The sequence below is a fragment of the Pseudomonas sp. AC463 genome (assembly GCF_979253585.1).
In genome coordinates, this window is the sequence record NZ_CEEDDZ010000005.1 from 171,362 (window position 1) to 229,032 (window position 57,671).

Here is a 57,671-nt window from a genome sequence, read left to right on the forward strand (position 1 = left end):
GGCTTGCCCCTCCCACATTAGAGTTGCGGTGTTGTTTAGAACTTAGCGGTGACGGTAGTGATGCTTGTTCTTGCGATGCCCATACGCATGGCCACGACCACGGTGGTCGTCGCGATCGTAACGGCGGTTGTCGCGGCCACGGGAACGGCGATCATCGTCGTCGCTCTTGTTGCCCATGTAGTTGCCCAGTGCACCACCCGCGCCACCGCCGGCGGCCGAGCCGATCAGTGCGCCGGTGCTGCCGCCGACACTGCGGCCTACCACGTTGCCGCCCGCTGCACCCAGGGCGCCGCCGATGGCTGCTTCACCGCGGCTGCGCTTGTCGGCGCCTACCGCACTGCCGCCGGCGCCACCCAGCGCTGCGCCGATGGTCGAACCGGTGTTGCCGCCCAGCTGCTGGCCGACAACGGAACCAAGAACCCCGCCCAATGCGCCGCCTACACCGGCTTCGGTGGTGCCACCGGCCATGGCTGCGCCACTGACCAGGCCAAGGGACAACAAGAGAATCGAGGAAAACTTCATTCGGGAAACCTCAAGAGGATGACGGCGCGATCCTGAGGCTGTATTGACAGTGTGACAATAGAAATCCGACCAGTAACACGAATTGTACACAATTCTATAAGTTACTGTTTTTACTCGGGAACTTAACTCGTTTTCGTGGGTCTTTAGCTACTTCGGAAGGGCCGCTTTTATGCAAAAGCGGCCTTTTTTGTGCCCGAAGTGATCAGGCCGACCTGGCCATGATCAGCCCGTTGTCACTCGCCGCTTCCAGGCGGATCGCCACGAACTTCGACGTCGGCGTATGGCTGCCATCCCCAGTGCTTTCCAGTGGCACCAGCGGGTTCACTTCCGGGTAGTAGGCCGCTGCCTGCCCTGCCGGAATATCAAACGCCAGCAAGGTAAAGCCTTTCACACGGCGCTCACGCCCGTCTTCCCACAGCGACACGATGTCGGCCTTCTGCCCCGGCTTGAAGCCCAGGCGAATGATTTCGGCTTCGTTGACGAACAGCACGTCACGCTGGCCTTTCACCCCGCGATAGCGGTCGTCCAGGCCATAAATGGTGGTGTTGTACTGATCGTGGGAGCGCATCGACTGCATGATCAGGTCCGGCACGCGGCCGGTGGCGTGGGTGCGTTCGTGGATCAGGTCTTTGGGCAGGATATTCGCGCGGAAGTTGGCGCGGCCCGACGGCGTGTTCCAGCGACGTGCACCGGCCGAGTTACCCAGGTAGAAACCACCGGGGTGCTTGAGGCGCTCGTTGAAATCCTTGAAGCCCGGGATGGTGTCGGCGATCAGGTCGCGAATGCGGCTGTAGTCGGCCACCAGCCAGTTCCAGTCCACCGGTTTGCTGCCCAGGGTCGCGGCGGCGATGCCGGCGAGAATGGCCGGCTCCGACTTCATCAGCTTCGAAAGCGGCTGCAGTTGGCCATTGGAGTCGTGGACCATGCTGAACGAGTCTTCCACCGTGACCGCTTGCGGGCCTTCGGCCTGGATGTCGATGTCGGTACGGCCCAGGCACGGCAGGATCAGCGCGTCTTTACCGTGCATCAGGTGGCTGCGGTTGAGCTTGGTGCTGATCTGCACGGTCAGGTCGCAATTGCGCAGGGCTTCGAAGGTGCGCGGGCTGTCTGGCGTGGCTTGGGCGAAGTTGCCGCCCAGGCCGATAAACACCTTGGAGCGGCCTTCGAGCATGGCGTGAATCGCTTCCACCACGTTGTGGCCATTGGTGCGCGGCACCTGGAACTGGAAGCGACGCTCCAGTGAGTCGAGGAACGCCACAGGCGGGCGCTCGTTGATGCCCATGGTGCGGTCGCCCTGCACGTTGCTGTGGCCACGCACCGGGCACAGACCGGCGCCCGGGCGGCCGATGTTGCCGCGCAGCAGCATCAGGTTGGCGATTTCCTGGATGGTCGGCACCGAGTGGCGGTGCTGGGTGATGCCCATCGCCCAACACATGATCACGTTCTTGCCCTTGGCGTACATGCGCGCGGCTTGCTCGATCTCGACCAGCGGCAGGCCGGACTGCGCGACGATTTCATCCCAGGAGGTATCGTCGATCTTGCCCAGGTAATCCAGCACGTTGGCGGTGTGTTCGTTGAGGAAGTCGTGGTCGAACACGGCCTCTTTGCCTTCGGCCTGGGCCTGGCGTTCCCACAACAGCAGGAACTTGGCCATGCCGCGCAGGATGGCCATGTCGCCACCCAGGGCCGGGCGGAAGTAGGCGGTGTTGGTCGGCTTGTCGCCGTTGGTGAGCATTTCCAGCGGGTGTTGCGGGTGCTGGAAGCGCTCCAGGCCGCGCTCTTTGAGCGGGTTGATACACACCACCTGGGCGCCGCGTTTTACCGCTTCGCGCAGTGGTTCGAGCATGCGCGGGTGGTTGGTGCCGGGGTTCTGGCCCCAGACGAAAATCGCATCGGCATGTTCGAAGTCATCAAAGGTCACGGTGCCTTTGCCGACGCCCACACTCTGCGCCAGGGCCACGCCGCTGGCCTCGTGGCACATGTTCGAGCAGTCCGGGAAATTGTTGGTGCCATAGGCGCGCACAAACAGCTGGTACAGATAGGCGGCTTCGTTGCTGGCGCGGCCCGAGGTGTAGAACTCGGCCATGTCGGGGCTTGGCAGCGCGTTGAGGTGCGTGCCGACCAGGTCGAACGCAGCTTCCCAGCTGATAGGCAGGTAGCGGTCGGTTTCGGCGTCGTAGCGCATCGGCTCGGTCAGGCGGCCCTGGTATTCCAGCCAATAGTCGCTTTGCTCCAGCAGCGCGGTGACGCTGTGCTTGGCGAAGAATGCTGCGTCGACACGACGCTTGGTGGCTTCCCAGTTGACTGCCTTGGCGCCGTTTTCGCAGAACTTGACCATGCCGCTTTCCGGCGAATCGCCCCACGCACAGCCCGGGCAGTCGAAGCCGCCGTTCTGGTTGGTCTTGAGCATCATGCGCAGGTTTTTCAACGCGTTGTCGCTGGTCAGCCACGCCTGGGCCACGCTGATCAGTGCGCCCCAGCCGCCAGCCGGGCCTTTATAGGGCTTGTAGCGTGGGGTTGGGGTTTGGTCGGCTTGGTGGTGATTGCTCATGGCTGGTACTCCATCGCAGGGCTGTAGACCCGCGGCGCGCTTTTCTGCGGCAGGTGGATGAGATTGAGGTTGTGCCGGCGCGCCCATTGCAGGGCCAGGCCGGTGGGTGACGACAGGCTTACCAGGGTCTGGATGCCCGCGCGCAGGACTTTCTGTATCAATTCGAGGCTGCAACGGCTGGTGACAATCGCCAGGCCGCCGTCAGTCGGGATCTTTTGGCGGATCAGTGCGCCAATCAACTTGTCGAGGGCGTTATGCCGGCCGATGTCTTCGCGGCCCAGCAGCAATTCGCCCTGGCCATCCATAAACACTGCCGCATGCACCGCGCCGCTGTACTGGCCCAAGGGCTGGAACGCGCTGATGCGTTGGCGCAGGCCGTCAAGCCACTCGGCAGGCGGCAAGGGCGCGCCGGGCAGCACTTGCAGGTCTGGCAAGGCTTGCTCCACGGCTTCCACACCACACAGGCCACAGCCACTGGTACCGGCCAACTGGCGGCGCTGCTGCTTGAGGTTCCAGAAGGCGCGACTGGAAATCTGCACCTGAGCGTATTGGGCCGAGCCCGAGCCGCTGAGTTTCAGATCATAAATGTCGCTAACGTCGGCGATAATGCCGCTGCCGAGGCTGAAACCGACAATGAAGTCTTCCAGGTCTGTGGGCGTTACCAGCATGACCGCCTGGCTGATGTCGTTATAGGCAATCGCCAACGCCACTTCTTCCGCCAATGCAGTACTGGCGACTTCTGTGTGTTCGAGGTTGCAAAACTGGTAGCTCTGGCTAGCGGCGGGCGCGGGCGTTTCAGAGGCTGGCGCCGCGCAGGCTGGGCGCTTGGCGTTCATGGGGCAGTACCACCGGCGGATTGATCAGTGTTTAGACTAGGCGCGACAAAGCGTCGCGTCTAATTGCCAGTACTGATCTACCGATAGATGACGTCGATCAAGACACTATTTGCGATTTCTGAAACAGCGCGAAACACGCTTCCGCCAGCGCCGAGCGCGGGGCGCTACGCCGCATGATCAGCCCCAGGCGCGCCAGGGTGTGGGCGTCTTCAATGGGTTGTAGGCGCAAATGCTCGGTAAGTGCATCCAGGCCGCCGTCCAGCGGCATCACCGCGCAACACAATCCTCCGTGCACAGCTTGTAACAACTGATGGACGGCATCGGTCTGCAACAGCGGTTGCGGGTTGAGGCCACGGCTGTGGAAGTTATGGTCGATGGACTGGCGAAAGTGCATGCCGCTGGTGAGCATGCCCAGGGGCAACTCGGTCAGTGCCTCCCAGCTCAACGGCGTGTCGCCGAAGCTGAAATAGCGCTGGTCGTAGAGCAGGCCCATGCGGGTTTCGCCGAGGGCGAGGGAGTCGAAGCGCTCGTTGTCCAGGCGCTCCAGGTACGACACGCCGAGGTCCAGGCGGTTGCTCGCGAGCTGTTCAAGGATCTGCTCGGAGCTGAGCGCCGACAGCTCGAAGCGCAGGCTCGGGTGCTCTTTGTGCAATTGTTGCATCAAGGCCAGCGGATCGAAACTCGACAGCGGCACCACCCCCAGGCGCAACGTGCCGACAAGGTTGCCGCGACAGGCTGCTGCTTCAGCTTGCAAGCCGTCGTACGCCGCCAGCACGGTGCGGGCCCAGGCCAGCACCCGTTCACCGGGTGCGGTAAAGCCTTCAAAGCGCTGGCCGCGATTGACCAGGGGCAGGTCCAGTTCCTCTTCGAGACTGCGCAGGCGCATCGACAGGGTCGGCTGGGTGATGTGACAGCGCGCGGCTGCCTGGCCGAAGTGACGGGTTTCGTCGAGGGCGATGAGGAATTTCAGCTGTTTGATGTCCATCTTCGCTCCAGGGCTTATTCCAATGGCGGGGGGATTCTAGCGCGTTTGGGTCTTTGGCCGGGCTGGAACCCAAATCGGTGGGACTGGTCTAGTCTTGGGCATCTGGAAACCAAATCCCAAGGAGAGCGCACCATGAGCATTTTCAGCTTTATCAAAGAAGCCGGCGAAAAGATTGTCGACCTGCTGACGCCGGGTAATGCGAACGCCAGTGAGCAGTTGAAGGAACACGTATCCAAGGTGGGCCTGGGTAATCCGAACGTGCAGACCACAGTGGAGGGCGACAAGGTCACCGTCACCGGTGAGGTCGCCACCCAGGAAGAGAAAGAGAAAATTTTGTTGGCGCTGGGCAATATCGCCGGTGTGGCCAGTGTGGATGATCAGATCACCGTGACCGGCCCGGCAGTGGCCGCTGCGCGCTTCGTGGTGGTGAAAAAAGGCGACACCCTGAGTGCAATTTCCCTGACGGTGTATGGCAACGCCAACCAGTACAACAAGATTTTCGAGGCTAACAAGCCGCTGCTGTCGCATCCGGATAAAATTTACCCAGGTCAGACCCTGCGTATCCCCGAGTAATACGCAGATAAAAAATGTGGGAGGGGGCTTGCCCCCTCCCACATTGGTTTAGAGTCCGGCAATGAGATCGCGGTAGTCGTCGACAGCGGCAAACTCCCCGGTGTCTTTTGGCCCCTTCTTGCTGTCCGGCTCCTTCACCGCCAGCAAATACCCCACACCAAACTCCCGGGCGCTGCGCAGGATCGGCAAGGTGTCATCGATAAACAGGCTGCGGGCCGGGTCGAAGTGGATATCGGCTTGCAGGGCGTCCCAGAACTGCGGGTTTTCCTTGGCGAAACCGTAGTCGTGGGAGCTGATCAACCGCTCGAAATACGGCGCCAGTTCAATGCGTTCCAACTTCAATGACAGCGAGTCACGGTGAGCATTGGTGATCAGGATCACCCGCTTGCCGGCCTGTTTGATCGCCGCCAGAAAGGTGTCGGCATCCGGGCGCAGGGCGATCAGGTGGGCGGTTTCCAGCTTGAGTTCGCGCACCGGAATCTTCAGCTCGGTGCTCCAGAAATCCAGGCAATACCATTGCAATTGTCCGGCGTTACGCTCGAACAGCGGCAGCAACTCCATCTCGGCCATTGCCCGGCTTACCCCGTGCAGCTCGGCGTAGCGCTGGGGCAGGTGCTCCATCCAGAAGTGGTTGTCGAAGTGCAGGTCGAGCAGGGTGCCGTCCATGTCCAGTAGGACGGTGTCGATGGCGTGCCAGGGCAAAGAGGGCATGGGGCGTTCTCATGTAAGTAAAGATATCCGACACAGACAATCGGAAAAGCCACGGTATAGTAACCCGATCACGCCAAGGAGCCGCTTATGCGCCAGAAACCCACCGTCCTCGCTCGCGAAATAGTCGCCAGTAGCCGTTTGTTCCGCGTGGAGGAAGTGCAATTGCGCTTTTCCAACGGCGTTGAACGGACCTACGAGCGCCTGGTAGGTCGCGGTGCCGGTTACGGCGCGGTGATGATCGTGGCGATGATCGATGAAGACCATGCGTTGCTGGTGGAAGAGTACTGCGGCGGTACCGACGAATATGAATTGTCCTTGCCCAAGGGCTTGATCGAGCCTGGCGAGGATGTACTGGCGGCGGCGGACCGCGAGCTCAAGGAAGAGGCGGGCTACGGCGCACGCCAGTTGGAACACCTCACCGAGCTGTCGTTGTCGCCCGGCTACATGAGCCAGAAAATCCAGGTGGTGCTCGCCACCGACCTCTACGAAGAGCGCCTGGAAGGCGATGAGCCCGAACCGATGCGCGTCGACAGGGTCAACCTGCGTGAGTTGTCGCAACTGGCACAAAACGAGCAATTCAGCGAAGGCCGCGCCCTGGCCGCGCTGTACCTGGTACGAGATTTGTTGATTCAGCGTGGAGCGTTTACCGCATGAGCGAACTGTTTTTAGGCCACCCGTTTATCGCCCCGGTCATCGAGCTGGCTCGCCAGGCGGGTGAAGTGATCCTGCCGTATTGGCGGGCCAATGTGGCGGTAACGTCCAAGGCCGATGACTCGCCGGTGACGGCAGCTGACCTGGCGGCTCACCACCTCATCCTCGCCGGGCTCACGGCGCTGGACCCGAGCATTCCGGTGCTGTCTGAAGAAGACGCCGATATCGACCAGAGCGTGCGCGCAGGCTGGCAGCGCTGGTGGCTGGTGGACCCGCTGGACGGTACCAAGGAATTTATCGCCGGCAGCGAAGAATTTACCGTGAATATCGCCTTGATCGAACAGGGCCGCGTGGTGTTTGGCGTGGTGTCCATGCCTACCAATGGCCGTTGCTACTTTGGCGGCGCCGGTTTGGGCGCGTGGCGTTCCGATGTGAACGAGGCGCCCAGGCAGATCCAGGTGCGCGAGATGCCGGCAGCGGGCGAGTCGTTTACCGTGGTGGCCAGCCGTCGGCATACCAGCCCCGAGCAGGAGCGTTTGCTGGACGGTTTGAGTGAAGGGCTGGGCGCGTTGAAACTGGCGAATATCGGCAGCTCGTTGAAGTTCTGCCTGTTGGCCGAAGGCAGCGCCGATTGCTACCCACGTCTGGCGCCGACCTCGCAGTGGGACACCGCTGCAGCCCAGGGCGTGCTGGAAGGCGCGGGCGGCGAAGTGTTGGAGTTGAGCGGCGCGCCGTTCAGCTACCCGGCGCGGGAATCGCTGCTGAACCCGTTCTTTTTGGCATTGCCGGCGAAGGCGGCATGGCGTGAGCGATTGTTGAGCCTCGCCAGATCTTAAGATCACAGCAGATTCAAATGTGGGAGGGGCAAGCCCCCTCTTACATTTGTTTTGTGTTGTAGTTTCTAGCGGTGCAGGACGTATTGGCCGGTGAAGGCTACCGCACGCTCCTCACGCCCCTCATTCACAATCCACGTCTGCAGCGTCAACCGCGCCCGGCCATAGCGCTTGTACGTCGCCAAAAAACGCTTCCACACCTTCTCCTCCGGCGCCGCGCACACTGCGGTCGCGTCCTGCGTCACCGGCAGCGGGTAGCTGATCTGCCCTTCCTGAATCACGATATGCCCGTCCTCGATGCCTTCTTCGCGCAATTGCAGGTGCAGCCAACCCCAGCCCGCCAGCACCGCGCCGCAGTAGAGGCTGCCGCCGAACATGGTGCTCTTGTGGTTGATATTGGCCTGCAGCGGCAGGTGCAGTTGCAGTTGGCCGTTTTGCCAGTCGAGCACCGTGAGGCCCATTTCCCGGGTGAGGGGGATGTCGTGGTGCAGGATGGATTCCAGGTAACGGCTGTCGCGGCTCATGGCGGCCTCTTGCTTGGTGGGCGGGGTCATTCGTCGTCGGTGCTGTGGTTGCCGCTGTCGGCGAAGTTAAGGCCGTGCTTGCGCAGTTTGTCGTGCAGGGTCTTGCGCGGCACGCCAAGGGCTTCGGCAAGGCTGCGCACGGAGCTGTGGGGGCGGGTGAGTTCGGCGGCGATCAGGCTTTTTTCGAACTGTTCGACCTGCTCGCTCAAACCGCCCGGCGTGGAGGTCAGCACACCGGCCGATGGATTATCCGGCGTGTTGTCCAGCGCCAGCTCCAGGCCCAGGGCGAAACGCTCGGCGGCGTTCTGCAGCTCGCGCACATTGCCAGGCCAGCTGTGACGCAACAGTAGCGCACGCTGGCCTGGTTGCAGCTCATGCAGGGGCAGGCCGTGGCGGCTGCTGGCTTCGTCGGCGAAGTGCTGGAACAGCATCAAGGCATCTTCACCGCGCTCGCGCAGTGGCGGAATGCGCAGCGGCGCGACGTTGAGGCGGTAATACAAGTCGGCGCGGAAGCGGCCCTGGTCGGCGGACTGGCGCAGGTCTTCCTTGGTGGCGGCGATGATGCGGATATCCAGCGGGATCAGCTGATTGCCGCCCAGGCGCTCGACCACGCGCTCTTGCAGCAGGCGCAGCAGCTTGACCTGCACGTCCAGGCTCATGCTTTCGATTTCATCCAGGAACAGCGTGCCGCCGTTGGCAAATTCGAACTTGCCGATACGGCGTTTCTGCGCGCCGGTGAACGCGCCCGGTTCATGGCCGAACAGCTCGCTCTCCACCACCGATTCGGCCAGGGCGCCGGCATTGATCGCCACGAATGGCCCGGCGCGCCGGCTCGACAGGTCGTGCAGCGCGCGGGCGACCACTTCCTTGCCGGCGCCGGTTTCGCCGAGGATCAGCACGTCGGCCTTGGTCGCCGCCAGTGCGCCGATCTGCTCGCGCAGGCGCAGCATTTGCGGCGAGTGGCCCACCAGGCGCGTGCTCAGTTGCTGGCGATCACTCAGGGCCAGGCGCAGGCTGCGGTTGTCCAGCACCAGGCGGCGCAGGGCCAGGGCGCGGCGCACGCTGTCGAGCAGGGCGTCGCTGGCGAAGGGTTTTTCCAGGAAGTCATAGGCGCCGGCGCGCATGGCCTGTACCGCCAGCGGCACATCGCCGTGGCCGGTGATCAGCAGCACCGGCAGGTCCGGGTCCTGGCCGTGCAGTTCGGCGAGCAATTCCAGGCCGTCCATGCCTGGCATGCGGATATCGCTGACCACCACGCCCGGCCAGTCCCGTGACAGGCGCGCGGTGAGGCCGGTGGCTTCGCCCAGGGTCAGGACTTTCAGCCCGGCCAGGTCCAGGGTCTGGCACAGGGCCTGACGCAGGTGTGGATCGTCGTCGATCAACACCACCTGAATCTGGTTATCGATACTCATACACTGCGGTCCTCGGACGGTTGCAGACTGACGCCCGGCGAGCCGGCACGCAATTTCAGGGTTAACAGCGCGCCGCCTTCCTTGTGGTTGGCGAACAGCAGTTCGCCGCCAAACGCACGCATCAAGGTGTCACAGATCGCCAGGCCCAGCCCGAGGCCCTGGGTGCGGGTCTTGGTGGTGTAGAAGGGCTCGCTGGCGCGGCCCAGGGCTTCCATGCAAAAGCCCGGGCCGTTGTCGCGAATGTACAGGTTGACGCCCTGTTCGGTGGTTTGGGCACTTAGCCACAGCTTGCGCGGCGGGCCTTTTTCAGTAAGGGCATCGAGGGCGTTGGCCAGCAGGTTGCCGAGCACCTGGCGCAAGCGGGTTTCGCCGGCTTGCACCCACAGGGTCGCTTCGGGTAAATCGCGGATCAACTCGACTTCCATCGAGCGCCGCCGCTTGGCCAGCAAGGCCAGCGCATCGTCCAGTGCCGGTTGCAGGGCCACGCTTTCCGGGGCATGCCGGTCGCGGCGGGCGAAGGCGCGCAAGTGCGCGATGATCGAGGCCATGCGCCCGGTCAGCTCGCTGATCAGCTTGAGGTTGCCCCGGGCATCGCTGGTGCGTTCGTGGTCGAGGAGGATCTCGGCGTTTTCCGCGTAGCTGCGAATCGCCGCCAGGGGCTGGTTGAGTTCGTGGCTGATACTCGCCGACATGGTGCCCAGCGCCGACAGCTTGCCGGCTTGCACCAGGTCATCCTGGGCGCGCACCAGTTCCTGCTGGGCGTGTTCGCGCTCCAATACTTCCTGTTTCAGGCGTCGGTTGAGGCCTTCGAGGTCACTGGTGCGTTCGACCACGCGGGCTTCCAGCTCGCGTCGGGCCTTGGCTTCGAAGGCGATGCGGTCCAGGTAATGGCGGCGGCGCTGCATCATCAAGCCCAGCAACAGCATCAGCACCAGCAACGTGGCGCCACCGACGGCGACCACCGTGCGCACCGGGCGGTTGATCAGCGAGCGCGGCGCGAGGATTTCCACGTTCCAGCCGGTTTCGGCAATGGCAGTGGATTGGCGCAGCCAGGCCGTGGAACTCAGGGCCAGCGGCTGCGGGTCGCGGGTCGGGTAAGGCTGGATGGCAATGATGGCCTGGCGCTCTTCGGCGGTCAGCGGCCGCGTGGCGCGGAATCGCCATTGCGGGCGCGAGGTGAGGATCACCACGCCATTGTGGTCGGTCACCAACAATTGTTCCGGGGTATTGCCCCACAGGCTCTCGGTGTGGTCCAGGTCGACCTTGACCACCAGCACGCCGATGATGCGCGCGCCATCACGCACGGCTGCGGCGAAAAAATAGCCGCGCTTGGCCGAGGTGGTGCCTAGGCCGAAGAACCGCCCCAGGCGCCCGGCCATGGCCTCGCTGAAATACGGGCGGAACGAGAAATTGCGCCCGACGAAGCTGTCCTGTTTGTCCCAGTTGGACGCCGCCAGCGTCTTGCCGGTAGTGTCCATCAGGTACATCACCTCCACCCCGGCCTGGGCGGCGACGTCCTTGAGCAGCAGGTTGGCGCTGACAAGGTTGGTGCTCACCTGCGGCGCATCCAGCGCGGTGCGCAGGGCCGGCAAGTCACCGAGAATCTGCGGCAACACCTCATAGCGGTGCAGCGTGCCCAGCAGGTTGGCGACGTACAGGTCGAGGGTCTGGCGGTTCTGCCCGGCCAGTTCGCTGCGGTAATAGCGCTCGGCCAGGTGCTCCAGCGGCCACAACAGCGGTGCCAGGCACAACGCCAGCAGGGCGAGGCTGCGCCAGCGGGGTCTTCGCGGAAGGGGTGGAGTCATGGGGTTCGTGCGCCTGTGGGTACAGGCGCATTATGCCTAGTGCTGCCCGGCAAGACACTCGCGCAATGCGTCTTGCCACTGCGGCTGGCTGACATGCCACTGCTGTTGCAGGCGGCTGCAGTCCAGGCGTGAGTTCAACGGACGCTTGGCGGGCGTCGGGTAGGCGCTGGAAGGGATGGCTTCCAGCTCGGCGCAGGCTTTGCCTTCTGCGCGCAGGTGTTCGCCAATGGCTTGGGCAAAACCAAACCATGAGGTTTCCCCTTGGGCGGTCAGGTGATAGACGCCCCAGTCCCCGGCGGTACCGGCTTGCCAGCGTTCGATCAACACGCGCGTGCTGCTGGCAATGGTCCCGGCCCAGGTTGGCGCACCGATCTGATCGGCGACGATGCGCATCTGCGGCTTCTCCTGCAACAGGCGTTGCATGGTCAGCAGGAAATTCTTGCCGTGGTTGGAGTAGACCCAACTGGTGCGCAGGATCAGGTACTCGCCGCCCACAGCAGCAATCGCCTGTTCACCGGCGAGTTTGCTCTGGCCATATACGCCCAAGGGGTTCGGCGTGTCGGCTTCGGTGTAGGGCGCCGACTTGCTGCCGTCGAACACGTAGTCGGTGGAGTAGTGGATCAACGGAGCGCCCAGGGCCTTGGCTTCCTCTGCGAGGATGCCGGGGGCGATGGCGTTGATGGCAAAAGCGGCATCCGGCTCGCTTTCGGCCTGGTCGACGGCGGTGTGGGCGGCGGCGTTGATGATCAGGTCGGGGCGGTGGCTGCGCACCTGCTGGCGGATCTGGTCCGGGTTGGCCAGGTCCAGTTGGTCGCGGCCCAGGATGATGAGTTCGCCGAGGTCGTGGAGCTGCTGTTGCAGCGCTTGGGAGACTTGACCGTGAAGGCCGGTGATGAGGATTTTCATGGGAACACGTCGGCTTCCATCAGGGGTTTACCGGCCTGATCCTTGGCGGACAACTGTGGCGACTCGGCCAGTTCCCAGTCGATGGCCAGCGTAGGGTCACTCCACAAAATGCAGCGTTCGGCGCTCGGCTGGTAGTAGTCGGTGGTTTTGTACAGAAACTCGGCAGCGTCGCTGAGCACCGCAAAGCCATGGGCAAAACCTTCCGGTACCCACAGTTGGCGGCGGTTCTGCGCGCTAAGGCGTACGCCTACCCACTGGCCGAAATTCGGCGAGCTGCGGCGAATGTCTACTGCTACGTCCAGCACCTCACCGGCGGTGACGCGTACCAGCTTGCCCTGGGTGTGTTCTAGTTGGTAATGCAGGCCACGGAGTACACCCTTTTGTGAGCGTGAGTGGTTGTCCTGGACGAAATCGCGCTTGAGCCCGGTGGCCTCCGCAAAGGCCCGGGCGTTGAAACTTTCGTAGAAAAAGCCACGCTCGTCGCCGAACACCTTGGGTTCGAGGATCAGCACGCCTGGCAATGCGGTTTCAACTACGTTCACTTGCTCTCTCCAGCCAGCGAGTAGAGGTATTGGCCATAACCGGTCTTGCCGAAGTATTTGGCGCGTTCGAGCAGGTGGTCGCGGTCGATCCAGCCATTGCCGTAGGCGATTTCTTCGAGGCAGGCGACTTTCAGGCCCTGGCGGCGCTCGATGGTCTGGACGTATTGCGAGGCGTCCAACAGGCTGTCGTGGGTGCCGGTATCGAGCCAGGCGAAGCCTCTGCCGAAGCGCTCCACCTGTAGGTCACCCCGGTGCAGGTAGGCGTTGTTGACGTCGGTGATTTCCAATTCGCCGCGGGCAGAAGGCTTTACCGCTTTAGCGATGTTGACCACATCGTTGTCGTAAAAATACAGGCCGGTTACGGCATAGCTGGATTTGGGCACTGCCGGTTTTTCTTCGATGGACAGGGCGCGGCCTTCGCTGTCGAAGTCGATCACGCCGAAGCGCTCCGGGTCCTTGACCCAGTACCCAAACACCGTGGCCCCTTTGCCGCGCCGGACCGCTGCATGCAACTGCGCACTGAAGCTTTGCCCGTGGAAAATGTTGTCGCCCAGGATCAGGCACACCGGGTCGTTGCCGATGAACTGCTCGCCAATCAGAAAGGCCTGCGCCAGGCCATCAGGTTTGGGTTGTTCGGCGTAGCTGAAATGCACGCCGAACTGACTGCCATCGCCCAGCAGGTTGCGGTATTGCGGCAGATCCGCCGGGGTAGAGATCACCAGGATCTCCTTGATGCCGGCCAGCATCAGCACCGAGATCGGGTAGTAGATCATCGGTTTGTCATAGACGGGTAACAGTTGCTTGGACACTCCCAGGGTGATGGGGTGCAGACGGGTGCCGGAGCCGCCGGCCAGTACGATGCCTTTCATCATGCAATCAGATCCCTCGTGTCGGTATTGCCCAATCGTTGACCCTGATAACTGCCGTCCTGAACCCTGCGGCACCATTCCAGGTTATCGAGGTACCACTGCACGGTTTTGCGCAGCCCGGTTTCAAAGGTTTCCAGGGGTACCCAGCCCAGTTCGCGCTGGATCTTGCCGGCGTCGATGGCATAACGAAGGTCGTGGCCGGGGCGATCCTTCACAAAAGTGATCAGGTCGCTGTATTGCTGCACGCCGGATGGGTGCTGCGGCGCCAGTTCTTCCAGCAGCGCGCAGATACTGCGGACAACCTCGATGTTCTTTTGCTCGTTGTGGCCGCCGATGTTGTACGTTTCGCCGACGACACCATCGGTCACCACTTTGATCAATGCGCGTGCATGGTCTTCGACGAACAGCCAGTCGCGCACTTGCAAACCATCACCATAGACCGGCAACGGCTTGCCCGCGAGTGCATTGAGGATCACCAGCGGGATCAGCTTTTCTGGAAAGTGGAACGGCCCGTAGTTGTTGGAACAGTTGGTCAGCAGCACCGGCAGGCCGTAGGTTCGCTGCCAGGCGCGCACCAGGTGGTCGGAGGCGGCCTTGCTGGCGGAGTAGGGTGAGCTCGGCGCGTAGGGCGTGGTTTCGGTGAACAGGTCGTCCACGCCATGCAGGTCGCCGTACACCTCGTCTGTGGAAATATGGTGGAAGCGGAACGCGCTTTTGTCCGGCTCGGCGAGCGTCTGCCAGTAGCCGCGTGCGGCTTCGAGCAGGCTGTAGGTGCCGACGATATTGGTCTGGATAAAATCCGACGGGCCATCGATGGAACGGTCCACATGGGACTCGGCCGCCAGGTGCATGATCGCCTGGGGCTCGAAGCGAGCGAGCACGGCGCTCACGGTGGCCTGGTCGATGATATCGGCCTGGACGAACTCATAGCGGCTGTTGGGCGCGATGCTGGTGAGCGACTCCAGGTTGCCGGCGTAGGTGAGTTTGTCCAGGTTGAGCACTTCGTGTTCCGTGTGTTGGATCAGGTGACGTACCAAAGCAGAACCGATAAAACCGGCGCCACCGGTAATGAGAATGCGCATGTCGGGGGCCCTTTTCCTTAAGACGTACGTTTAGCGAATGGAGCATAGCCGGTGTTGTGGCACCGGGCAGCGCGGTTTGTATCGGGGGGTTGCGTAAGCGCCCTGAACAATGGCGATATACACCCCTGAAAAAAAACCGAGGCCACCTCCCATGCTGCTCGCCACGCTGATCCATCGCGCCAGTCTACCCTGCCCGCAAGTCGGCCCCGACCAGGCGGCGGCCCTACTTGAGCAGCATTACGGCCTCACTGGCGCGTTGCAATCACTGGGCAGCCAGCAAGACCTCAACTACAAAGTCGACAGCGCCCGTGGCCGCTTTGTTCTGAAAATCTGCCGGGGCGACTATGCCGCCGTGGAGTTACAGGCCCAGCACGCCGCGCTCAACACGCTGCAGGCCGTGCGCGTGCCCAAGGTCATCCAGGCGTTGAACGGCGAAGAGCTGCTGACCCTGACGCTCGACGGCCAAACCCTGCACGTGCGGTTGCTGGACTATATCGACGGCCAGCCCCTGACTCATCTGCCTCACCTCGGTCGTGACGTGATCGCAGGCTTCGGCGAATTGTGCGGCCGCATGAGCCTGGCGCTGGCCGACTTCACCCACCCGGGCCTGGACCGCACCCTGCAGTGGGACCCGCGCCATGCCCGCGAGCTGATCACTCACCTGCTGGCCACGTTGCCAAACCTGCCGCACCGCGCAGCGCTGGAGCAGGTTGCCGAGCAGGTTGAAACACGCATCCGCCCCCTGGCCGACCGGTTGCCGTGGCAGGCGGTGCACATGGATATCACCGACGACAACGTGGTGTGGCAGCGCGATGCCCAGCGTCATTGGCAAATCCAGGGCGTGATCGATTTTGGCGACCTGGTGCACACTTGGCGCATTGCCGACCTGTCGGTAACGTGCGCGGCCTTGTTGCACCATGCCGAGGGCGACCCGTTTGCCATCCTGCCGGCGATCCAGGCCTGCCATGCCATCACGCCGTTGCAGCACGAAGAATTGCAGGCGCTGTGGCCGCTGATCGTCGCGCGTGCGGCGGTGCTGGTGTTGAGCAGCGAGCAGCAGCAACGCCTGGATCCGGATAACACCTACCTGCTGAAAAACGCCGAGCATGAGTGGGAAATTTTCCATGTGGCGACCTCGGTGCCGTTCGAATTGATGGAGGCGGCGATTCTTGGCTGTGTCGGGCAGGCACCGGCGCCGATTGCCGGCCAAGGCTTCGCGCCTTTGTTGCCAGGCTTGGTGGGCCGTGAGTTTGCGCTGATCGACTTGGGTGTACTCAGCCCGCATTTCGAGGCAGGTAACTGGGAGCAGGCCGGTATCGACCAGCGTTTATTGCAGGACGCGGCGGCGGTGCATGGCCTGGCGGCGAGCCGTTATGGGCAATATCGGTTGTCACGCACACAGCCCGACAGCGCCGATGAGCCGGAAACATTCCCGCTGCATGTGGAACTGCATGTGCCCCTGGGCACCTCTGTCGAAGCGCCGTTTGCCGGCACCGTGCATGCGCGCGCGGGAGGCGAGTTTTATCTGCACAACAACGCGTCGAGCGTGCGGCTGTGGGGCGTCAAGGCGCTGTTGCAGCCTGGCGCCGCCGTGCTCAAGGGCCAAGTGATCGGCGAGGTCGCGGGCCCGCTGCGGGTGCAGCTGTGTCGCTCTGATTTGCTGGCGCCGCTGTTTTGTACGCCGTCGCGGGCGCAGGCGTGGCAACAGCTTTGCCCATCGCCGGCAGCGCTGCTGGGGCTGGCCTGTGAAGCCGAGCCCGAGCTGGACCCCGAAGCCCTGCTGGCCCGCCGTGACGCCAGTTTCGCGCGCTCGCAGAAACACTATTACGTCGACCCGCCGCGTATCGAGCGCGGCTGGCGCAATCATCTGATCGACATGCAGGGCCGGTCCTACCTCGACATGCTCAACAACGTCGCAGTGCTGGGCCATGGCCACCCACGCATGGCGGCGGTGGCGGCGCGCCAGTGGTCGCTGCTCAACACCAACTCGCGCTTTCACTACGCGGCGATTGCGGAGTTTTCCGAGCGCTTGCTGGCGCTGGCGCCAGAAGGCATGGACCGCGTGTTCCTGGTCAATAGCGGCACCGAAGCCAACGACCTGGCGATCCGCCTGGCGTGGGCCTACAGCGGCGGGCGCGACATGCTCAGCGTGCTGGAGGCGTACCACGGTTGGTCGGTGGCGGCGGATGCGGTGTCGACCTCGATTGCCGACAACCCCCAGGCGCTGAGCAGCCGGCCGGATTGGGTGCACCCGGTGACCGCGCCGAATACCTATCGGGGCGAGTTCCGTGGGCAGGACAGCGCTCCGGATTACGTACGAAGTGTGGAACACAACCTGGCGAAAGTCGCCGCGAGCAAACGCCAACTGGCGGGCTTTATCTGCGAGCCGGTGTACGGCAATGCCGGCGGCATCTCCCTGCCACCGGGCTATTTACAGCAGGTCTATGGGTTGGTGCGCGCCCAGGGCGGCGTGTGCATCGCCGATGAAGTGCAGGTGGGGTATGGCCGCATGGGCCATTTCTTCTGGGGCTTTGAGGAGCAGGGCGTGGTGCCCGATATCATCACCATGGCCAAGGGCATGGGCAACGGCCAGCCGTTGGGGGCGGTGATCACGCGGCGTGAAATTGCCGAGGCACTGGAGGCCGAGGGCTACTTCTTCTCGTCGTCGGGGGGCAGCCCGGTCAGTTGCAGGATCGGCATGGCAGTGCTGGATGTGATGGAAGAAGAAAAACTGTGGGAAAACGCCCAGGTTGTTGGCGGGCATTTCAAGGCGCGATTGGAAGAACTGATCGACCGTCACCCCTTGGTGGGCGCCGTGCACGGTTCCGGCTTCTATCTGGGCCTGGAGTTGGTGCGCGACCGACACACCCTGGAACCCGCGACGCAAGAAACCACGCTGCTGTGCGAGCGCTTGCGTGAGCTGGGGATTTTCATGCAGCCCACCGGCGACTACTTGAACATCCTCAAGATCAAGCCGCCCATGGTCACGTCCAGGCGCAGCGTGGATTTCTTTGTCGACATGCTGTCGAAGGTCCTGGACGAGCAACTGTGATAGCCGATTGTTATCGGCTATTTATTGTCATATTTATCATTCATGATCGTTGATCGCTTTTAATGCCGATTTTTATCCGTTATAAAGTCGACCTTCAACCCCATTCGGAGTCCTGATCGCCATGACCACCCTGCACAGCACCCCCCGCGCCGATGGCTTCCATATGCCTGCCGAATGGGCGCCACAGACCCAAACCTGGATGGTCTGGCCCGAGCGCCCGGACAACTGGCGCCTGGGTGGCAAGCCGGCGCAGGCCGCTCACGTGGCGGTGGCCAAGGCCATTGCGCGGTTCGAACCGGTCACCGTGGCGGTTTCCGCCGGCCAGTACGAAAACGCCCGCGCGCGTCTGGACGTGCCGAATATCCGTGTGGTGGAGCTGTCCAGCGACGATGCCTGGGTGCGTGATACCGGCCCGACCTTCGTGATCAACAACAGCGGTGAAGTGCGCGGCGTGAACTGGGACTTCAACGCCTGGGGCGGTTTTGACGGCGGCCTCTACGCGCCCTGGAACCGAGACTCGCAGGTGGGCGGCAAGATCCTCGAAATCGAACGCGCGTCGCGCTACCGCACTGAAGGTTTCGTGCTGGAAGGTGGCTCGATCCACGTTGATGGCGAAGGCACGCTGATCACCACCGAAGAATGCCTGCTGAACCGCAATCGCAACCCGCACCTGGACCGCGCCGAAATCGAAGCGGTGCTGAGCGCCAACCTGGCTGTGGATAAGATCATCTGGCTGCCGGACGGCCTGTTCAATGACGAAACCGACGGCCATGTGGATAACTTCTGCTGCTACGTGCGCCCAGGCGAAGTCCTGCTGGCCTGGACCGACGACCCGCAAGACCCGAACTACGCGCGGTGCCACGCTGCCATGGATGTACTGCAAAGCAGCACCGACGCCCAGGGCCGCGCGTTCACAGTGCACAAAATGCCTATCCCGGGGCCGCTGTACGCGACCGAGGAAGAGTGCGCAGGCGTGGACCCGGTGGACGGAACCCAGGAGCGCAACCCAAGCGTGCGCCTGGCCGGCTCCTACGTGAACTTCCTGATCGTCAACGGCGGCATCATCGCGCCGAGCTTCGACGACCCGCTGGACAGCCAGGCCAAGGCGATCCTGCAGAACCTGTTCCCGCAGCACGAAGTGGTGATGGTGCCGGGCCGTGAACTGTTACTGGGCGGTGGCAACATCCATTGCCTGACCCAACAACAGCCGGCTCCGCACAAGAATTGAGTGCAGTTGTAACAGCCTCAGGGCGGTGACCGGGCGATACCCGGTTCCAGCCCCCCCGGCAAGCCCGCGGCCCTGCAAGGTCGCGGGCTTTTTTGTGGGCAAATGCCTGTAAACCCGAGACCTTGGCATAGCTCTTGTATCGCTGTTGTCACAGCGGCCCAAGGTGTTGACTAAGCGGTTCTGTCATAAACCTTGAGTAAGTTAGCCGCTCACGCAGTAGGAGAGAGCGCTGAAATGAATGCCGATATCAACCTGATATACACGCGCACGTTCCACCCTTCGCGGGTCAACGGCGACGCGATTCATGCGCTGGCGCATTGGTTGAAGGAAAACGGCTCGCGGCAGATCAGGCAGCAGCCGGACCTGCGCCGCATGATGGGCGAGCGTTATCCACAGGGGTTGTTCAGTGAGGATGAAGTGCACGCGTTGTGCGACCTGCTGAAAAACTAAACAACACTGATATCAAGTGTGGGAGGGGCGGTGCGACGATTCGACTTGCCCCCTCCCACATTTAATTCTGTGAACGGCTTTAGAAGCTGTAGGTGCCCGTAACCACCAGGCTACGCGGCTCACCCGGCTGAATCTGCGCCACACTGGTCGCCGACGCGTAGTAAGTCTTGTCGGCGATATTGTTCAGCGCAGCCCGCAGGTCCCATTCCTTCTGGCGAAAGCCCGCCAACGCGTCCCAACGCCCATAACCCGGCAGCACGGCGGTGTTGAGGCTGTCGGCATAACGGTCACCCACCAGCGTCAGCCCGGTTTCCGCGTACCAGCCCATTTCCGGTTTCCAGGTGATGAACAGGCTGGCGTTGCGCTTGGCCACGTCGCTCACGCGTTTACCTTCAAAACCATTGTTGTCCTTCTCGACCTTGGCATCCTGCAGGCCGATGCCGCCGCGCACATACCAGTTGTCGACCAGCTTGCCGGTGGCCGTCAGCTCCACGCCGCGTGAACGTTGCAGGCCGCTGAGCAGTGTGATGGTGCGGTCCAGCGGGTCGCTGGTACGGCGGTTGTAGAGTTCCAGTTCATACACGGCCAGGGTGGTGCTGAGGCGATCGTCTAGCCAGTCACTCTTGACGCCGATTTCCTTCTGCTTGGTCAGCTCGGGGCTCAGGTCGTTGACGCTGCCGGCCGCGTTGGGCGTGATGCCGATCAAACCGCCACCCGCCGGGGAGAAGGTTTTGCTCCACGAGGCGTAGAACGAGTGATGCTCCAGCGGCGTCCACACCAGCCCGAAGCGCGGGCTGGTGCTGCGGCTCTCGACGGCTTGCTGGGTGTTGAGCAGTTTGTTTTTGGTGTCCACTTCGAAGTAGTCGTAGCGCAGGCCGCCCAGCACTTGCCATTGATCGTTCAGGCGCAGTTGGTCCTGCACGTAAACGGCGCGGCTTTCGACTTCGGTGTGGTTGTTGCTCGACACGCTCATCGACCCGGTGTGGCTCAGGTGGCGATTGGGCTGGTTGAGGTCCACGGGAGGCACGACCCGGCCGCCACGGCCGACCGCAGTGGCGGTGTATAGCTTGGGGTCGCGGCGCTGGTTGCCCAGCTCCAGGCCGGTGAGCAGGCGGTGCTCCAGGCCGTAGGTGCTGAAGCCGCCTTCGAGCTCGACGTTGTTGAAGATATTGAGGGTGGTCAGGTCCTGCTGCCAGTGTTGGCGCGTGACGCTGTTGGTCGCCGGGGTGTAGCCGGTTTGGTAGGTGTTGTCGAAATCGCTGTCGAGCTTGAACACGCCCAGGGTCTGGCGCAGTTGCCAATTGTCGTTGAGTTCGTAGGCCAGCTTGGAGCGCAGCGACTGGGTTTTGTCGTCGATGTAATCGTTGCTATCAAAGTAGGTGGTGCTGCGGCTCACGTCCGCCGGGCGGCCGTTGACTGCGGGGATGCCACGGTCCGGGGTGCGGTTGTAGCGGCTGTATTCGTATTGCACCAGCCAGTTCAGGTCCGGTGTCAGCTGCCAGCTCATGGACGGGGCAAACAGCTGGCGATTGCCGCTGACGCCGTCGCGGAAGCTGTTGTTGTCCTGGTTGCCCATGTTCAGGCGCAGGCTGATGGTGTCTGTGGGGTCGGTGCTCAAATCCGCGTACAGGCTGCGCAGGTCATTGCTGCCGCCCTGGGCTTCGATGCTCGACTTATGCCCGGCCGTGGGCAGTTTGCTCACGCGGTTGACGATCCCTCCCTGACCGCCTCGCCCGTAGAGCACCGCTGCCGGGCCTTTGAGCACTTCGATGCGCTCGATGTTGTGCAGGTCGCGCACGTATTGGCTGTCGTCGCGAATGCCGTCCAGGTAGAAGTCGTTGCTCGCGTCAAAACCTCGAATGCGCAAGCTGTCGAAGCGCGTGTCGGCGCCGCTGCTGACGTTGGGGATGCCGCTCAAGGCCTGGCCCAGGTCATTGGTGCCGTAGGAGCGCAGGCTTTCGGTTTTTACCGAGTCGATGGCCTGGGGCACATACCGCACGGGCGTGGCGGTGCGGGTAGCGGTGCTGGTTTCCTTCACGCGTGGATCGTCTTCGTCAGCTTCGGCGCTGATCGAGGTCTCGGGCAACGTGGTGGCCGCACAGGCAAAACCGGCAGACAGCAGAACAGAAAGCCCAAGGGTGATGGGCGACAGGCGAGGGGCAGGCATGGACGAATGTATCCGAATTGTTAGGGAGGAAAACTGCGCGCTAATGGTAATGCTTTGCATTTGCGCGCGTTATAGATTCCCAAATGTATCGGCTTTGGAATGTGTTACCAGATATGTCGTTTTGGGTCGAGGACGGGGATTTTTGTCGTTTTCAGAACGGCAATAGGCCTCTGCTTAGAATCATTTCGCCTAAATACAGACGATTCACGAAATTGACACATAGTTCAACGCGCGACTAGGATTGCGCCCAACGCCTGTGGCTAACAGCCATGACTCATCCAATAAAAAAAGGCCCGCGGCAGATACGTCGTCCCGCGGGCCTTCTTTTTTTCGGAAAAAGTCGACACCAGAAAGCAACACGGAGCCTGGTGTCGTAGAGCGTACTCAACCAGTAATAAGGAATATAAGAAATGTTGAAGCAACGGATGAGTCTGATCGCTCTGGGGATTTTGAGCGCATCGACAGCAATGGCCAACGACCAAGATCAATCCAAGGGTTTCGTTGAAGACAGCCACCTGAACATCGCAGCACGTAATGCCTACATCAGCCGTGACTACAAGAACGGCCAGCAAGACAAAGCCGAATGGGGCCAAGGCTTCATCGGCAAGTTCGAGTCCGGTTTCACCCAAGGCACCGTCGGTGTGGGTGTGGACGTGATCGGCCAATACGCTATCCGTCTGGACGGTGGTAAAGGTCGCTCCGGCGCCGGCGGTATCGACTTCTTCAAGCGCGGCAATGGCACCACCAACCCTGATGGCTCCAACAACCCGGGCTCGCCAGCAGACGACCTGGCCAAGGCCGGCGCTGCCGTGAAGTTCCGCGTTTCCAACACCGTGCTCAAGTACGGTGATCAGTTCCCGGCTGTGCCTGTGCTGCAGTACGACAACTCCCGTCTGTTGTCGGAAACCTACACCGGTACCTCGATCGTTTCCAAAGAGATCGAAGGTCTGCAACTGGATGCGGGTCACTTCACCAAAGAAGCTCGCAAGAGCATGGAAGGTACCGACAGCGGTAACCTGAAAAGCATTAACTACCTCGGTGGTAGCTACAAGTTCACCGAAAGCCTGTCGGCTGCGTTGTATGCCTCCGATATGGAAGACGTGCTGAAGAAGCAATACGTCAACGTCAACTACGTACTGGCCCTGCCAGAGAAACAGTCGCTGACTTTTGACTTCAACGGTTACAAAACCAAGCTGGACCGCAGCTTCGCTGAGCAACGCGGCAATGGCGACGCGCGCGACAACAAAATCTGGAGCCTGGGCGCTACCTGGGCTGTCGGCGCGCACAGCTTCACCCTGGCACACCAGCGCAGCACCGGTGATACTGGTTACCTGTACGGCGGCTACCGCGACGACACGGCGAACACCGGCATCGGCGACGGCGGCAACACCATCCTGCTGGCCAACTCCTACTGGTCCGACTTCAACGGCAAGGACGAGCGTTCGTGGCAAGTTGGCTACGGCATCGACTTCGCCACCTTCGGCGTACCGGGCCTGACCTACAACGTGGCTTACGTGCGCGGTACCAACATCGACGACGGCACCAACCGTGGCGATGGCACCGAGCGTGAAATCTGGAATCAGTTCAAGTACGTGGTCCAGAGCGGCCCGGCCAAAGACCTGAGCCTGCGTGCTCGTGCCTCGTGGCTGCGCGTTTCCAGCAACGCTGACCAGTACAACGTAGGCGGTAACGAAATCCGTCTGTTCGCCGACTACCCAATCAACGTTTTCTAATTGATTCGGCGTCGCGCCTGATTCAAGGCGATAAAAACCCCGACTGGTTCGGGGTTTTTTTATGCCTGCGTGTCAGCTTCGCGGTGGTGCAGGATCTTGCGCGCCGCAGAGGCGTTGATGTAGTCGACGAACAGGTTCAGCAGTTCATCACCTTGCAGACGCGTGTCGTCGATGCACAGGTATTCGGTGCGCAGCGTCAACACGCGCCGCCACTTCTGCCTCCATACGTCCGGAATGCCAAAGCCTGTCGCCAGTGCTGCGGGCCAAGGGGCATCGGGATGCAGGTACACGAAGACATAGGTTCCACCGGTTTCCACGACTTCCACTTTGGCGATGTGTCGGATCGGCACCGGCTTTGCCAGGTTATTGAAGACCAGGTAATCCGGCGTCAGCCTCAGCGCTGTGAGGGGCGAGCGTTTGATCAGTCGAGCACCCCATATCAACCCCAGCAGAGACAGCACGGCGACCACCCAATAGGCGCTGGCCTTTTCCTGATTGATTGGGTCGGCGCTCAGCCCGTGCAACGACAACAGAAAAATCATCAGCGCCAGGCACGGCAATGCAATGCACACCGTGATAATGCCTCGCAGCCGAGCGCCTTCGTGCAGGTACACCTCGCCTTCAACGACGCTGGCATGGCTCTGCAGTTCTTCGATGTACCGGGTGTCCTGGTTGACCGACGCGGCCACCCGTTCGGTAGACACCTGGCGGCACAGTATCAGTGCGTCTGTGAACCAGGACTCCAGCGCCGCATTGGCCACTGGTGTACTGGTAGTTCGCGTGGCGCCTGCGAGCACCTCCTGCACCGATACACCCAAGGCTGCAAGCCGTTCGCTGGTGGCCGGCAAGCGGTCGGTCGGGTGATACAGGGCATCGTTCAGGGCGTGGTTGGAGAGTTTCAATTCACGCAGCTGCAACTCGCTGATGGCCTGCCAGGTGATGTCTTCCACCATGGGCCAGTTGCTCTTGTTGAGGTCGAGGTAAACCTCCAGTAACTCTTTCACTTGCGGGCCGAGCACGGCCAGGCGCAGCAGTGCCGAGGCCAGCACCGTGTTGCCCGCCAAGGTGGCGGCAGCGGCGTCAGCTTCAAGCTGGTGTTCATGGTTTTGCGAGAAGGCGGCGAGCTCCAGCGTATCCAGGAAGTGGTTGCCGAACAGCACCGCTGGCTGTAACAACCTCGATTCGAACGTGCTACTGGCTTGCAGGCTGTCGTTGGCCGCGTCCAGGCTGCGGCGTGCACCCTCGTAAAGCGGCAGGAAGCGTTGGCTGAACTCGGCTCGCGCACCGGCAAAGTGTGCCAGTTCATGCCCGACCAAGGCCCCGACTTCCTCGCGGCTCAACAGCGCCAAATAGGGCAGTGGCACATGCAAGGTGCGCCCTGGCAGCACCAGTTCTTCCGGGTACAGCCACGTCTCGCCGGCAGTGATATAGAACCCTGCCGACAAACTCACCACGATATGGTCAGGCGGCAATGCACCCAGCTGTTCGGCCCACTGCGTGATCTGTTGCCATAAACCGGGCGCCTGGTCTGGCCGCACCAGTTGACCGAACATCTGCCGCGGGCTCGGATCGAACAGGTGCAGCAAGGTACGGCATTGTTTAACCAGCAGCCACACGCCGTACAGGCAGAAGGCGGCGCCCAGCAAGGCGATCAGTATCAGCTTGGCGCCGAAGCTCGAAACTTCATCCTGCAGCAACAACCCCAGGCACGCGTAAACCAGCAACAGCGTGAGGGCGGCCGAGAGCGCCAGCACCTGCGCTACCAGCAATCGCGGCAGCAACTGGCGCCCGTCCAGCAACGTACTGATCAACATCACCTGAGACAGCTGCGCGCGCTTCCCGGCGCGGTGTATCCACGCCAGCATGCCGCCGCCGAGCAAGGCCGCTGTCACCCCGAAAAAAATTACACCCGCAGCCAGCATTGGCCACGCACCGGTTAGCTGTAATTCCCAGGCGCCTGCGCCGGCCATTAGTAAAGGAAAGGCGATCAGCAGGGCAATCAGTTTCAACGCGTTCATTGGCATCCATTCACAACGCAAGGTAATGACGGCGTTATACAGAAAAACCAGTGGCTGTGGGATGCGAACCTCGACACAAGCTCCGTACGCACTTGTTACACCGCATCACTCATGAAGTGCAGCGCCCCACCTTTACACCCACCTGCCGCACGCCAAAATTGGCCCCGCTGCCAGCTCATCAGCCCGATTGCCGGGGGCATATGGGGGCGATGAGTGATATTGCCCAGGCGATTAACTACCTGGAAAACGCCGGGTTTGTGACCGGCGAGATCCTGCATGTGGATGGCGGGCGAAGCGCCGGGCATTGAGCGTCAGGCTTTGACCGGCGCGAGTTTCTTGCAGTTTTCCTTGCGCGCAGGGTATTGCTCGCATTTGCGCAGCACGGTTTGCACCTGCTGCGCGTTCTGTATTTGCTGGTTGGCCACCAGCTTCTCGGTGATGAACAGCTCTTCGGAACCCAGGTGGCGTTCTGCCTGGTCGATCATCGTCAGCGCCGATCGCCCATCACCACGCTTTAGGTGGTAGCTGATCATCAGGTCATAGGTTGAAGGACCTGCCAGGCTCCAGTCCTTGATTGCTTGCAGTTCTTTCAGGGCTTCGCTGCTGCGACCCTGGGCCAGGCGTACGGTATAGGCTGTGCGACGGATACCTGGCTGATCCTTGACCGGCGAAGCCAAGGCTTTGCGGATAAACCCATCGGCCTCGGACACTTTGTTTTTTTCCAAAGCGTCGTTGGCGAAGTAGGCATCCTTGTAACCCTGCAGGGCTTTTGCTACCAGCGGTGTGCTCTTGATCTTCGTCCAGCTTTCGGTGTTGATGCGCGCGCGACGCTCCTGGCGGTATTCACGTTGCAGGTACTGGCGCAGCTCGGTGTCGCGGTCGGTGGTCGACATATGGGAGCGGTTGAAGTATTGGGCGGTCGCGGTAATGCTCGTGGTCAAGCCGTCCTTGACCAGCACGTCCAGTTCCTGGGTAAAACGGTTGAGGTTGAACTGCTGCAGTGAGTCCTGCATCGCGTTTTTGCGCGCCGTCAGGAAACCTGTGAGCAAGGGTTTCTGCTTGCCCTGGAAGTCGTTGAGACGCTCCAGGCTATGGGTGGCGGCTCGGGGCGCGTAACCGGCACGGATCATCAAGTCGGTGCCAAGCAAGTCGGCCTGGTCTTCCTGGGTACGACCCCAGGCAGTACTCCACACGTGGTCGGAAAAAGTGTTGGCGAGCGCGGTATACAGCACGGTATTACCAATGGTTTTCTGAGTGCCGGCCGGGTCTTTGCTGAACAGCTTCATCGTGCCGGAACTGCGGTCTACGCCGGTGTCTGCTGCCAGGGTGGCCAGGGCGACGGTGGAGGCGACCGTGGTGAACATCTCTTTCTGCTGCTGGAAGGCGGCCATGCGGTCATGGTGGTGCAGCAGGACATGGCTCATTTCGTGGCCGAGCATTGCGGCGATTTCGTCTTCGCTGCCGACGTTATCCAGCATTCCCAAAGGTACGAACAGGTTGCCGTAGGGGTCCGCTGAGGGGCCAAAGCTGTAGATGTCGGTGATCTTCACTTGCAGGGGCGGCAACTCCCCCGGCCAGCCTTTGGACAAGCGGGTGACAATGCCTTGCAGATAAGTCTGCAACAGCGGGATATCCACCAGATTCTGCTGGCGTGCCTCGGCAGCCGGCACGGCGCGCCCGTCATAGCTCAGGCGTTGCTGGCTCTGACGTTGCGGGTCGAGCTTGTAATACTGGCGCACGTCGGTGTTATCCACGTAGTGGCCCTGTACCCGGGATTGGGTCGAAGGGCCCACCAGGTTCATGAACGCCTGATCGGCGCCCTTCAACGTCGCGCAACCACTGAGTACCGTGCTTGCCAGCAAGCTGGCCACCCATAGAGATCCCTTCACCGCAGTGCTCCTTTTATTGGTTGCAGCCCGCACCAAAACCGATGGTGGAGTTATTGCGGCTGTCTTTGGCCTGGCTTTTGGTCAGCCCCTGGCAAGGCAGGTCCACCACATTCAGGGGCGGCTCGATGCGCAGGTCCATGGTGTCCAGCCAGACCTTCTGGCCCGCCAGGTCCACCTGCACCAGGTCCAGCGCCTTGTTGTACTGCAATACCGGCAAGGGCTGGGTGGGTGCATCCTTTTTCGGCATTTCGCGCTGCTGTTTTCCCTGCTCATCCAACACCGCTACCGGGTCGGCCAGGAATGCCTTGATGCTGTGGGTTTCCGCCCAGGCGCCCTGAGTGAAGAGGGCGGCGAGCAATACGATGAGGCTTCTGTTCATCCTTGGGTTCCTTGAGTCAATCAACAAAGCGGCACGCTCAGCGATCACGGTCGAAGAAGGCTTCGATCCGCTCGCTGAACAACACCAGCGACAGCAACACAATGCCCAGCACGTTGACGGGGGTGATGTGGTTAACGCTCAGCAGCACGCTCGCCACAACCAGCACCGACATCACCAGCAGCCAGGAGGGGCATGGTGAAGAAAAAAACCGGATTTCCAGGCGCCGCCAACGGCTCCACGTGCGGTGACCCGCCAGCCGTCGTGCGTGCAGCGCCTTGAGCACTGCGATCAGGGCCAACAGGCCGAGCTCCAGCAGGTCCAGCCAACTGAAGGGCAGGCCGGGGAAACTAGCGGGTTCATGTGCGTAATCCATGCCCGCATTGATCAGGTTGTCCAAGGCCATGGCATGCAGATAAACACCAGGCAGTTGGCCGTGTACCGGCGACTCCACCAGATCACCGGTGGACGTGATATTGGCCCCCACCATCACCAGGCGGTCGCGCAGCAGCTCGGTGAGCAGGGCCTGGTCTTGCGGGTCGCTGACTTCCAGGTCACTGGCCGACAGCGTCAACGTATAAGGGCAGCGTGCCTGGGCCGAGTCGTCGAGTTTCCAGAACACCGCCTGAAAAAACTGCGCCACCCCATCCAGCACAAAATGTCGCGCCGGGGTGCAGTGACGTACATCGGCGATACGCGCCTGTTCCGGCGCGAGCTTCAGGCCCCATTGCACGGCGATCGGCTGTCGGTGCGCGGCGGTTTGGGCATCTACCGGCAGCGACCTGCACGCCTGCTTCGTACACCACTCGCGGTACAGCGCCATGGCCGGGGTTTCCATCAGCCCCAAGGGCGTTTCAGCGGCCAGCGGGTACTTGTCGTCCACGCCCTCCCACGCCACCAGGCCCGGGCGGCTGACCTCGGCGAAGGGTTCCAGCGTATTGGCCTGGCCGTCGTCACCCCGTTTGACGCCGGTATTGGCCAGCCACAGCGGGATGCCCTGACGCTGATAGCGCTCAAACACGTTCGCCAGTAACTGGCTGCCTCGCGCCGGGTCGCCGAAAGAATGGTCATGGCTGTACAGCAAATCCACAAACACAGCCTGGGGCTTGTACGCCAGCAGGCGCTTGAACAATTTGCTCTGCTCGCCATAGGGCATGGGCCATGAGGTGCCGTTGCGCATCAGGTACGCATCGTCGATCAACACCACCGCCACGCGCTGTTGCCCCTCGCCGCCGTAATGGCTGGCGAACATACGGTTGAGCCATTGTGCCGAGGCCTTATCGCTCGAACTGGCCAGGCCGAAGGGATCGAGGATCGCCAGGAGCACGATGATTGCCGCCAGCCAATAGCGGCGGTGTTTGAACAGCGCAGGGTTCGACAACATCCATGTCTCGATAAAAAGCACAAGCAAGGCAGGGTTTTTAACGGAGCGGGGAGGGGGTGTCAATTGAAAAAGTGGCAAAGTGCCACAACTGCGGGCGGGCGTCGGCGAACTACGTGTTGTCCTCCCGTGGTGACCGACCAAAAAAGGCTTTATAGGCGCGACTGAACGCAGCCTCGGATTCATAGCCAATCGCGAAACCGACTTCCCCGATGCGGCTGTCCTGCTTGGCAAGCATCGTCTTCGCCAGGGTCAGCCGCCACTCGTTTTGATACCGCAACGGCGAGCGCCCGACCAATGCGCTGAACCTCTCGCAGAAATTGGAGCGTGACATGCCGGAAATTTCCGCCAGCGCATCAATGCGCCACTGCCGGCCAGGTGTGGCATGGATGGCTCTCAGCGCTCGGGCGATGCGCGCATCCGACAACCCACCCAGCCAGCCGGAAGCGACGCCCTGCTGCACCCAGGTGCGCAAGATGCGAATCACCACCAGATCGATCAGGCGCGAAATCATCAACGCCCCGCCGGGCTGCGTGTCATGGGCTTCGAGCAGCATGAAATGCAAAATGCCCTCGGCCCAGGCAGCGGCGTCGGTTTGGCGAATGTGGATCAGTCGGGGCAGGGCAAACAGCATCGCCTGAAAACTGCTCGCGTCGAACCAGAACCGGCAGATCACCACCGTGGCGGGCCCGTCGGCCGCCGCGAGCGTAATGCCCGTGGGATCGTGAGGCAGCAACAGCACATCGCCCTGCTCCAGCGTCACCGCCGCTCGGTCGGCCCCCTCAAGCTGCAACCGGCCGTGCTGAAGCACACAAATGTGCGCGCTCTTTTCATCCAGCGCCAGGCACTGCCCCTCCGCTAGGGTGTGGGAATAAACGCGATCGCCTGTCAGGCGGATCTGTGCCAGCACCTGAGACAGCAAGTCACCCTTGGCCAGCCCTTCCAGCTGTATTTCCGGACGAATGATCAAATCTTCGAGGGGATTCATCATGTCGCTTTGACCCCGCCTTCACTAATCTGACCCCGAGATCATAGCTTGCCGGCGCGATCAGGATGAGTGTTTCCAGCGTTGGCCATTTATCCAATCATCCGGGAGCAACACAATGTTCGGTATTTCCGCCCTTGGCTGGGTCCACACCCTCGGCAGCCTGCCCGCCATACCGCTGGCCGCCTACATGTTCATTCGCCACGGCCGCATCGTCCCGCGCTCAACAGCGGGCAGGTTCTACCTCGTGTCGATGCTGATCGGCGCCTTCAGCGTGTTTCTGGTCGCGAAGCAACCGGTCAGCAACATCATCGGCGTCATCACCCTCGCCTTGCTGGCGGCTGGTTACGGGGTAGGGCGCATGGCCTGGCTGGGCCGTGCGCGGGTATACCTGGAAACTATCTTCCTCAGCCTGACCGCGTTTTTTTTGATGGTGCCTACCGTTTCAGAGACCCTGCGCCGCGTGCCTGATGGGCATCCCTTCGTTACCGATTTGCAATCGCCGGTGCTGATTGGCGCGCAGGGTGGCATTGCGTTGGTGCTCGTCGTCGGCGTGGCTGCGCAGATGTTTTACTTGCGCAAGAAACGCGGGGAGTTCGCCTAGGGATGCTTTGATAGGGGAGTCGGGCTCGCCAGCGTTGAGTTGTGCAGCAACCCCAATAAAGACGCTGAGTTTTTTCTGAAAGAACTCAGCAACTGTTTTTGGCGCCGCTGCGCAGCCCCACACGGCGGTGCAATGATTAGCCAGGTCCCTCGCCACGACTGCCCTCCACAATAAGGTGGCGCTCACCGGAAATTTTGGATGTGGCATCGCCAGGCTGCGGGAGAACGTGAGAGCGTCCGTGCGGCTCGGATGGCGGAGGGGTTGGCGTTGATTGAGTTGGTCGCGTTGCGGTTGTGTGCCGACAGCCGAGCGGCGCAAACAGCAGTGGAGCCTGTGAAACCCAGCCTGATAAATTTTCAGTGTGGACGTATTTTGGACGTTTTCCCGAAAACGGCACTTTCAGTTCGCACCAATTCCCAAACCCCAGAAACCACAAAGCCCCGCATTGCGGGGCTTTGAGATATGGTGCGGCACCAGGAGTCGAATCATTATTTAAGCTATTGTTTTTGTTTGGTTTTATCTAGCTAGTCGCTTTTTTTATCCCTAATTCTATCCTAGACAGCATGGGCAACCATCGAGCTGAAGATTCGATCGCTCTAATTTGCGGTATCAAACGCTTTCAAATCCGTACAGTTGACGGCATGATGGCCTAATGACTGTATAGAGCTTTGATTCAATCGAGGATGTTGGCTTCAGAAGATTAAAATCAAATAGCATAAGTTCTGCTGAAGTTTATACGTAAATTAATGTGTTTGGTTTGTACAGATTATCGTAGAAAGTTTAAATTTTTGTTTAGGGAGTTTTTATGTTAACAGGGAACGAGTTGTTTCTAAAAAAATATGATGAAGTAGAGGTTCTGTCAGTTGACGAGCCTGAGAATGGTAAGCCGCTATTAATAAATGCAGAGTTTCAAGATAAACCGGTGCTGATAAAGTATTGGCCTAGATATGAAAATGATCAATCAAATGTTCTAGAAGATATTTGGTTGTATGAGATAAGGCAGTTGCACCGTCTCAAAGGATACCCCGGGTTAGGTGAGTTTATATCCGCGCTTGTTGACTCGGGTAAAGATAGTAGCGGATTTTATCTAGTCCTGGATGTAGGGATGCGGGTTCCATTATCACACGCATTGCTAGATTCTAAGATCTTAAGTTATCATAAACCTTGGATCAAAAAGCTCAAAGATCCAGAGGTTAGAATAAAATTCTGGTATAACATAATAAGAATCGTCAAGGCAATTCAACTACTACACTCTCAGGGATTACTCCATCGGCATCTTGATGAAGATTCGATATTGACGGATCTTTCTCATTCTGGGCATGACTTTCAATTAACTGGTTTTGAATGGTCTGTTCGAGTACAAAATATTTCTGGAGGGGGAAAGCCTAGTCATTCCACAACCAATTCTACTATCGGACGTGTATATTCATTCCTAACTGACTGGGCCGATTTAGGAGTGCTGATAGCAAAAATCCTAAAAATTGATGCTGATGATTTGGATGACTTAGTATCTCCGATCAAAGAATTGGTATCCAAAAGTGGTCTGATTTTAGATGAGTTGATTTTTATACGAGGCTTGACAGGGCGTATAAAATTGAATGCCAACATTCCCAAAGAGGGTATGGATGGCGGAGCCATTGTAAAGAAAATCGAATCCATAATAAGTTCATTGCGCTCTATGAATGCGCGAAAGGTAGATCAGTATTATTTGATTTTTCATTTTAATCAGAAAAAAGGTGATATAGGTAAGGCACATCGTAAAACCTCCGTTTTTAGTGCAGTTCAAACTAGGTTCCAAGAGCTCCATGGAATCACGCTAGGGGAGGATAATTTTGATGATTGCATCAAGTTTGTTGAGGAGGATTTACGTAATGACCCGCGGCTGATTTTCCTGCCAGCCGCTGATAACATGGAAGAAGAAGTACTTTTGGTGGGCGATAGGCTGACTTATGTGCTTAATAAAAATAAAGAAAGTGTAAGGGATATTGAAGGTAGTTGGTCAGCGGCATTTTGTCACTCGGCGTATTTAGAGCCGCCCAAAAGAATTAATAGTTCAAATCGTTCGTGTAAATTAAGTGGCAATAAAATTCACTGTATGTCGTCGCCGCAGTTTAAGCAGACTCGCGATAAAATGGAAATGGCGACATGGGAAAATATAATACTAAATCTTAAGGATGAGGAAGATGGAGACCTCGCAAACCAAAATATAATTGATGGTTTCTCTGCTTATCACCTCACGGAAATTGCGTATGCAAAATCCGAAATTTATCCCATGGAATTGATAGCGTATCAAAAAGATGAGATAGATCTTTCACTTAGTACGGTGACTTTGACAAGTCGCTCAGACTCTGAATCTCAAGAAATATCAAGAGCACTCGGGGTTAAGCCAGCTGCCACTCGGTTGAATGAATTGCTTGCAAATGAATTGAACGATTCTGGTAGTTGGATTCTTGTCGGTAATACAAACTTCTCAGATGAAGAGCAGGAAACTGTGCTTGATTTTCAGAAGCTAGAGAAACAACCAGATGGCGTGATCCATTATCAGTTTACAACTACGTCGTTAGACCCGGATTATGATAACTATTTCATTATCTCCAGTTCTGTACAAGGAACCATTAGTCAGTTAAGTCGGCGTGCCGGGGCGATAGACGCCCTTAGTAATCATATCGAGTTGGTAAATATGTTGGCCAATCCCTATGCCTCGATAACCAATTCACAAGATAAACATTCGGAGCATGCCGCATTCAATGCTCTGGATGCTTCAAAGCAAGAAGTGTTTAAACGTATTACCAGTACTTTACCGCTTTATCTAGTACAAGGCCCGCCAGGCGTCGGAAAAACGTATTTGGTTACAACTTTGGTGCAGCAGATTTTTACTCATGAACCAGATAGCCGACTTCTTCTGACAGCGCAAAGCCACTCCACTGTTCAGCATCTATATAAAGAGGTTGTCGATTCATTAAAGCTAAGTATGGACTGTCAAGATGAACCATTGATAGTCAGTTGTATTAAGGCTAACTCTCAAAGTAACGATACTGATTCTTTAAGCGAGCTAGACTCTTTAGCCAAAGAATATCTGGTCTCATTGACCAAAAGCATGTTATTTGAGAAGTCGGGCACAGTATCTGCAAAAGAAAAAATAATAGCGATGTGTAACGATAACGCTCGGTCAGGCCGTTACTCCCTGATCAGTCAGTTGTTGAAGGCAGCCAATATGGTTTTTGCTACTACGAACTCGCGTCAGGTAGAAGAACTAATTAAAGCTCGCTCTCAATTTGACTGGTCAATAATGGAGGAGACTGGAAAGGTCACAGGTATTGAGTTGCTCAGTCCATTACTATTGTCATACAGGAGGCTTATGATTGGCGATCATAAGCAGCTCCCTCCTTATGCATCGGAAAAAATGAGACAAATACTGCAGAATAAAGAGAGCCTTCACAGTGCTTTAAAAATAGCAGTGGATGTTTACAATAACTCAATCAAAGGAGAAGTAATTAAGGCTCGTTTTACTGATGAGTATGTCCAGGATTTGTCGGAAGCAAACCTGAACAGCCTTGCTCGTGAATCTTTGCGATTACATTTGCTTTTTGAAAGTTTAATACTGGAAGAGGAGGAGGCAAAGAGGAGCTCTATCGAATTTTATGGCTCTGATGTAAAACATCGACCGATAGCGAGCATGTTATCCATTCAGCATCGGATGCACCCTGATATTGCGAAGCTTGTTTCTGAAGTTTTTTATGACGACGCATTGAAGACTGCGCCCAATAGAGAGGCGTATTACCGCGCCATACCTACTACAAGGCCCTTTGACTTCTGCAATTTGGCTGTACTACAAGACACTCCAGCCATTTTGTGGATTGACATTCCTGATATTCAGGCGAATAGAAATTTTCATGCGGGTGAGGAACTACCTCGCTGGCATAACTCTCTTGAGCGAGAGGTAATTATAGAGTTACTTGGTAAGCTCAGAGTAGCTTCCCCCGAAAGTAAGGATAAGCCGAAGCTTGCAATACTTTCGCCCTATGCTCAGCAAGTTAAAAAGCTGGCTAAAGATATCGAGCGGAAAATATCTAGCTCGAATTACTTAAGAAATCTCGATCTGTTTGCTAAGCCTGATGATCATATTTCATACTGTAGTACTGTTGATGGATTTCAGGGCGCTGAAGCTGATGCTGTGATAGTTTCAATGGTCAGAAATAATAGCTTTTCATATTCTTTGAGTGCGCTTGGGTTTCTACTGGACAGTCGGCGTATGAACGTTCTGCTTAGTCGTGCAAAGCACCAGCTCATTATTGTTGGTTCTCTAGAGTTTCTTAAGAATTGGTCCGATAAGATCAGAAGAGAAGAGCTTGGTAAAGGATTAGAAAGTAACCGCTTTGTTGTTAAATTAGTGGAAGTTTTAGAAAGATATCAGGCCGAAGGCGTGATGAAGCGGATTGGCCACCAAGAAATATTACGAGGTGTGGTTAAGCCAGGGAAAAAGAAGCGCAAAAATTATACGAAAGCCTAAAAATTATAAGGAAATAGGACTTACAGCATGAACGCTCCTAGTATCTATGTGAAGATTCCTTTTGGTTCTGGTACTCACCGTTTCAAAATAGTTAAGGCTAAACGATGGGGGGCTATTGACCAGTTAGTGTTGCAGTCGTTAGCCCAGAGGCCTGCGACATCTCAACAATTGGCGGACATGTCAGGTTTGCCAAGGCAGTTAGTCGTTGAGATTCTAATTTCTCTAATGCAAGTAGGTTGGGTTGAAATAAGTAATAGTCTTGAAGGTTTCATTTTTCAGGCTACGATCAGAGGTATTGCTATATCGACCTTTGAAGATTTGCCGGTCGATAGTGAGCCGTTATTACGGGTTCGTAGCTTTCTAATAGACCCGATAACGGAGCAATGCTATCGCTTCGAACGGAAAAAGAAAAAGCAAACTTATCAGGTCTATAACTATGGGCGTGCTCAAAGCTTACTTGGTGAGTACAAGGGGCATACTACAGAAATACAGACATCTTCTACATTTTCGCCTGAGTTAGTGGATATTTTTAACTGTGTCGCGAATGACGATGAGGATGTCAACGGGTTTGAAGAAGAAGTTGTAAGGCGGAGCTATTCTGACTCATTGAAGTATGCGATCGCTTCGGTTAGTGCTGAGGATGATATCTCAGGAGTTCCCGAAATATCAGAAGAACTAAAGGAAGCTATTCTCGCCGCAGCGAGTTTACAACGAGAAAAAATACGCCTCCTCGGAGATCAGTTGGGTAAAACTGAAATAGGACAGGGTTACTATGAGGCGCGTGTGTCGCCCCGATCTTTACCTGTACATCATGTCGAACCCAAAAGTGTTACTCTTATTCTAGGGGCAGAGGAGCACGCGCAGCATATTTACCAGTTAATTGAAAGCGCGTATTCACGGATAGTGCTTCACTCTACCTTCATCAATGCGGACTGCGTTGATGAGATGTTACCTTCACTTCTGGATGCTGTTCGTCGCTCGGTACAGGTAGACGTTATGTGGGGGCAGACTGAACCCGATGATCCGCGAAAAGTTCAAGCCTTTAAGTTTGTCGTAGATAAGCTTGAGCAACTTCAAAAAACTATTGACGGAGAAGGGCTTGGTACTCAATTTAGATTTCACCGAACTCCTACTCAGTCCCACGCTAAGTTTGTTATCGTTGATACACCTTCTGGCGAATGGGCTGTTACTATAGGTTCATGCAACTGGCTTTCATCAAGATTTAACCGTTTTGAGGCATCGGTGCAGATTTGTGACCCGCTTGTGGTAGCCGATGCTCTAAGTATCGCTTCACATTTGGCAATGGGCAAACAGGGGCTTTCCAACGAGTTGAGCCGAGAGTTGGCAGTTCAGTCGACAATTCTATCTAAGCGAAAAGTTGTTGATAAACTTAAAGGCGAGACGGATCTCATGAAGGTTCAATTGATTTCTGCGGCAGAGCATCATTCCTTTTGTAAGAAAGCCAGTGATGAAGCGGTTGACGATATTTTCATATGTAGTCACCGTATTAGTTATGCAGGCGATCGCCCGGTACTGACGCCGTTTAAAGCTGCTTTACGGGATGATCCGAGTCTCTCTATACGGGTTGCTTATGGAAGATCAAGCGGCAGTATGCGTACTTCAGAGGCTAACGTTTTGAATAAAGAGCTTTCTTCGCTGAGCTTTAAGGTTATAAAGGCAGATGATCCTCAGATACACGCGAAAGTTATGACGTGGGATGAGGATAACGTTGTGATCACCAGCATGAACTGGTTGTCGGCATCTTCAGCGGGTGATATTTATGGAGAGCTTGGGGTGTTTATGAAAGGTGCAGAGTTATCTAGTAAGATTCGAGCGGCATTCGAAAGTAGCTATTGCTAAACTATAGTGAAATGTTGATCGTGCCGATTCAATTTAGTCGGCATGATTAAGATTGCTTCGTTTTTTTGTTGAAGCTTTGATTTCTTGTTGTTTCTTGATTTCCACCGTGGATTGACCGATTTTTTTGTGTTTGGTTTTTAAACGAATATTGATTAGTTTTAAAGTTAAAGTGTAATAGTAATAAGTGGAATTCGATTTGTTTTCTGTCTTTTTCTTTAAAAACCAAGCGAGATGTTTTCTCTGCCAAGTCCATGGATTGTCTCGACCCCAGCGCTCAACAATTTCGGCTTGAATTGCCTTGGCCTAGCGTATATGACGTTCGCGAGTGGCATGCGCTCCAGTCAGCACTCCAGATAGGAAAAGCTCCATATCGAATGGCTTGTTCATGCTCGACCACCGATGTAGGCCGATACCGCGTCGATTCGACCGTGCCCCAGTTCATAACTGATTTGTGAGTGTGCCTCTCGATCAAGACGCAGATTGAGCTGGCTGCATCTGCCGTCGTTGATGGGGGCTAGGTAATGGGTGATCTGCTCATAGCGTTCGCACGCATAGGCCGCTCGCAGTTCGTGGAAGCCTTTGAGGTTGTGCGTATGAAGGATGTCTCGGGCGGGGCGGACGATTCGCTGTTGAAAATCGAGGAAGGTTTCGTCCGGAGTCAGCAGGTTGCGGCTACCGACGGGGGAGACCAGCTTGGCTTGGCTGAGCGCTTCGCGGATATGATCATTAACCCAAATCCAGCGAGATGCTGATGCGCCCGAGCGTCCACCTTTGGTGCCATCCTGAATGTTGATCTTGCCATATTGCTCGGCTTCTCGTTGCAGGCGTGGAAGATCGGCCAAGATGGCCTCGCGCAAACGCATACCGGTGGCTCGTGCTAGGTACACAATGGCCGCAGCGCACGGTAGTTGATGTTCGCGGAGTGCATTGATTATCCGCATCACTTGGTCACGATTCTGTCCTTGCGGAGCCGCGGTGCGAACATTGGTGCGCCGCATTCCTAACGCCTTGCCCGGACTCGCCACCCTTACGTGCTGATCACCACGAAGCGCGGCCATGGTTCGGTTGACGCTTGAGAGTCGGTTTTGCGCGGTGGCGATGGTCAGCTCACCTTGTTCAACTTGGCTTCGAAGATGTCTGGCGTAATCCATCAAGGTCTGCCGATCTATCTGCCGCGCGTCGTTGAGCCCTGGCCCATCGCCTGATCGACACCACCGTGCGAACGCTTGCCACCGATCACTGTGCGCTTTGACCGTGCCGTAATGGCCGCCGCCAAAAAGATCTTTGAGCGCTTGCGGCCCGGCATAGCTCAACTGCCGACCATAGCCAAAATTGCGTCCATCTCGCCTGCCCACCAGTGTCATGATCAAACTCCTCTCGAAGCCAAACCTTTAAAGCCAATCCCCACGTCATCCCGCCAAGTATGTTGAGTGTTATCAGGGATCAAGGCCCCTGCGACCTGTGAGGGTTGGCTACGGCGTCGACCTTCCGTTCGAGAATTACGAGCGGATGGCCGACTTCATGCGACGGTGCAAAGGCGAGGTGATGGTGAGTATCAATGACCATCCGGACATTCGGCGGGTGTTTGAGGGGTTTCATTTTGAGGTGCTGGACATCAGGTACACCACGGGCAACCAGCGGCAGGAGCAGGCAGATGTGAGTGGAGAGCTGGTGAACATGAATTGGGAGTCTTCCGAATTTGAGGGCTGGCTTTTCTAGGAGTCTTTGCTGTGTCACGAACAAAAATGCCGGAGCATATGCTCCGGCATCCTTACCACGGGATTACGACAATACGATCTGAAGCAATCGCACAACCTCAATCGCAAAGACCCACGCTAATTCTAAAGGCGTCATTCGCTTTTCTCCTATTCAGAGGAGACGCTTGGGCATTTTTGAAATGCCTCTGGTCACCTGCTATCCCTAGCTTTGTGGCTCCCCTCCCGCCATTTATGCTACTTTTCGATCTGCAAGAATCTGTAGTCAGCAAATTTTCTGGGATGGTAACGCCTCATCGCCAAGCCATTACGGTTGTTTTCTGGTTACAGCTAGCTGAAGGGCTCCACCCCTTCAGCTTTTTTTTGCCATTTTTTTGTCTCTTGTAGCCTCCCACTTTCTTTAGGTCGACGAGATCCGCATTCGAATTCTCTAGGAAAAGTCGACGGTTTACGGCGTGTTGCTTCGTTGGGCCTAAGATTATGGTGTCATTGAATAGTCGTCAATCCTCCCTTGCGATTTTAGTTGGGGCAATCCTATGCGATGGCTGCCGCCTTAAAGTTGGGTTTATTAGTGTCTGTGAGCCTCTGGAGGCCCCGGTTTTAAAGGGTTTTGTCGATTTTTCAATGTGTGAGTGCTTGTTTGTTAGTTTGTAGCGGAAGTTGGTCTTGATGGGGTGGGGAGCTCTGAGTGATCAAGTTGTACTCCTTAGTTGTCCTTTGATTTTTTTTGGTTGTTGAAAATGAGATTTTCAAAAGTTTCTGATAGTTGTTATTTTTGTATGAAGTGCACTTTCAAATAAGAAACGGCTGTTAGAGTGTTTGATTTTGCAAGGATGAAAATACCTATTTTTATAATGTAATAATTCCTGGAGCCCTTGCCCAGCAAGGCGTGCAGGGGTGTTTGTCGTTTTTTTGCGCAAATGCTTAGTAGATAATCATGTCTCTCAGGCATCTTGAAGGGTTGCCAGAGTTCAGAGGCGATGGCACTATGGCGCCGAAGCGTGGACCATCCCAAATCCACCTCCACTCAAGACCTACAGGTTAGGGCTCCCTAGGGAAGCTACGCCCAAAGTAGGTAATGGAAAATTGAATTCCTAGATTCACTCGCTTAGCGGCCAACTGGCAGCTAAAAATTCTCAAAAAAATCCTCTCGAAACCTTTCCTGCACGTTCGTGACCATTTTTCAGGTCGACGATGATCAGTTTTTGATCGTTTTTTTCTTGAAGCATGTTGTGTCATGGCCTGGGCGCCGCTCCGTTTGGGGGTGTCGTCACCGGAATTATCAAATTCGCCCCTTGGTTGTTGACGTTTTCAACCCGTTTGTCTACTGCAAACCACTCAAAGTCATCGACGGGACTGCAGCACTCCTTTGCCATCTCCTCAGTCCGCATTGCCGACAATCCAGGCTCAATCCACTCCCGAGCATGCTCCGCCGTCAGCACCAACGGCCACCGATCATGAATGTCGACCATCCCTGAATCACTCGCAGCCGTGATGATCACAAACCCATCTTCGTCATGCGGTTCCAGCCCATGTCGGTGGCTCGCGCCAACTGAGCGATGGCCGCGGCGCGCGGCATTTGGTGTTCGCAGAGCGCGTCGACGATCCGCTTCACGTGTTCGCGGTCTTGGCCTTGCGGTATCGAGCGACGAACACTGGTGCGCTGCATCCCCAGCGCCTTGCTCGGACTCGGCACTTTCACATACTGATCACCACGAAGCGCGGCCATGGTTCTGTTCACACTGGACAACCGATTTTGCGCGGTGGCGATGCCGATAGCGCCTTGTTCAACCTGCTGACGTAGATGTCCTGCGTAATCCAGTAAGGTCTGCCGATCAATCTGCCGCGAATCGTTAAAGCCCGGCCTATCCTCCGAACAACACCAGCGCACGAAAGCCTGCCAGCGATCACTGTGCGCCTTGACCGTGTCGTAGTGTCCGCCGCCAAATAGATCTTTCAGCGCCTGCGGCCCGGCATAACTCAGTTGTCGCCCATAGCCAAAATTGCGTCCATCTCGCCTGCCCACCAGTGCCATGATCGAACACCTCTTGAAGCCAAAACTTTTAAAACCTTCCCCACGTCATCCCGCCAAGAATGTTGAGTGTTATCAGGGATCAAGGCCCCTGCGACCTGTGAGGGTTGTCCACTAACGCGTGACTGGCGGCTCCTTACGACCGGGAGCTTGGGCATCTCATGATCTGGCCTCCTGAGCACTTCCGAAGAAGTGGGCGGGTGGAGGCTGCACTGGCTGACGAGACCAATGCCGCGAGAACCTGAGTCGGGTGAAGGCAGTAATGCGATGACCGGGGCGTGCCTGACTGTCAGTCAGGTGCAGTCCATTCCGTAGGCTGCGGCACCATCATCTGCATCGCTGTTGCTGGTGACTTCGGTGTTTGTCACGCCGATTGTCATAAGGAGGAATGCCGCAAAGCCTTTTACGAGATGGGCTGCAGCAGCGGTAGGAGCGCCCGTCTCTTTCCGGGAGAAAGAGACGGGCGCAGGCTGGCGCAGTGAAATGGCCAAGCGGAAAGGTTGCTGCAGGGCAGCTGGGTAGGGGGATGTATTTGCCGCAATGGCAACGATCTGAAGTAGGCATCCATCACTCCGTGAGTGACCGTGCGAGCCGCCGGACGCTAATCGCACTTTGGGAGAACCACCACGGTGTGGCGTAGCCTTAAAGGTTCTGGCTACCTGGGTTGCTGTCAACGACAGCACTTGCCCGATCTTTTCTACGCCTGTGGATAATTTGGGTCAAGGCTCGAATTTTCGGGAACTCTGCGGCTGTGGATGAAATTATCCACCGGTGGAAATCTATGGTTTTCCACAGACAATTTGCGTGGGCTTTAGATTTTTTAAATGAGGTCCATCCAAGCAGGGCGGCTTTGCAGCCCCGCTTGGATGGACCCGCGTGGAAGGGCGGACAACGGTGATCTCATAGGCTTATCCACTTATGGATGAGCCACGGCTATTTTGTAGGGCCGTGATGTTGTCGCCGACTGGGTGAGCGAATTCGTGGGGTGTCACATGCCCATGGCGGTTGGCGTCGATGTAGTTGCTCCACCACGCCATGATCAGCCTGCGCTGTTCGAGGAATTCGGCCTTGTGGATATACGCGGCACGCACACGGTTGCGTTCCTTGTGGCTCATTTGTCTTTCGATGGCTGCGTCGGTCCATAACCCGGACTCCAGGAGGGCGCTACAGGCCATGGTCCTGAAGCCGTGGCCGCATACGTCCTTGCTGGTGTCATAACCGACGTTGCGGAGCATGGTGTTCACCGTGTTCTCAGACATAGGCTTCCAGTACTTGTGGTCGCCCGGTAGCACCAACTCTGAAAAGCGACTGAGGCTGCGCAGGCGCTCCAGTATTTCGATGACCTGCGGCGATAGCGGAACCATTTGAATGTCGCCGTTCATCTTGGTCCCGCGTGTGGAGTTGCGTACCCCTTCAATCGGTGTGCGCGTATCGGGGATTTCCCACATGGCGCGTTGGAAGTCGAACTCACTCCATCGAGCGAAGCGCAACTCGCTGGAGCGGACGAACACATGCAGAGTCAGCAGCACGGCAAGGCGCGTCAGCTCGCGGCCGTTGTAGTTGTCGATACGGTGCAGCAGTTCGGGTAGGCGGTTGAGGGAGAGGGCCGGGCGATGGACTGTGCGCGGCGCGTGAATCGAGCCTGCCAGATCCAGTGCAGGATTCATGGTGATCTGCCGAGCCCTTTTGGCCCCGCGCATGATGGTGGATAAGTAGTTCTGTACCCGTAACGCCACATCCATGGTGCCGCGTTCCTTGATGCGTTGGGTGATCTCTAGCAGGTCATAGGTATCGAGTTCAGCGATGGGTCGTTGGCCGATCAGCGGGAAGACGTGGGTACGCAGTCGGCTCATCACGGTTTTTGCGTGTCCTTCGGTCCAGCGGCGGGACATATCGGCGTGCCACTCCAGGGCAACGGTTTCGAAAAGCAGTGCCGCCCGTTGGGCTACGATCTTGGCCTTTTTCTTTTCATCCATTGGGTCGAGGTTGTCGAGCAGCAACGCCTTGGCTTCGTCTCGCTTACGTCGTGCGACGGAAAGGGTAACGATGGGGTAATTGCCGATGATGAGCGTACCTTCCTTGCCGTTGGGCTTGGTGTACTTCAAGCGCCAGGTCTTCACGCCATTGGGTTTGACGAAAAGGTACATGCCGCCGCCGTCGAACAGTTTGTAGGCGCGTTCGCGGGTTTTGGCCGTGCGGCATTGCAGGTCGCTGAGGGGGATCGCTAGACGTGGCATAGGGGTACGCGCTCCTGACCGGAAAATCGCAGTACCCCTAACATACCCTCGGGGAAGGGGGATTTTGTTGGATCCCGACAGAGGGTCCTGGAACGAAAAAACCCGCCAAAGGGCGGGTTTTCGGGGCTTCCAGAGCATTCAGTAGAATGCAATGGAGCCTAATGTGGTGCCGGCACCAGGAGTCGAACCCGGGACCTACTGATTACAAGTCAGTTGCTCTACCAACTGAGCTATACCGGCGTGTTAGGGCGACGATTATAGCGATTGGAAAGGTTCTGTAAACCCCTGAATTCTGACTATTTTTGCAGAGCCCAAGGTTTTTATCCGTGTGCACCGTTTTCCTACTCGCAGAGGCGGGATTTTTCCCATTACGGGTTCACTGATCTGCGATTGCTCTAGAGGCGAGCACTGAGGTGGTTCAGTTGCAGCGGCGTGGGCGTTTTGGGAGCGCTTCGCACTCCAGCGGGAGCAAGCTCCCTCGCCACAAGAGCGGCCCGTGCTTGGAAGCGCCTGAATGCCCTACGGGTGTTCGTCACGCGGCGCGGGTTTTGCTTCGTTGTGTATGGACGCCGCGCCTGCGTACGCAGCGATACACCGGCCGTGGCTTTGCGACTGACCGTCGGGTCGGTTTTGCCTTGAATCCAGCGCGGGTTTGCGTATTCTGTCGCGCGATATAGACGGTAGGTTTTATCGCCAAATCGTGTAGGCAAATTTTCGAGACAGTTTGGGGCAAGGGAAAATTTGTTGATGGGTATGTCAAGTTTGTGCCGTTGTTGACCAGTCGGCCAATAAATTTCCGTATAAATTGGTGCAAGTCCATGTTCTTACAGAGAATGCGTTTTTCTCTGCAAAATAGTCATAAAAATGGCGCCATGCCGTTCGTCGGATAATAACAGGCCAAAAGCATCAAAATACTGACACCATCAATCTGATATCACAGAATGCGCCCACACCACATAACTAGAAAAATACAAGGTCAGCTTATTGCTGGCCTTTTTATCGCCTTTAAAGCGCAAACCAGGTGGGGAGGGGCAGTGAGTGAGTCGAGCAGATGACATTTCAAAACTATTCAACAAGCTGGGTGCCAACCCGAATGGCTACCGCGAAATCGACTTTGTCCACGAGTTCATCGAGGACGATGTAGAGGTTCTGGAGAGCCCGGAGGTCGTTGCTGCCCTGCCTGTGGTGGAAGCCCCGTCGGCGCCATTGCTGCGTCTGCTGGAAGAGCTGAACCACGGCGAAGCCGACCACCTGCAGCCGCCCGAAGTGGTGGAGGGCCCCGAAGGCGAAGTGTATTCGGCGCAGTCCACGCCCAAAATCGTGGTGGTGGTGTCGGTCAAGGGCGGTGTCGGCCGCAGTACCTTGGCCGCCGCGCTTGCCAGTGGCTTGCAGCGCCAGGGTCGCCCGGCGCTGGCCCTCGACCTGGACCCGCAAAACGCCCTGCGTCATCACCTGTGCCTGGGCCTCAATATGCCCGGCGTCGGCGCCACCAGCCTGCAGAACGAGGGTTGGGAAGCGCTGCCGGAGCGCGGTTTCGCCGGTTGCCGACTGGTCGCCTTCGGCAGCACCGACCATGAGCAGCAGCAGAGCCTGAATCGCTGGCTGAGCGAGGATGCCGAGTGGCTGAGCAAACGCTTGGATGAGCTGAAATTGAATGGCCAGGACACGGTGATCATCGACGTCCCGGCCGGCAACACCGTGTACCTCGGCCAAGCCCTGTCGGTCGCCGATGCGGTGCTGGTGGTGGTGCAGGCGGATGTTGCATCGTTTAGCACTCTGGACCAGATGGACAGCCTGCTCGCGCCCTGCCTGCAACGCGAAACACCGCCACAACGCTTCTACGTGATCAACCAGTTGGACGCCGCGCACCGTTTCAGCCTGGACATGGCCGAGGTGTTCAAGACGCGCCTTGGTGCCGCCCTGCTGGGTACGGTCCATCGCGACCCGGCGTTCAGCGAAGCCCAGGCCTACGGGCGTGATCCCCTCGACCCAACCGTCAACAGTATCGGCTGCCAGGACGTCCACGCCCTGTGCCGCGCCTTGCTCGAACGAATCGACTCGGACCTTCCATGACCGACACTACGTCCTCCACGCCCTTCGTCGAAGGGCGCGCTGAACAGCGCCTAAATGGCGCGATTGCGCGCTTCAATCGCTGGCCGACGGCGCTGCGTACGGTGCTGGTTTTCACCAGTTGCGTGCTCGGTGCCTTGCTGCTTCTGGGCATTATCAGCGCGCCGCTGGACCTCTACAGCCAATGCCTGTTTGCCGCCGTGTGCTTTATGGCGGTGCTGGTGCTGCGCAAGATTCCGGGGCGCCTGGCAATCCTCGCGCTGGTGGTGTTGTCGCTGGTGGCGTCGCTGCGCTACATGTTCTGGCGCCTCACCTCCACCCTCGGTTTTGAAACCTGGGTCGACATGTTCTTCGGCTACGGCCTGGTCGCCGCCGAGTTCTACGCCCTGATCGTGTTGATCTTCGGCTACGTGCAAACCGCCTGGCCGCTGCGCCGCACGCCGGTGTGGCTCAAGACCGAGCCGGAAGAATGGCCGACGGTGGACGTGTTCATCCCCACCTATAACGAAGCCCTGAGCATCGTCAAGCTGACCATCTTCGCCGCCCAGGCGATGGACTGGCCCAAGGACAAGCTGCGGGTCCACGTGCTCGACGACGGCCGCCGTGACGACTTCCGCGACTTCTGCCGCAAGGTCGGGGTGAACTACATCCGTCGCGACAATAACTTCCATGCCAAGGCCGGTAACCTCAACGAAGCGTTGAAGATCACCGACGGCGAATACGTCGCCCTGTTCGACGCCGACCACGTGCCCACGCGCTCCTTCCTGCAGGTGAGCCTGGGCTGGTTCCTCAAGGATCCGAAGCTGGCGATGCTGCAAACGCCGCACTTCTTCTTCTCGCCGGACCCGTTCGAAAAGAACCTCGACACCTTCCGCGCCGTGCCCAACGAGGGCGAGCTGTTCTACGGCCTGGTGCAGGACGGCAACGACCTGTGGAACGCCACCTTCTTCTGCGGCTCGTGTGCGGTGATTCGCCGTAAGCCGTTGCTGGAAATCGGCGGCGTGGCTGTCGAAACCGTCACCGAAGACGCCCACACCGCGCTCAAGCTCAACCGCCTGGGCTACAACACCGCTTACCTGGCCATCCCGCAAGCCGCGGGCCTGGCCACCGAAAGCCTGTCTCGGCACATCAACCAGCGGATTCGCTGGGCGCGCGGCATGGCGCAGATTTTTCGCACCGACAACCCGCTGCTGGGCAAAGGCCTCAAGTGGGGCCAGCGCATCTGCTACGCCAACGCCATGTTGCACTTCTTCTATGGCTTGCCGCGCCTGGTGTTTCTCACCGCGCCGTTGGCCTACCTGGTATTTGGCGCAGAGATTTTCCACGCTTCGGCGCTGATGATCGTCGCCTACGTGCTGCCTCACCTGGTGCACTCCAGCCTCACCAACTCACGGATCCAGGGGCGCTTCCGGCACTCGTTCTGGAACGAGGTCTACGAGACCGTGCTGGCCTGGTACATCCTGCCGCCGGTGCTGGTCGCGCTGGTCAACCCCAAGGCCGGTGGCTTCAACGTCACCGACAAGGGCGGCATCATCGACAAGCAGTTCTTCGACTGGAAACTCGCCCGCCCTTATCTGGTGCTGTTGGCGGTGAATCTGGTCGGCCTGGGTTGCGGTATCCATCAGTTGGTCTGGGGCGATGAGTCCACGGCCGTGACGGTGGCGATCAACCTGACCTGGACCCTCTACAACCTGATCATCACCAGCGCCGCCGTGGCCGTGGCGTCGGAAGCGCGCCAAGTGCGCTCTGAGCCGCGTGTGAGCGCCAAGCTGCCGGTGAGCATCATTTGCGCCGACGGCCGCGTGCTCGACGGCGTGACCCAGGACTTCTCGCAAAACGGCTTCGGCCTGATGCTCAGCGACGGCCACTCGATCACCCAGGGTGAGCGCGTGCAACTGGTGCTGTCGCGCAACGGCCAGGACAGCCTGTTCGATGCGCGCGTGGTGTTCAGCAAGGGCGCGCAAATCGGCGCCCAGTTCGAAGCCTTGAGCCTGCGTCAGCAAAGCGAACTGGTCCGCCTGACCTTCTCCCGCGCCGATACCTGGGCCGCGAGTTGGGGCGCCGGCCAGCCGGATACGCCGCTGGCGGCCTTGCGCGAAGTCGGCTCGATCGGCATCGGCGGCCTGTTCACCCTCGGCCGCGCCACCCTACACGAACTGCGTCTGGCCTTGAGCCGCACCCCAAAACAACCGCTTGATACGCTGATGGACAAGCCATGACCTCGAAGATTTTCGCTCGCCCTCATCCGCGCCGTGCACTCGCGCTGATGATCGCCTCGCTGATGGGCCTCAACACCCTGGCGCAAGCTACCGAGCAAGCGGCCGCCACCGTGCCGGTGCAAAGCACCGACACCGGCTACAGCCTGACCCTCAAGCAATTGGGCCGTCGCGACACCATGAACCTGCAGGGCGTGGAGTCGTCCGACAGCGTCAACTTCGACATCCGTGCCGATGAAGTGGTGAAGGGCGCGCAACTGCTGCTCAAGTACAGCTACTCGCCGGCGCTGCTGGCGGACCTGTCGCAGATCAACGTGCTGGTCAACGGCGAAGTCGCCGCCAGCCTGGCGCTGCCGAAAGAAGGCGCCGGCATTCAGCAAGAACAACTGGTGCAGATCCCGCCCAAGTTGATCACCGAGTTCAACCGCCTGAGCCTGCAGTTCATCGGCCACTACACCATGTCGTGCGAAGACCCTTTGCACAGCAGCCTGTGGGCCAAGATCAGCAACAGCAGCGAGCTGAAAGTCCAGGTCGAGCCGATCGTGTTGAAAGACGACCTGGCCGTGCTGCCGCTGCCGTTCTTCGACAAGCGTGACGCACGCCAGGTGAGCCTGCCGTTCGTGTTCGCCACCGCCCCCGACAGCGCCGCGCTGGAAGCCGCCGGCGCCCTGTCATCGTGGATCGGCGGCCTCGCCAGCTACCGTGGCGCTACCTTCCCGACCAGCCTCGGCGAGCTGCCGGCCAAGGGCAATGCCATCGTGCTGGTGCAAACCGCCGAGGCGCTGGACGTGCACGGCGTGGCCATCGCCAAGCCGACCGGCCCGACCCTGACCCTTATCGCCAACCCCAACGACGCCAACGGCAAGCTGCTGATCGTCACCGGCCGTGACGGTGCAGAACTCAAGCGCGCCGCCAACGCGGCCGTGCTCGGCAACCCGGTATTGGCCGGCAACAGCGTGGTCATCACCAAGCTCGACACCCTTGCCCCGCGCCGCCCGTACGACGCACCGAACTGGCTGCCAAGCAACCGCCCGGTGCGCCTGGGCGAGTTGATCGAATCGCAAAAACTCAGCGTCTCGGGCTACAACCCGGGCGCGATCAGCGTCGACATGCGCCTGCCGCCAGACCTGTTCAACTGGCGTGAAGAGGGCGTGCCGCTCAAGCTCAAATACCGCTACACCCCGCAGCAGGTGTCGACCAACTCGTCGCTGCTGATCGGCCTCAACGACCAGTTCATGAAGTCCGTGGCGTTGCCGTCGGTGACCAACCTGGGCGGCGGCCAAACCCTGCTCGACCAGTTGAAGAAAGACGAAAGCCTGCCGCGTGAAGTGAGCACCCTGCTGCCGATCAGCTCGGCGTCGCCCAAGTCCAAGCTGCAACTGCGCTTCATGTACGACTACATCAAAGAAGGCGAATGCCGCGACATCATCGTCGACAACATGCGCGGCTCGGTCGACCCGGATTCCACCCTCGATGTGACCGGCTACCAGCACTACATCGCCATGCCTAACCTGGGCGTGTTCAACGATTCCGGCTTCCCGTTCACCCGTATGGCCGATCTGTCGGAATCCGCCGTGGTCATGCCCGACAACTACGGCACCGACGAGATGACCGCCTACCTGACTGTGCTCGGCCGCTTCGGCGAAGCCACCGGCTACCCGGCTACCGCCGTCAAAGTGGTGCTGGCCAAAGACGTGCAAAGCGTTGCCGACAAAGACCTGCTGGTGCTCGCCGCCGCCGGTAACCAGCCGCTGCTCAAGCAGTGGCAGCAATACCTGCCGGCGACCAGCGATGGCGAGCAACACCAGTTCCTGCTGTCGGACCTGCCGCGTTATGTGCGCAGCTGGATCAGCCCGGACCCGGCGGCCAACCAGCACCCGGCCAACACCGGCATCACCTTTAAAGGCTTGAGCAACAGCACTTGGCTGGCCGGTTTCCAATCGCCACTCAAGAGCGGTCGCAGCGTGGTACTGATCGCCAGCAACCAGCCGCAGGGCCTGCTGGAAGCCACCTCGGCCTTGATCGGCGGTGACGACTACAAGGACTCGATCCAGGGCAGCCTGGCGGTGGTGCAAGGCACGCAAATCAGCTCGCTGGTGGGTGACGAGCAGTACTACGTCGGCAAGCTGAGCTACTTCAAATTCATGCAATGGCAACTGTCGCAGAACCTGGGGTGGATGCTATTGACCACCTTCCTCGGCCTGGCGGTGGTCACCAGCCTGATTTACCTGTCGCTGCGTGCCCGTGCAAAACGGCGGTTGGCATGAGCCCGCTGCGTAGCCTGGCCCTGGCTGCATTGGGTTCGCTGATGTTCACCGGTGCGGCGCAAGCGCAGACCTGCGACTGGCCGCTGTGGCAGAACTATGCCAAGCGTTTTGTGCAGGACGACGGCCGCGTATTGAACTCGTCCATGAAGCCCACCGAGAGCAGTTCGGAAGGCCAGTCCTATGCGATGTTTTTCGCCCTGGTCGGCAACGACCGCGCGAACTTCGACAAGCTGTGGACCTGGACCAAAGCCAACATGTCGGGCGCCGATATCGGCCAGAACCTGCCCGGTTGGTTGTGGGGCAAAAAGCCGGATAACAGCTGGGGCGTGATCGACCCGAACTCCGCCAGCGACGCCGACCTGTGGATGGCTTACGCCCTGCTCGAAGCGGCCCGCGTGTGGAATGCGCCGCAGTACCGCGCCGACGCGCAGCTGTTGCTCGCCAACGTTGAACGCAACCTGATCGTGCGCGTGCCGGGTCTGGGCAAGATGCTCTTGCCTGGGCCGGTGGGCTATGTGCATGCCGGCGGCTTGTGGCGTTTCAATCCTAGCTACCAGGTGCTCGCACAACTGCGTCGTTTCCAGAAAGAACGCCCGAACGCCGGCTGGAACGAAGTCGCCGAAAGCAACGCGCGCATGCTCGCCGACCCGGCCAGCAACCCCCACGGCCTGGCGGCCAACTGGGTTGGCTACCGCGCCACCAGCGCCAACACCGGGGTGTTTGTGGTCGACCCGTTTTCCGATGACCTGGGCAGTTACGACGCGATCCGCACCTACATGTGGGCCGGCATGACCGCCAAGGGCGACCCGCTGGCGGCCGCCATGCTCAAGTCGCTGGGCGGTATTTCCCGCGCCACCGCCGCGTCGGTTACCGGCTTCCCGCCGGAAAAGATTCACGTCACCACCGGTGAAGTCGAGAAGAACAACGGCTACTCGCCGACAGGTTTCTCGGCCTCGACCATCGCCTTCTTCCAGGCCCGTGGCGAAACCGCCCTGGCCCAGCTGCAAAAGGCCAAGGTCGACGACGCGCTCAACAAAGCCCTGGCGCCATCGGCCCCGGACAGCGCGCAGCCGATCTACTACGACTACATGCTCAGCCTGTTCAGCCAAGGCTTTTCCGATCAGAAGTACCGGTTTGAACAAGACGGTACGGTCAAACTTTCCTGGGAGGCAGCATGCGCCGTCACACGCTAGCCATTGCGATTCTCGCCGCCCTGGCCTCTACCGCCAGCTTCGCTGAAACCGGTGACCCGCAGTCCCTGCTGATCGAGCAGGGCTACTACTGGCAGGCCAAGAAAAACCCCGAGCGGGCCCTTGAGACCTGGCAGAAACTGCTGAGCCTGAGCCCCGAACAGCCGGATGCCTTGTACGGCATCGGCTTGATCCAGATGCAGCAGAACCACCCGGCCGAGGCGCAAAAGTACCTGGCGCGCCTGCAAGCGCTGAGCCCGGTGCCGCGCCAGGCGTTGCAGCTGGAGCAGGACATCACCGTCAACGTGCCCGACAACGCCAAGTTGCTGGAGCAAGCGCGTGAACTCGGTGAGCCCGACGCCGAACGCGAGCAGGCCGTGGCCTTGTATCGCCAGATTTTCCAGGGCCGCCAGCCGCAAGGCCTGATCGCCCGTGAGTACTACAACACCCTGGGCTTCACCGCCAAAGGCACCAACGAGGCCATCGCCGGCCTGCAGCGCCTGACCCGCGAGCGGCCGAACGATCCGATCGTTGCACTGTTCCTGGCCAAGCACCTGGCGCGCAACCCGGCGACCCGGCCCGACGGCATCCGTGCCCTGGCCAAGCTGTCGACCAACAACGACGTGGGCGGCAACGCCGATGAGACCTGGCGTTTTGCGCTGATCTGGCTCGGCCCGCCGAAGCCCGACCAGGTCTCGCTGTTCCAGCAATTCCTCACGGCGCACCCGGATGACGCCGAGATCCGCGCGCTCATGCAAAAAGGCATCGCCCAAGGCAAAGGCGGCGGCGCCTGGCAGCGTGATCCGCAGATGACCAAGGCGTTCAAGGCCCTGGATGACGGCGACCTGAAAACCGCCGAGCCGTTGCTGGCCGCGCGCCTGGCGCAAAAATCCAATGACGTCGATGCCCTCGGTGGCATGGGCGTTTTGCGTCAACAGCAAGAGCGCTACGCCGACGCGGAAAACTACCTGGTACAAGCCACGCGCTTGCCCGGTGGTGCTGCGTGGCAGTCGGCCTTGAATGACGTGCGTTACTGGAACCTGATCAGCCAGAGCCGTGACGCCCAGCGTGCCGGCCGCACGGCCCAGGCCCGTGACCTGGTGGCCCAGGCCGAGCGCCTGAACCCCGGCCAGCCTGGCGCGGCTATCGCCTTGTCCGGCTTCCAGGCCCAGGACAACCAGTTCGACGCCGCCGAAGCCGGCTACCGCAAGGTGCTCGCCCGTCACCCAGGCGACCCGGATGCGCTGAGTGGTTTGATCAACGTGCTGTCCCAGTCGGGCCAGCCGGAAGAAGCCTTGAAGCTGATCGACTCGGTGTCGCCGGCCGAGCGCGCCAAGTTTGCGCCGAGCGTGAAAATTAACGCATTGCGCGCCACCCAGGTGGGCAAGCTGGCCGAGCAACGCGGTGACTGGAAGGGCGCGCAAGCCGCCTACCGCCAGGCCCTCGACGCCGACCCGGAAAACCCCTGGACCCGCTTTGCCCTGGCGCGCATGTACCTGCGCGACGGCCAGATCCGCAACGCCCGTGCCCTCATCGACGGCTTGCTCAAGACCCAGCCCAACCAGCCGGACGCGCTGTACACCAGTACCTTGCTGTCGGCGCAGTTGAGCGAGTGGAAACAGGCCGAGACCACGTTGGGCCGCATCCCTACGGCGCAACGCTCGGCAGACATGAACGAGCTGGCGACCGATATCGCGCTGCACCAGCAGACCGACGTCGCCATCGAAACCGCGCGCCGTGGCCAGCGTCCGGAAGCCCTGGCGCTGCTGGGACGCACGGAATCCCTGGCCGGCAAGAAGCCTGAGCGCGTGGCCGTGTTGGCCGCTGCCTATGTTGAAGTGGGCGCGCCGCAGTACGGCCTGGACATGATGCAGAAGGTGGTGGAGAACAACCCCAACCCGACCATCGACCAGAAACTGCTGTACGCCAACGTGCTGCTCAAGGCCAACAAGTACAGCGAGGCGGGCGAGATCCTGCGCGAAGTACAGGGCCAGCCGCTGACCGAAATCGGCCGCCAGCGTTACGACGATTTGATCTACCTGTACCGGGTCAAGCAGGCCGACGCCTTGCGTGAGAAGAACGACCTGGTGGCCGCCTATGACATGCTGTCGCCGGCCCTGGCCCAACGCCCGAACGACGCCCTGGGCGTCGGCGCACTGGCGCGCATGTACGCCGCCAGCGGCAACGGCAAGAAGGCCATGGAGCTATACGCGCCGTTGATCCAGCAGAACCCGGACAACGCCCGCCTGCAATTGGGCCTGGCGGATATCGCCCTCAAGGGCAATGACCGCAACTTGGCGCAATCGGCCAGCGACAAGGCCCTGGCGCTGGAGCCGGGTAACCCCGAGATCCTCACCTCGGCCGCGCGCATCTACCAGGGCCTGGGCAAGAACAGCGAAGCCGCTGAACTGCTGCGCAAGGCCTTGGTGATTGAAACCGCGATGAAGGCCAAGACCCAAGTGGCCCAGGCCGGCGCCAAAAGTACCTCGTACAACCCGTTCGTGGGCTTGCCGGGCCAGCGTCGCCAGGTCACCGACCTGACCATCGCCGGCGCCGTGCCGCCGCCGATCGACGCGCCTAGCAAGTCGGTGACGTCCAGCGCGTTTGCCAGCGCGACGTCCAACGATTTGAGCGACCCGTTTGTACCGCCGTCGAACATTGCTTCCGTCGACAGCCCCGAGCTGAGCCCGGCGCGGCGAGCGCTGGATACCATCCTGCGTGACCGTACCGGTTATGTGGTGCAGGGCTTGAGCGTGCGCAGCAACAACGGCGAGAAAGGCTTGAGCAAGCTCACCGATGTGGAAGCGCCGTTTGAAGCGCGGATGCCGGTGGGGGATAACACTGTGGCGTTGCGGGTGACGCCGGTGCATGTGAGTGCGGGTAGTGTCAAAACCGACGCGTTATCGCGCTTTGGTAAAGGCAGCACCACACCGGCGGGCTCCCAAAGTGACACCGGGGTAGGCCTGGCCGTGGCGTTTGAAAACCCGGATGAAGGCCTCAAGGCCGACGTTGGCGTGAGCCCACTGGGCTTCCTCTACAACACCATCGTGGGTGGCGTGAGCGTGTCGCGCCCGTTTGAGGAAAACCCGAACTTCCGTTACGGCGCGAATGTCTCGCGGCGTCCGGTCACTGACAGCGTCACATCCTTTGCTGGCTCTGAAGACGGAGATGGCAACAAGTGGGGCGGCGTGACGGCCAATGGCGGTCGTGGCGAATTGAGCTATGACAACCAGAAGCTGGGTGTTTACGGCTACGGCTCTGTGCACCAGCTGGTGGGTAACCACGTTGACGACAACACCCGTATGGAACTGGGCAGCGGTATCTATTGGTACCTGCGCAATAACCAGCGCGACACCCTGACCCTGGGCGTCAGTGCTTCCGCGCTGAGCTTCAAGGAAAACCAGGACTTCTACACCTATGGCAACGGCGGCTATTTCAGCCCGCAGCGGTTCTTCTCGCTGGGCGTGCCGATTCGTTGGGCGCAGAGCTTTGATCGCTTCAGCTACCAGGTAAAAAGTTCGGTGGGCTTGCAGTATATCGGCCAAGATAGCGCGGATTTTTTCCCAGGCCACAAACAGCTGGGTAATCAAGAATATGAAGGCTCAAGCAAAACCGGCGTCGGCTACAGCTTCAACGCGGCCGCCGAATACCGTCTCAGCTCGCGGTTCTACCTGGGTGGCGAAATCGGTCTCGATAACGCCCAGGACTATCGCCAGTACGCCGGTAATGCCTACTTGCGCTACTTGTTCGAAGACCTGAGCGGGCCGATGCCATTGCCGGTCAGCCCGTACCGTTCCCCTTATTCCAACTGATTAAATCGGAGTCATTCATGCCTGTTTCTGCGATTGCCGGCCTAACCATGCTGGTGCTGGGCGAAAGTCATATGAGCTTTCCCGATTCGTTGCTCAACCCGCTGCAAGACAACCTCACCAAGCAAGGCGCGGTGGTTCACTCCATCGGTGCTTGCGGTGCCGGTGCGGCGGATTGGGTTGTGCCGAAAAAAGTCGAGTGTGGCGGCGAACGCACGCCCACCGGCAAAGCCGTGATCTATGGCAAGAACGCCATGAGCACCACGCCGATCCAGGAGTTGATCGCCAAGGACAAGCCCGACGTGGTCGTGCTGATCATCGGCGACACCATGGGGTCGTACACCAACCCGGTGTTCCCTAAGGCCTGGGCCTGGAAAAGCGTGACCTCGCTGACCAAAGCCATCACCGACACCGGCACCAAATGCGTGTGGGTCGGCCCGCCATGGGGCAAGGTCGGTTCCCAGTACAAGAAAGACGACACCCGTACCAAGCTGATGTCGTCGTTCCTGGCCAGTAACGTGGCGCCGTGCACCTACATCGACTCGCTGACCTTCTCCAAGCCGGGCGAGTGGATCACCACCGACGGCCAGCACTTCACCATCGACGGCTACCAGAAGTGGGCCAAGGCCATCGGTACTGCCCTGGGCGACCTGCCGCCATCGGCCTACGGTAAAGGAAGCAAATAATGAAACGGATGACCCTGGGCCTGGCGACCTTGCTCGCCAGTGTCAGCGCCTACAGCGCCGACATCCCGCTGTACCCCACCGGTCCTGAGCAAGACGCAGCCTTTCTGCGTTTTGCCAACGGCACGCCGGGCGAATTGAAGCTGGTGGCGGACGGTTCCAAAGCCAGCCTGGTGCTCGGCGGCGACAAAGCCGTATCGGCCTTCCTGCCGGTGGTCGGCGGTGACAAGCCAATCAAGGGCGTGTTGAGCAGCGCCGGCAAAAACGCTGATTTCTCGGTGAAAGTCGCGCCGGGCGAATTCGCCACCGTGGTTGCCCTCGCCGATGCCAAAGGTGCAACGCGCCAACTGGTAATCCGTGAAGTGCCGGATGACTTCAACGCCCTCAAAGCCTCCCTGGCCTTTATCAACGCCGACGCCACCTGCGCCGACGCCAGCCTGGAAGCCGTGGCGCAAAAAGCCGAGTTGTTCAAGAAGGTCGCGGAAGGTTCGGTACAGCGGCGCATGATCAACCCGGTGGAATTGTCGGTGCAGCTCAAATGCGCCGGCGCGCCGGTTGGCCAGCCGCTGTCGTTTACCCTCAAGGCAGGCGAGCGCTACAGCGTTTTGGCCGTCCCTTCCGACAAAGGCTCGATGTTGCTGTTCGCCTCTGACGCACTCGCTAACTGATCGGGCCCGACACCACCATGGTCTTTGCCTCACTCGAATTCCTCACGCTGTTCCTGCCGGCCTTCCTGTTGATCTATGCCCTGGCTCGTCCGAGCTGGCGCAACGTCATCCTGTTGATTGGCAGCTGGTTGTTCTACGGCTGGTTGAGCCCGTTGTTCCTGTTCCTGCACATGGTCCTGACTGTGGTGGCATGGGTCGGCGGCTTGCTGGTGGACCGCTCCCGTGAGGACGGCAAAGGCCGGGTGCGCCTGTTGATCGCGTTGATCGTGTTCAACACGGCGGTGCTGTGTTGGTACAAGTACGCCAACATTGTCGCCGGCACCGTGAGCGAGGTGATTACCTGGTACGGCGCCATGCCGCTGGACTGGCAACGCGTGGCCTTGCCGGCCGGCTTGTCGTTCATCGTCTTGCAGGCGATTTCCTACCTGGTGGACGTGCACCGTCATACGGTGCCGGTGGAACGTAGCTTCATTAACTACGCCACCTATATTTCTATGTTCGGCCACTCGATTGCGGGCCCGATCATCCGTTACGACTGGGTTCGCCGTGAGCTGAACCAGCGCTATTTCAACTGGCCGAATTTCGCCCTCGGCGCGCGCCGCTTCATGATCGGCATGGGCATGAAAGTGCTGGTGGCCGACACCCTGTCGCCGCTGGTGGACATTGCCTTCCACCTGGAGAACCCGAGCCTGGTGGATGCCTGGATCGGTTGCCTGGCGTACTCGCTGCAACTGTTCTTCGACTTCGCCGGCTACAGCGCCATGGCCATCGGCCTGGGCCTGATGCTGGGCTTCCACTTCCCGGAAAACTTCAACCGGCCGTACTTGGCCAGCAGCATCCAGGACTTCTGGCGCCGTTGGCACTTGTCGTTGTCCAGCTGGTTGCGCGACTACCTGTACATCGCCCTCGGTGGTAACCGCGACGGCGTGTGGCGCACCTATCGCAACCTGTTCCTGACCATGGCGATTGCCGGTTTGTGGCACGGCGGCGACAGCTGGAACTACCTGCTGTGGGGTTCGGCCCACGGCATCGCGTTGTGCATTGACCGCGCCTGGTCGCGCTCGAGCCTGCCGAGCATCCCGCCGGTGCTCTCGCATGTGCTGACGCTGCTGTTTGTGTGCCTGGCCTGGACCCTGTTCCGCGCGCCGGACTTCCATTCGGCCCTGACCATGTACGCCGGCCAGTTCGGTATGCACGGCATGGCCCTGGGTGACGCAATGGCCGTGGCCATGCGCCCGGCCCATGGCATGGCGGCCTTGCTGGGCCTGGTGTGCATCATTGCGCCGATCTGGCAGGTGCGCTGTGAGCAGCGTTTCGGCACCCAGCCCTGGTTTGTGGTGGCCGCCTCGCTGTGGCCGGTGGCCGGGTTTGTGTTGTCGTTTGCGCTGATTGCCAGCCGCGACGCCGTTCCGTTTCTGTACTTTCAGTTTTAAGGACGCCCGACCATGCCCGCTCCTACCGCGCCGACTCCTCCGAGCGACTTGGCCGTACGCACCAGCCCCCTCGCGGCCTGGGTGCTGGTGCCCTTCCTGGCGGCGGGGCTGTTGTCCTGCGCCTGGCTGATGGTCAAAGGGCCGATCAGCTACGTGCCGGCCAAGGTCGACAGCGACATGCTGCTGCACGGCGACCTCACGCACCGTTTCGCCAAGGAACTGGCCAAGGCGCCGATGGCGATCCAGGCCGCCAACCTCGAGCGTGGCACCAGCTGGCTGGCGTTCGGCGACACCGG

The 57,671-nt window shown here is 59.2% G+C and carries 39 protein-coding genes, 1 tRNA gene and 5 pseudogenes (1 of these 45 cut by a window edge); 21 read left to right on the plus strand and 24 right to left on the minus strand.

The window, feature by feature from the left end; all coding sequences use genetic code 11:
* Positions 1–42 precede the first annotated feature (42 nt).
* The 4 genes from AC0IYH_RS08070 to AC0IYH_RS08085 all read right to left on the minus strand — a co-directional run bounded on the left by AC0IYH_RS08070 (position 43) and on the right by AC0IYH_RS08085 (position 4,894).
* Positions 43–522, minus strand: a complete 480-nt coding sequence (locus tag AC0IYH_RS08070; protein WP_116627559.1) for a glycine zipper domain-containing protein — start codon at positions 520–522, stop codon at positions 43–45.
* Between the two features lie 202 nt (positions 523–724).
* A complete protein-coding gene (locus AC0IYH_RS08075) occupies positions 725–3,073 on the minus strand; it encodes an FdhF/YdeP family oxidoreductase (protein WP_471833768.1) in 2,349 nt (782 codons plus the stop codon).
* A complete protein-coding gene (fdhD, locus tag AC0IYH_RS08080) occupies positions 3,070–3,909 on the minus strand; it encodes a formate dehydrogenase accessory sulfurtransferase FdhD (protein WP_116627557.1) in 840 nt (279 codons plus the stop codon). Before fdhD ends, AC0IYH_RS08075 begins: the two co-directional genes overlap by 4 nt.
* Positions 3,910–4,006: 97 nt before the next feature.
* Positions 4,007–4,894 (minus strand): LysR family transcriptional regulator, encoded by an 888-nt coding sequence (locus AC0IYH_RS08085; protein WP_122774929.1) that lies wholly within the window; start codon positions 4,892–4,894, stop codon positions 4,007–4,009.
* Positions 4,895–5,026: 132 nt separating this feature from the next.
* Between AC0IYH_RS08085 and lysM the strand changes: the two genes are divergently transcribed.
* The gene (lysM, locus tag AC0IYH_RS08090; RefSeq protein ID WP_116627555.1) at positions 5,027–5,467 is read left to right on the plus strand and encodes a peptidoglycan-binding protein LysM; all 441 of its coding nucleotides are present in this window, start codon (positions 5,027–5,029) and stop codon (positions 5,465–5,467) included.
* Between the two features lie 48 nt (positions 5,468–5,515).
* On the opposite strand, the gene yrfG is transcribed toward lysM, so the two are convergent.
* Positions 5,516–6,178, minus strand: coding sequence for a GMP/IMP nucleotidase (gene yrfG / locus AC0IYH_RS08095; protein ID WP_471833770.1), 663 nt, complete (start codon positions 6,176–6,178; stop codon positions 5,516–5,518).
* An 87-nt stretch (positions 6,179–6,265) separates the two neighbouring features.
* On the opposite strand from yrfG, the gene nudE reads away from it, so the two are divergent.
* Together nudE and cysQ are read left to right on the plus strand one after the other, a co-directional pair.
* Complete coding sequence (gene nudE / locus AC0IYH_RS08100; protein ID WP_116627553.1) at positions 6,266–6,832, plus strand: ADP compounds hydrolase NudE; 567 nt, start codon at positions 6,266–6,268, stop codon at positions 6,830–6,832.
* The gene (cysQ, locus tag AC0IYH_RS08105) at positions 6,829–7,665 is read left to right on the plus strand and encodes a 3'(2'),5'-bisphosphate nucleotidase CysQ (RefSeq protein ID WP_122774928.1); all 837 of its coding nucleotides are present in this window, start codon (positions 6,829–6,831) and stop codon (positions 7,663–7,665) included. Before nudE ends, cysQ begins: the two co-directional genes overlap by 4 nt.
* 65 nt (positions 7,666–7,730) lie before the next feature.
* On the opposite strand, the gene AC0IYH_RS08110 is transcribed toward cysQ, so the two are convergent.
* Genes AC0IYH_RS08110 through rfbB form a run of 7 tightly spaced genes read right to left on the minus strand, consistent with a single transcriptional unit; the run spans position 7,731 to position 14,802 of the window.
* The gene (locus AC0IYH_RS08110) at positions 7,731–8,186 is read right to left on the minus strand and encodes a YiiD C-terminal domain-containing protein (RefSeq protein ID WP_471833888.1); all 456 of its coding nucleotides are present in this window, start codon (positions 8,184–8,186) and stop codon (positions 7,731–7,733) included.
* 26 nt (positions 8,187–8,212) lie between these two features.
* Complete coding sequence (locus tag AC0IYH_RS08115; protein WP_471833773.1) at positions 8,213–9,598, minus strand: sigma-54-dependent transcriptional regulator; 1,386 nt, start codon at positions 9,596–9,598, stop codon at positions 8,213–8,215.
* Complete coding sequence (locus AC0IYH_RS08120) at positions 9,595–11,403, minus strand: ATP-binding protein (protein ID WP_122774927.1); 1,809 nt, start codon at positions 11,401–11,403, stop codon at positions 9,595–9,597. The genes AC0IYH_RS08115 and AC0IYH_RS08120 overlap by 4 nt, the downstream gene beginning before the upstream one ends.
* Before the next feature lie 36 nt (positions 11,404–11,439).
* On the minus strand, positions 11,440–12,309 hold the full coding sequence (gene rfbD / locus AC0IYH_RS08125; protein WP_471833775.1) for a dTDP-4-dehydrorhamnose reductase: 870 nt from the start codon (positions 12,307–12,309) through the stop codon (positions 11,440–11,442).
* On the minus strand, positions 12,306–12,851 hold the full coding sequence (gene rfbC / locus AC0IYH_RS08130) for a dTDP-4-dehydrorhamnose 3,5-epimerase (protein ID WP_122774925.1): 546 nt from the start codon (positions 12,849–12,851) through the stop codon (positions 12,306–12,308). The genes rfbD and rfbC overlap by 4 nt, the downstream gene beginning before the upstream one ends.
* The gene (gene rfbA, locus AC0IYH_RS08135) at positions 12,848–13,723 is read right to left on the minus strand and encodes a glucose-1-phosphate thymidylyltransferase RfbA (RefSeq protein WP_122774924.1); all 876 of its coding nucleotides are present in this window, start codon (positions 13,721–13,723) and stop codon (positions 12,848–12,850) included. Before rfbA ends, rfbC begins: the two co-directional genes overlap by 4 nt.
* Positions 13,720–14,802 (minus strand): dTDP-glucose 4,6-dehydratase, encoded by a 1,083-nt coding sequence (rfbB, locus tag AC0IYH_RS08140; RefSeq protein ID WP_122774923.1) that lies wholly within the window; start codon positions 14,800–14,802, stop codon positions 13,720–13,722. The genes rfbA and rfbB overlap by 4 nt, the downstream gene beginning before the upstream one ends.
* A gap of 151 nt (positions 14,803–14,953) precedes the next feature.
* Between rfbB and AC0IYH_RS08145 the strand changes: the two genes are divergently transcribed.
* The 3 genes from AC0IYH_RS08145 (at position 14,954) to AC0IYH_RS08155 (ending at position 19,532) form a co-directional block, all read left to right on the plus strand.
* Positions 14,954–17,854 carry an aminotransferase gene (locus AC0IYH_RS08145; protein WP_471833777.1) on the plus strand — a complete coding sequence of 967 codons (2,901 nt, stop codon included), beginning with the start codon at positions 14,954–14,956 and terminating at the stop codon, positions 17,852–17,854.
* Between the two features lie 121 nt (positions 17,855–17,975).
* Positions 17,976–19,082, plus strand: coding sequence for an agmatine deiminase (aguA, locus tag AC0IYH_RS08150; protein WP_471833779.1), 1,107 nt, complete (start codon positions 17,976–17,978; stop codon positions 19,080–19,082).
* Between the two features lie 234 nt (positions 19,083–19,316).
* Complete coding sequence (locus tag AC0IYH_RS08155) at positions 19,317–19,532, plus strand: hypothetical protein (protein ID WP_471833780.1); 216 nt, start codon at positions 19,317–19,319, stop codon at positions 19,530–19,532.
* Positions 19,533–19,611: 79 nt separating this feature from the next.
* Here AC0IYH_RS08155 and AC0IYH_RS08160 read toward each other — a convergent pair whose 3' ends face one another.
* Complete coding sequence (locus AC0IYH_RS08160; protein WP_471833782.1) at positions 19,612–21,699, minus strand: TonB-dependent receptor; 2,088 nt, start codon at positions 21,697–21,699, stop codon at positions 19,612–19,614.
* 410 nt (positions 21,700–22,109) lie between these two features.
* On the opposite strand from AC0IYH_RS08160, the gene AC0IYH_RS08165 reads away from it, so the two are divergent.
* Positions 22,110–23,432 carry an OprD family porin gene (locus tag AC0IYH_RS08165; protein WP_471833784.1) on the plus strand — a complete coding sequence of 441 codons (1,323 nt, stop codon included), beginning with the start codon at positions 22,110–22,112 and terminating at the stop codon, positions 23,430–23,432.
* Between the two features lie 59 nt (positions 23,433–23,491).
* Here AC0IYH_RS08165 and AC0IYH_RS08170 read toward each other — a convergent pair whose 3' ends face one another.
* The gene (locus AC0IYH_RS08170) at positions 23,492–25,450 is read right to left on the minus strand and encodes a M48 family metallopeptidase (RefSeq protein ID WP_471833785.1); all 1,959 of its coding nucleotides are present in this window, start codon (positions 25,448–25,450) and stop codon (positions 23,492–23,494) included.
* 194 nt (positions 25,451–25,644) lie between these two features.
* Here AC0IYH_RS08170 and AC0IYH_RS08175 point away from each other — a divergent pair.
* Positions 25,645–25,758 (plus strand): annotated as a pseudogene (locus tag AC0IYH_RS08175) (3-oxoacyl-ACP reductase); the annotation flags it as partial.
* A 3-nt stretch (positions 25,759–25,761) separates the two neighbouring features.
* Here AC0IYH_RS08175 and AC0IYH_RS08180 read toward each other — a convergent pair.
* The 4 genes from AC0IYH_RS08180 to AC0IYH_RS08195 all read right to left on the minus strand — a co-directional run bounded on the left by AC0IYH_RS08180 (position 25,762) and on the right by AC0IYH_RS08195 (position 30,084).
* Positions 25,762–27,339 (minus strand): M48 family metallopeptidase, encoded by a 1,578-nt coding sequence (locus tag AC0IYH_RS08180; RefSeq protein ID WP_116627539.1) that lies wholly within the window; start codon positions 27,337–27,339, stop codon positions 25,762–25,764.
* Positions 27,340–27,352: 13 nt separating this feature from the next.
* On the minus strand, positions 27,353–27,718 hold the full coding sequence (locus AC0IYH_RS08185) for a hypothetical protein (protein WP_116627538.1): 366 nt from the start codon (positions 27,716–27,718) through the stop codon (positions 27,353–27,355).
* Positions 27,719–27,755: 37 nt separating this feature from the next.
* The gene (locus AC0IYH_RS08190; protein ID WP_471833787.1) at positions 27,756–29,099 is read right to left on the minus strand and encodes a CHASE2 domain-containing protein; all 1,344 of its coding nucleotides are present in this window, start codon (positions 29,097–29,099) and stop codon (positions 27,756–27,758) included.
* 109 nt (positions 29,100–29,208) lie between these two features.
* Positions 29,209–30,084, minus strand: coding sequence for an AraC family transcriptional regulator (locus AC0IYH_RS08195; protein ID WP_471833789.1), 876 nt, complete (start codon positions 30,082–30,084; stop codon positions 29,209–29,211).
* Between the two features lie 115 nt (positions 30,085–30,199).
* Between AC0IYH_RS08195 and AC0IYH_RS08200 the strand changes: the two genes are divergently transcribed.
* The 3 genes from AC0IYH_RS08200 (at position 30,200) to AC0IYH_RS08210 (ending at position 37,055) form a co-directional block, all read left to right on the plus strand.
* Positions 30,200–30,685, plus strand: coding sequence for a hypothetical protein (locus AC0IYH_RS08200; protein ID WP_471833791.1), 486 nt, complete (start codon positions 30,200–30,202; stop codon positions 30,683–30,685).
* Between the two features lie 805 nt (positions 30,686–31,490).
* Positions 31,491–35,195 (plus strand): AAA domain-containing protein, encoded by a 3,705-nt coding sequence (locus AC0IYH_RS08205; protein ID WP_471833793.1) that lies wholly within the window; start codon positions 31,491–31,493, stop codon positions 35,193–35,195.
* Positions 35,196–35,222: 27 nt separating this feature from the next.
* The gene (locus tag AC0IYH_RS08210) at positions 35,223–37,055 is read left to right on the plus strand and encodes a phospholipase D-like domain-containing protein (protein WP_441345615.1); all 1,833 of its coding nucleotides are present in this window, start codon (positions 35,223–35,225) and stop codon (positions 37,053–37,055) included.
* A 138-nt stretch (positions 37,056–37,193) separates the two neighbouring features.
* Here the strand turns inward: AC0IYH_RS08210 and AC0IYH_RS08215 are convergent.
* Positions 37,194–37,442: pseudogene (locus AC0IYH_RS08215) on the minus strand (hypothetical protein); the annotation flags it as partial.
* Entirely contained in the window at positions 37,439–38,419 is a 981-nt protein-coding gene (locus AC0IYH_RS08220) for an integrase domain-containing protein (RefSeq protein WP_471833796.1), read from the minus strand. The gene AC0IYH_RS08220 and the pseudogene AC0IYH_RS08215, both read right to left, overlap by 4 nt.
* Before the next feature lie 106 nt (positions 38,420–38,525).
* On the opposite strand from AC0IYH_RS08220, the pseudogene AC0IYH_RS08225 reads away from it, so the two are divergent.
* Positions 38,526–38,774, plus strand: a pseudogene (locus AC0IYH_RS08225) (DNA adenine methylase); the annotation flags it as partial.
* 1,231 nt (positions 38,775–40,005) lie between these two features.
* On the opposite strand, the pseudogene AC0IYH_RS08230 reads toward AC0IYH_RS08225, so the two are convergent.
* From AC0IYH_RS08230 to AC0IYH_RS08245, 4 genes and pseudogenes are all read right to left on the minus strand, one after another.
* Positions 40,006–40,302, minus strand: a pseudogene (locus tag AC0IYH_RS08230) (SOS response-associated peptidase family protein); the annotation flags it as partial.
* Positions 40,302–40,805 (minus strand): annotated as a pseudogene (locus AC0IYH_RS08235) (integrase domain-containing protein); the annotation flags it as partial. The pseudogenes AC0IYH_RS08230 and AC0IYH_RS08235, both read right to left, overlap by 1 nt.
* Before the next feature lie 905 nt (positions 40,806–41,710).
* Positions 41,711–43,039, minus strand: a complete 1,329-nt coding sequence (locus AC0IYH_RS08240; protein ID WP_471833798.1) for a tyrosine-type recombinase/integrase — start codon at positions 43,037–43,039, stop codon at positions 41,711–41,713.
* A gap of 164 nt (positions 43,040–43,203) precedes the next feature.
* A tRNA-Thr gene (locus AC0IYH_RS08245) sits at positions 43,204–43,279 on the minus strand.
* A gap of 798 nt (positions 43,280–44,077) precedes the next feature.
* On the opposite strand from AC0IYH_RS08245, the gene bcsQ reads away from it, so the two are divergent.
* The 9 genes in view from bcsQ to AC0IYH_RS08290 are tightly spaced (at most 17 nt apart) and all read left to right on the plus strand, a layout consistent with a single transcriptional unit that may run on beyond the window.
* Complete coding sequence (bcsQ, locus tag AC0IYH_RS08250) at positions 44,078–45,112, plus strand: cellulose biosynthesis protein BcsQ (protein ID WP_471833800.1); 1,035 nt, start codon at positions 44,078–44,080, stop codon at positions 45,110–45,112.
* A complete protein-coding gene (gene bcsA / locus AC0IYH_RS08255) occupies positions 45,109–47,328 on the plus strand; it encodes a UDP-forming cellulose synthase catalytic subunit (RefSeq protein WP_116627529.1) in 2,220 nt (739 codons plus the stop codon). Before bcsQ ends, bcsA begins: the two co-directional genes overlap by 4 nt.
* Positions 47,325–49,592 carry a cellulose biosynthesis cyclic di-GMP-binding regulatory protein BcsB gene (gene bcsB, locus AC0IYH_RS08260; RefSeq protein ID WP_471833802.1) on the plus strand — a complete coding sequence of 756 codons (2,268 nt, stop codon included), beginning with the start codon at positions 47,325–47,327 and terminating at the stop codon, positions 49,590–49,592. The genes bcsA and bcsB overlap by 4 nt, the downstream gene beginning before the upstream one ends.
* Positions 49,589–50,785 (plus strand): cellulose synthase complex periplasmic endoglucanase BcsZ, encoded by a 1,197-nt coding sequence (gene bcsZ / locus AC0IYH_RS08265; protein WP_116627527.1) that lies wholly within the window; start codon positions 49,589–49,591, stop codon positions 50,783–50,785. The genes bcsB and bcsZ overlap by 4 nt, the downstream gene beginning before the upstream one ends.
* Complete coding sequence (locus AC0IYH_RS08270) at positions 50,767–54,594, plus strand: cellulose biosynthesis protein BcsC (RefSeq protein WP_471833803.1); 3,828 nt, start codon at positions 50,767–50,769, stop codon at positions 54,592–54,594. The genes bcsZ and AC0IYH_RS08270 overlap by 19 nt, the downstream gene beginning before the upstream one ends.
* A gap of 17 nt (positions 54,595–54,611) precedes the next feature.
* Entirely contained in the window at positions 54,612–55,277 is a 666-nt protein-coding gene (locus tag AC0IYH_RS08275; RefSeq protein ID WP_028615346.1) for an SGNH/GDSL hydrolase family protein, read from the plus strand.
* Positions 55,277–55,942, plus strand: a complete 666-nt coding sequence (locus AC0IYH_RS08280) for a cell division protein FtsQ (RefSeq protein ID WP_116627525.1) — start codon at positions 55,277–55,279, stop codon at positions 55,940–55,942. Before AC0IYH_RS08275 ends, AC0IYH_RS08280 begins: the two co-directional genes overlap by 1 nt.
* Positions 55,943–55,959: 17 nt before the next feature.
* On the plus strand, positions 55,960–57,375 hold the full coding sequence (locus AC0IYH_RS08285) for an MBOAT family O-acyltransferase (RefSeq protein WP_116627524.1): 1,416 nt from the start codon (positions 55,960–55,962) through the stop codon (positions 57,373–57,375).
* A gap of 12 nt (positions 57,376–57,387) precedes the next feature.
* Positions 57,388–57,671, plus strand: partial view of an alginate O-acetyltransferase AlgX-related protein gene (locus tag AC0IYH_RS08290; RefSeq protein ID WP_471833806.1) — the start only. The gene runs 841 nt beyond the window's last position; only the first 284 of its 1,125 coding nucleotides appear in the window; the start codon lies at positions 57,388–57,390; the stop codon falls past the right edge of the window.

What these genes read in the sequence shown, in the direction of transcription:
- AC0IYH_RS08070 (WP_116627559.1), bottom strand. Translation starts at nt 522, where the DNA reads ATGAAGTTTTCCTCGATTCTCTTGTTGTCCCTTGGCCTGGTCAGTGGC.
- AC0IYH_RS08075 (WP_471833768.1), bottom strand. Translation starts at nt 3,073, where the DNA reads ATGAGCAATCACCACCAAGCCGACCAAACCCCAACCCCACGCTACAAG.
- fdhD (WP_116627557.1), bottom strand. Translation starts at nt 3,909, where the DNA reads ATGAACGCCAAGCGCCCAGCCTGCGCGGCGCCAGCCTCTGAAACGCCC.
- AC0IYH_RS08085 (WP_122774929.1), bottom strand. Translation starts at nt 4,894, where the DNA reads ATGGACATCAAACAGCTGAAATTCCTCATCGCCCTCGACGAAACCCGT.
- lysM (WP_116627555.1), top strand. Translation starts at nt 5,027, where the DNA reads ATGAGCATTTTCAGCTTTATCAAAGAAGCCGGCGAAAAGATTGTCGAC.
- yrfG (WP_471833770.1), bottom strand. Translation starts at nt 6,178, where the DNA reads ATGCCCTCTTTGCCCTGGCACGCCATCGACACCGTCCTACTGGACATG.
- nudE (WP_116627553.1), top strand. Translation starts at nt 6,266, where the DNA reads ATGCGCCAGAAACCCACCGTCCTCGCTCGCGAAATAGTCGCCAGTAGC.
- cysQ (WP_122774928.1), top strand. Translation starts at nt 6,829, where the DNA reads ATGAGCGAACTGTTTTTAGGCCACCCGTTTATCGCCCCGGTCATCGAG.
- AC0IYH_RS08110 (WP_471833888.1), bottom strand. Translation starts at nt 8,186, where the DNA reads ATGAGCCGCGACAGCCGTTACCTGGAATCCATCCTGCACCACGACATC.
- AC0IYH_RS08115 (WP_471833773.1), bottom strand. Translation starts at nt 9,598, where the DNA reads ATGAGTATCGATAACCAGATTCAGGTGGTGTTGATCGACGACGATCCA.
- AC0IYH_RS08120 (WP_122774927.1), bottom strand. Translation starts at nt 11,403, where the DNA reads ATGACTCCACCCCTTCCGCGAAGACCCCGCTGGCGCAGCCTCGCCCTG.
- rfbD (WP_471833775.1), bottom strand. Translation starts at nt 12,309, where the DNA reads ATGAAAATCCTCATCACCGGCCTTCACGGTCAAGTCTCCCAAGCGCTG.
- rfbA (WP_122774924.1), bottom strand. Translation starts at nt 13,723, where the DNA reads ATGATGAAAGGCATCGTACTGGCCGGCGGCTCCGGCACCCGTCTGCAC.
- rfbB (WP_122774923.1), bottom strand. Translation starts at nt 14,802, where the DNA reads ATGCGCATTCTCATTACCGGTGGCGCCGGTTTTATCGGTTCTGCTTTG.
- AC0IYH_RS08145 (WP_471833777.1), top strand. Translation starts at nt 14,954, where the DNA reads ATGCTGCTCGCCACGCTGATCCATCGCGCCAGTCTACCCTGCCCGCAA.
- aguA (WP_471833779.1), top strand. Translation starts at nt 17,976, where the DNA reads ATGACCACCCTGCACAGCACCCCCCGCGCCGATGGCTTCCATATGCCT.
- AC0IYH_RS08155 (WP_471833780.1), top strand. Translation starts at nt 19,317, where the DNA reads ATGAATGCCGATATCAACCTGATATACACGCGCACGTTCCACCCTTCG.
- AC0IYH_RS08160 (WP_471833782.1), bottom strand. Translation starts at nt 21,699, where the DNA reads ATGCCTGCCCCTCGCCTGTCGCCCATCACCCTTGGGCTTTCTGTTCTG.
- AC0IYH_RS08165 (WP_471833784.1), top strand. Translation starts at nt 22,110, where the DNA reads ATGTTGAAGCAACGGATGAGTCTGATCGCTCTGGGGATTTTGAGCGCA.
- AC0IYH_RS08170 (WP_471833785.1), bottom strand. Translation starts at nt 25,450, where the DNA reads ATGAACGCGTTGAAACTGATTGCCCTGCTGATCGCCTTTCCTTTACTA.
- AC0IYH_RS08185 (WP_116627538.1), bottom strand. Translation starts at nt 27,718, where the DNA reads ATGAACAGAAGCCTCATCGTATTGCTCGCCGCCCTCTTCACTCAGGGC.
- AC0IYH_RS08190 (WP_471833787.1), bottom strand. Translation starts at nt 29,099, where the DNA reads ATGTTGTCGAACCCTGCGCTGTTCAAACACCGCCGCTATTGGCTGGCG.
- AC0IYH_RS08195 (WP_471833789.1), bottom strand. Translation starts at nt 30,084, where the DNA reads ATGAATCCCCTCGAAGATTTGATCATTCGTCCGGAAATACAGCTGGAA.
- AC0IYH_RS08200 (WP_471833791.1), top strand. Translation starts at nt 30,200, where the DNA reads ATGTTCGGTATTTCCGCCCTTGGCTGGGTCCACACCCTCGGCAGCCTG.
- AC0IYH_RS08205 (WP_471833793.1), top strand. Translation starts at nt 31,491, where the DNA reads ATGTTAACAGGGAACGAGTTGTTTCTAAAAAAATATGATGAAGTAGAG.
- AC0IYH_RS08210 (WP_441345615.1), top strand. Translation starts at nt 35,223, where the DNA reads ATGAACGCTCCTAGTATCTATGTGAAGATTCCTTTTGGTTCTGGTACT.
- AC0IYH_RS08220 (WP_471833796.1), bottom strand. Translation starts at nt 38,419, where the DNA reads ATGACACTGGTGGGCAGGCGAGATGGACGCAATTTTGGCTATGGTCGG.
- AC0IYH_RS08240 (WP_471833798.1), bottom strand. Translation starts at nt 43,039, where the DNA reads ATGCCACGTCTAGCGATCCCCCTCAGCGACCTGCAATGCCGCACGGCC.
- bcsA (WP_116627529.1), top strand. Translation starts at nt 45,109, where the DNA reads ATGACCGACACTACGTCCTCCACGCCCTTCGTCGAAGGGCGCGCTGAA.
- bcsB (WP_471833802.1), top strand. Translation starts at nt 47,325, where the DNA reads ATGACCTCGAAGATTTTCGCTCGCCCTCATCCGCGCCGTGCACTCGCG.
- bcsZ (WP_116627527.1), top strand. Translation starts at nt 49,589, where the DNA reads ATGAGCCCGCTGCGTAGCCTGGCCCTGGCTGCATTGGGTTCGCTGATG.
- AC0IYH_RS08270 (WP_471833803.1), top strand. Translation starts at nt 50,767, where the DNA reads ATGCGCCGTCACACGCTAGCCATTGCGATTCTCGCCGCCCTGGCCTCT.
- AC0IYH_RS08275 (WP_028615346.1), top strand. Translation starts at nt 54,612, where the DNA reads ATGCCTGTTTCTGCGATTGCCGGCCTAACCATGCTGGTGCTGGGCGAA.
- AC0IYH_RS08280 (WP_116627525.1), top strand. Translation starts at nt 55,277, where the DNA reads ATGAAACGGATGACCCTGGGCCTGGCGACCTTGCTCGCCAGTGTCAGC.
- AC0IYH_RS08285 (WP_116627524.1), top strand. Translation starts at nt 55,960, where the DNA reads ATGGTCTTTGCCTCACTCGAATTCCTCACGCTGTTCCTGCCGGCCTTC.